Annotated in this window: 51 protein-coding genes (1 of these 51 cut by a window edge); 30 read left to right on the top strand and 21 right to left on the bottom strand. The window is 63.8% G+C overall.

Annotated elements, in window-relative coordinates; all coding sequences use genetic code 11:
* Nucleotides 1-527 carry the 3' portion of a LysR family transcriptional regulator gene (locus CKW40_RS23150; protein ID WP_095202174.1) on the top strand. Its footprint begins 340 nt before the window's first position, so only the last 527 of its 867 coding nucleotides appear in the window; its start codon lies off the left edge, out of view; it ends in the stop codon at nt 525-527.
* Between the two features lie 11 nt (nt 528-538).
* Here CKW40_RS23150 and CKW40_RS23155 read toward each other — a convergent pair whose 3' ends face one another.
* On the bottom strand, nt 539-2383 hold the full coding sequence (locus CKW40_RS23155) for an aminopeptidase P family protein (protein WP_095202175.1): 1845 nt from the start codon (nt 2381-2383) through the stop codon (nt 539-541).
* Between the two features lie 648 nt (nt 2384-3031).
* Here CKW40_RS23155 and CKW40_RS23160 point away from each other — a divergent pair.
* On the top strand, nt 3032-6067 hold the full coding sequence (locus tag CKW40_RS23160; RefSeq protein ID WP_179298075.1) for an autotransporter outer membrane beta-barrel domain-containing protein: 3036 nt from the start codon (nt 3032-3034) through the stop codon (nt 6065-6067).
* A gap of 30 nt (nt 6068-6097) precedes the next feature.
* Here CKW40_RS23160 and CKW40_RS23165 read toward each other — a convergent pair whose 3' ends face one another.
* Both CKW40_RS23165 and CKW40_RS23170 read right to left on the bottom strand, forming a co-directional pair.
* Nucleotides 6098-6970, bottom strand: coding sequence for a 50S ribosomal protein L11 methyltransferase (locus CKW40_RS23165; protein WP_095202177.1), 873 nt, complete (start codon nt 6968-6970; stop codon nt 6098-6100).
* A 10-nt stretch (nt 6971-6980) separates the two neighbouring features.
* A complete protein-coding gene (locus CKW40_RS23170; protein ID WP_095202294.1) occupies nt 6981-7559 on the bottom strand; it encodes an SCO family protein in 579 nt (192 codons plus the stop codon).
* A 189-nt stretch (nt 7560-7748) separates the two neighbouring features.
* Between CKW40_RS23170 and CKW40_RS23175 the strand changes: the two genes are divergently transcribed.
* The 3 genes from CKW40_RS23175 (at nt 7749) to CKW40_RS23185 (ending at nt 9817) form a co-directional block, all read left to right on the top strand.
* Nucleotides 7749-8267 carry a CreA family protein gene (locus CKW40_RS23175; protein ID WP_095202178.1) on the top strand — a complete coding sequence of 173 codons (519 nt, stop codon included), beginning with the start codon at nt 7749-7751 and terminating at the stop codon, nt 8265-8267.
* 85 nt (nt 8268-8352) lie between these two features.
* Nucleotides 8353-8994: a transferase hexapeptide repeat family protein gene (locus tag CKW40_RS23180; protein ID WP_095202179.1), complete on the top strand. Its 642-nt coding sequence runs from the start codon at nt 8353-8355 to the stop codon at nt 8992-8994.
* Between the two features lie 397 nt (nt 8995-9391).
* Nucleotides 9392-9817 (top strand): low affinity iron permease family protein, encoded by a 426-nt coding sequence (locus tag CKW40_RS23185; protein ID WP_095202180.1) that lies wholly within the window; start codon nt 9392-9394, stop codon nt 9815-9817.
* Between the two features lie 118 nt (nt 9818-9935).
* Here the strand turns inward: CKW40_RS23185 and CKW40_RS23190 are convergent, their stop codons facing one another.
* On the bottom strand, nt 9936-10802 hold the full coding sequence (locus CKW40_RS23190; protein WP_095202181.1) for an SDR family NAD(P)-dependent oxidoreductase: 867 nt from the start codon (nt 10800-10802) through the stop codon (nt 9936-9938).
* A gap of 136 nt (nt 10803-10938) precedes the next feature.
* Here CKW40_RS23190 and CKW40_RS23195 point away from each other — a divergent pair, with 136 nt between their 5' ends.
* Nucleotides 10939-11220 carry a hypothetical protein gene (locus CKW40_RS23195; RefSeq protein WP_023668298.1) on the top strand — a complete coding sequence of 94 codons (282 nt, stop codon included), beginning with the start codon at nt 10939-10941 and terminating at the stop codon, nt 11218-11220.
* A 2-nt stretch (nt 11221-11222) separates the two neighbouring features.
* Here the strand turns inward: CKW40_RS23195 and CKW40_RS23200 are convergent, their stop codons facing one another.
* The gene (locus CKW40_RS23200) at nt 11223-11798 is read right to left on the bottom strand and encodes a TMEM175 family protein (RefSeq protein ID WP_095202182.1); all 576 of its coding nucleotides are present in this window, start codon (nt 11796-11798) and stop codon (nt 11223-11225) included.
* A gap of 153 nt (nt 11799-11951) precedes the next feature.
* Between CKW40_RS23200 and CKW40_RS23205 the strand changes: the two genes are divergently transcribed.
* Nucleotides 11952-13160, top strand: a complete 1209-nt coding sequence (locus CKW40_RS23205) for an MFS transporter (protein ID WP_244571257.1) — start codon at nt 11952-11954, stop codon at nt 13158-13160.
* 43 nt (nt 13161-13203) lie between these two features.
* On the opposite strand, the gene CKW40_RS23210 is transcribed toward CKW40_RS23205, so the two are convergent.
* Entirely contained in the window at nt 13204-14676 is a 1473-nt protein-coding gene (locus CKW40_RS23210) for an MATE family efflux transporter (RefSeq protein ID WP_095202295.1), read from the bottom strand.
* Between the two features lie 210 nt (nt 14677-14886).
* On the opposite strand from CKW40_RS23210, the gene CKW40_RS23215 reads away from it, so the two are divergent.
* Nucleotides 14887-15681, top strand: coding sequence for a L,D-transpeptidase (locus tag CKW40_RS23215; RefSeq protein WP_095202184.1), 795 nt, complete (start codon nt 14887-14889; stop codon nt 15679-15681).
* A 70-nt stretch (nt 15682-15751) separates the two neighbouring features.
* Here the strand turns inward: CKW40_RS23215 and CKW40_RS23220 are convergent, their stop codons facing one another.
* Nucleotides 15752-17221 carry an esterase-like activity of phytase family protein gene (locus CKW40_RS23220; protein WP_095202185.1) on the bottom strand — a complete coding sequence of 490 codons (1470 nt, stop codon included), beginning with the start codon at nt 17219-17221 and terminating at the stop codon, nt 15752-15754.
* 306 nt (nt 17222-17527) lie between these two features.
* Between CKW40_RS23220 and CKW40_RS23225 the strand changes: the two genes are divergently transcribed.
* The 4 genes from CKW40_RS23225 to CKW40_RS23240 all read left to right on the top strand — a co-directional run bounded on the left by CKW40_RS23225 (nt 17528) and on the right by CKW40_RS23240 (nt 22728).
* Nucleotides 17528-19939 carry a GcvT family protein gene (locus CKW40_RS23225; protein ID WP_095202186.1) on the top strand — a complete coding sequence of 804 codons (2412 nt, stop codon included), beginning with the start codon at nt 17528-17530 and terminating at the stop codon, nt 19937-19939.
* Between the two features lie 12 nt (nt 19940-19951).
* Entirely contained in the window at nt 19952-21505 is a 1554-nt protein-coding gene (locus CKW40_RS23230) for a trimethylamine methyltransferase family protein (RefSeq protein WP_095202187.1), read from the top strand.
* Between the two features lie 98 nt (nt 21506-21603).
* The gene (locus CKW40_RS23235; RefSeq protein WP_179298076.1) at nt 21604-22359 is read left to right on the top strand and encodes a bestrophin-like domain; all 756 of its coding nucleotides are present in this window, start codon (nt 21604-21606) and stop codon (nt 22357-22359) included.
* 54 nt (nt 22360-22413) lie between these two features.
* Nucleotides 22414-22728 carry a ferritin family protein gene (locus CKW40_RS23240; protein WP_044548017.1) on the top strand — a complete coding sequence of 105 codons (315 nt, stop codon included), beginning with the start codon at nt 22414-22416 and terminating at the stop codon, nt 22726-22728.
* Nucleotides 22729-22746: 18 nt separating this feature from the next.
* Here CKW40_RS23240 and CKW40_RS23245 read toward each other — a convergent pair whose 3' ends face one another.
* Nucleotides 22747-23772 (bottom strand): LacI family DNA-binding transcriptional regulator, encoded by a 1026-nt coding sequence (locus tag CKW40_RS23245; protein WP_095202188.1) that lies wholly within the window; start codon nt 23770-23772, stop codon nt 22747-22749.
* A 195-nt stretch (nt 23773-23967) separates the two neighbouring features.
* Here CKW40_RS23245 and CKW40_RS23250 point away from each other — a divergent pair, with 195 nt between their 5' ends.
* From CKW40_RS23250 to CKW40_RS23270, 5 genes are all read left to right on the top strand, one after another.
* A complete protein-coding gene (locus CKW40_RS23250; RefSeq protein ID WP_095202189.1) occupies nt 23968-24999 on the top strand; it encodes a Gfo/Idh/MocA family protein in 1032 nt (343 codons plus the stop codon).
* Entirely contained in the window at nt 24999-25904 is a 906-nt protein-coding gene (locus CKW40_RS23255) for a sugar phosphate isomerase/epimerase family protein (protein WP_198421160.1), read from the top strand. The genes CKW40_RS23250 and CKW40_RS23255 overlap by 1 nt, the downstream gene beginning before the upstream one ends.
* Nucleotides 25905-26018: 114 nt before the next feature.
* Nucleotides 26019-27026 carry a substrate-binding domain-containing protein gene (locus CKW40_RS23260; RefSeq protein ID WP_095202191.1) on the top strand — a complete coding sequence of 336 codons (1008 nt, stop codon included), beginning with the start codon at nt 26019-26021 and terminating at the stop codon, nt 27024-27026.
* 87 nt (nt 27027-27113) lie between these two features.
* A complete protein-coding gene (locus CKW40_RS23265; RefSeq protein ID WP_095202192.1) occupies nt 27114-27911 on the top strand; it encodes an ATP-binding cassette domain-containing protein in 798 nt (265 codons plus the stop codon).
* Nucleotides 27908-28954 carry an ABC transporter permease gene (locus CKW40_RS23270; RefSeq protein WP_095202193.1) on the top strand — a complete coding sequence of 349 codons (1047 nt, stop codon included), beginning with the start codon at nt 27908-27910 and terminating at the stop codon, nt 28952-28954. The genes CKW40_RS23265 and CKW40_RS23270 overlap by 4 nt, the downstream gene beginning before the upstream one ends.
* A gap of 25 nt (nt 28955-28979) precedes the next feature.
* Here the strand turns inward: CKW40_RS23270 and CKW40_RS23275 are convergent, their stop codons facing one another.
* On the bottom strand, nt 28980-31649 hold the full coding sequence (locus CKW40_RS23275) for an ATP-dependent helicase (protein ID WP_095202194.1): 2670 nt from the start codon (nt 31647-31649) through the stop codon (nt 28980-28982).
* An 81-nt stretch (nt 31650-31730) separates the two neighbouring features.
* Nucleotides 31731-32567, bottom strand: a complete 837-nt coding sequence (locus CKW40_RS23280) for a DUF2059 domain-containing protein (RefSeq protein WP_095202195.1) — start codon at nt 32565-32567, stop codon at nt 31731-31733.
* A 196-nt stretch (nt 32568-32763) separates the two neighbouring features.
* Here CKW40_RS23280 and CKW40_RS23285 point away from each other — a divergent pair, with 196 nt between their 5' ends.
* The gene (locus CKW40_RS23285) at nt 32764-35082 is read left to right on the top strand and encodes a glucose/quinate/shikimate family membrane-bound PQQ-dependent dehydrogenase (RefSeq protein WP_095202297.1); all 2319 of its coding nucleotides are present in this window, start codon (nt 32764-32766) and stop codon (nt 35080-35082) included.
* A 31-nt stretch (nt 35083-35113) separates the two neighbouring features.
* Here the strand turns inward: CKW40_RS23285 and CKW40_RS23290 are convergent, their stop codons facing one another.
* Both CKW40_RS23290 and CKW40_RS43875 read right to left on the bottom strand, forming a co-directional pair.
* Nucleotides 35114-35551, bottom strand: coding sequence for a hypothetical protein (locus CKW40_RS23290; protein WP_095202196.1), 438 nt, complete (start codon nt 35549-35551; stop codon nt 35114-35116).
* 9 nt (nt 35552-35560) lie between these two features.
* Nucleotides 35561-35716: a hypothetical protein gene (locus CKW40_RS43875; protein WP_179298078.1), complete on the bottom strand. Its 156-nt coding sequence runs from the start codon at nt 35714-35716 to the stop codon at nt 35561-35563.
* A gap of 421 nt (nt 35717-36137) precedes the next feature.
* Here CKW40_RS43875 and CKW40_RS23300 point away from each other — a divergent pair, with 421 nt between their 5' ends.
* The gene (locus tag CKW40_RS23300) at nt 36138-36986 is read left to right on the top strand and encodes a dienelactone hydrolase family protein (protein ID WP_095202298.1); all 849 of its coding nucleotides are present in this window, start codon (nt 36138-36140) and stop codon (nt 36984-36986) included.
* 9 nt (nt 36987-36995) lie between these two features.
* Here CKW40_RS23300 and CKW40_RS23305 read toward each other — a convergent pair whose 3' ends face one another.
* Nucleotides 36996-37916 carry an EamA family transporter gene (locus CKW40_RS23305; RefSeq protein WP_095202198.1) on the bottom strand — a complete coding sequence of 307 codons (921 nt, stop codon included), beginning with the start codon at nt 37914-37916 and terminating at the stop codon, nt 36996-36998.
* Nucleotides 37917-38005: 89 nt separating this feature from the next.
* On the opposite strand from CKW40_RS23305, the gene CKW40_RS23310 reads away from it, so the two are divergent.
* Nucleotides 38006-38485 carry an Lrp/AsnC family transcriptional regulator gene (locus CKW40_RS23310; RefSeq protein WP_095202299.1) on the top strand — a complete coding sequence of 160 codons (480 nt, stop codon included), beginning with the start codon at nt 38006-38008 and terminating at the stop codon, nt 38483-38485.
* Between the two features lie 53 nt (nt 38486-38538).
* Here CKW40_RS23310 and CKW40_RS23315 read toward each other — a convergent pair whose 3' ends face one another.
* Together CKW40_RS23315 and CKW40_RS23320 are read right to left on the bottom strand one after the other, a co-directional pair.
* On the bottom strand, nt 38539-38736 hold the full coding sequence (locus tag CKW40_RS23315; RefSeq protein WP_013894716.1) for a hypothetical protein: 198 nt from the start codon (nt 38734-38736) through the stop codon (nt 38539-38541).
* A 260-nt stretch (nt 38737-38996) separates the two neighbouring features.
* Nucleotides 38997-39476 (bottom strand): thioesterase family protein, encoded by a 480-nt coding sequence (locus CKW40_RS23320; RefSeq protein WP_095202199.1) that lies wholly within the window; start codon nt 39474-39476, stop codon nt 38997-38999.
* Between the two features lie 102 nt (nt 39477-39578).
* Between CKW40_RS23320 and CKW40_RS23325 the strand changes: the two genes are divergently transcribed.
* The 3 genes from CKW40_RS23325 to CKW40_RS23335 all read left to right on the top strand — a co-directional run bounded on the left by CKW40_RS23325 (nt 39579) and on the right by CKW40_RS23335 (nt 42160).
* Nucleotides 39579-40997 carry an FAD-binding oxidoreductase gene (locus tag CKW40_RS23325; RefSeq protein ID WP_095202200.1) on the top strand — a complete coding sequence of 473 codons (1419 nt, stop codon included), beginning with the start codon at nt 39579-39581 and terminating at the stop codon, nt 40995-40997.
* Nucleotides 40998-41501, top strand: coding sequence for a hypothetical protein (locus CKW40_RS23330; RefSeq protein ID WP_095202201.1), 504 nt, complete (start codon nt 40998-41000; stop codon nt 41499-41501).
* A gap of 137 nt (nt 41502-41638) precedes the next feature.
* On the top strand, nt 41639-42160 hold the full coding sequence (locus CKW40_RS23335; RefSeq protein ID WP_095202202.1) for a hypothetical protein: 522 nt from the start codon (nt 41639-41641) through the stop codon (nt 42158-42160).
* Nucleotides 42161-42194: 34 nt separating this feature from the next.
* On the opposite strand, the gene CKW40_RS23340 is transcribed toward CKW40_RS23335, so the two are convergent.
* Nucleotides 42195-43175, bottom strand: a complete 981-nt coding sequence (locus CKW40_RS23340; protein ID WP_095202203.1) for a Dyp-type peroxidase — start codon at nt 43173-43175, stop codon at nt 42195-42197.
* A gap of 133 nt (nt 43176-43308) precedes the next feature.
* Here CKW40_RS23340 and CKW40_RS23345 point away from each other — a divergent pair, with 133 nt between their 5' ends.
* The gene (locus CKW40_RS23345) at nt 43309-47325 is read left to right on the top strand and encodes an AsmA family protein (RefSeq protein ID WP_095202204.1); all 4017 of its coding nucleotides are present in this window, start codon (nt 43309-43311) and stop codon (nt 47323-47325) included.
* Nucleotides 47326-47405: 80 nt separating this feature from the next.
* Here CKW40_RS23345 and CKW40_RS23350 read toward each other — a convergent pair whose 3' ends face one another.
* The gene (locus CKW40_RS23350; RefSeq protein ID WP_095202300.1) at nt 47406-47843 is read right to left on the bottom strand and encodes a MarR family winged helix-turn-helix transcriptional regulator; all 438 of its coding nucleotides are present in this window, start codon (nt 47841-47843) and stop codon (nt 47406-47408) included.
* A gap of 150 nt (nt 47844-47993) precedes the next feature.
* On the opposite strand from CKW40_RS23350, the gene CKW40_RS23355 reads away from it, so the two are divergent.
* A complete protein-coding gene (locus CKW40_RS23355; protein WP_095202205.1) occupies nt 47994-49790 on the top strand; it encodes a chloride channel protein in 1797 nt (598 codons plus the stop codon).
* Between the two features lies 1 nt (nt 49791).
* On the opposite strand, the gene CKW40_RS23360 is transcribed toward CKW40_RS23355, so the two are convergent.
* From CKW40_RS23360 to CKW40_RS23375, 4 genes are all read right to left on the bottom strand, one after another.
* Nucleotides 49792-50016: a ribbon-helix-helix domain-containing protein gene (locus CKW40_RS23360; protein ID WP_095202206.1), complete on the bottom strand. Its 225-nt coding sequence runs from the start codon at nt 50014-50016 to the stop codon at nt 49792-49794.
* Nucleotides 50017-50026: 10 nt separating this feature from the next.
* A complete protein-coding gene (locus tag CKW40_RS23365) occupies nt 50027-50221 on the bottom strand; it encodes a DUF4169 family protein (protein ID WP_095202207.1) in 195 nt (64 codons plus the stop codon).
* Nucleotides 50222-50232: 11 nt separating this feature from the next.
* Nucleotides 50233-50769 (bottom strand): SspB family protein, encoded by a 537-nt coding sequence (locus CKW40_RS23370; RefSeq protein WP_095202208.1) that lies wholly within the window; start codon nt 50767-50769, stop codon nt 50233-50235.
* A 146-nt stretch (nt 50770-50915) separates the two neighbouring features.
* Nucleotides 50916-51605, bottom strand: coding sequence for a TetR/AcrR family transcriptional regulator (locus tag CKW40_RS23375; RefSeq protein WP_095202209.1), 690 nt, complete (start codon nt 51603-51605; stop codon nt 50916-50918).
* 188 nt (nt 51606-51793) lie between these two features.
* On the opposite strand from CKW40_RS23375, the gene CKW40_RS23380 reads away from it, so the two are divergent.
* The 5 genes from CKW40_RS23380 (at nt 51794) to CKW40_RS23400 (ending at nt 56943) form a co-directional block, all read left to right on the top strand.
* Nucleotides 51794-52999, top strand: coding sequence for a multidrug effflux MFS transporter (locus CKW40_RS23380; RefSeq protein ID WP_095202210.1), 1206 nt, complete (start codon nt 51794-51796; stop codon nt 52997-52999).
* A 309-nt stretch (nt 53000-53308) separates the two neighbouring features.
* Nucleotides 53309-55093, top strand: coding sequence for an acetolactate synthase 3 large subunit (locus CKW40_RS23385; RefSeq protein ID WP_095202211.1), 1785 nt, complete (start codon nt 53309-53311; stop codon nt 55091-55093).
* Nucleotides 55094-55302: 209 nt separating this feature from the next.
* A complete protein-coding gene (locus CKW40_RS23390; RefSeq protein ID WP_095202212.1) occupies nt 55303-55629 on the top strand; it encodes a PadR family transcriptional regulator in 327 nt (108 codons plus the stop codon).
* Nucleotides 55626-56192, top strand: coding sequence for a DUF1700 domain-containing protein (locus CKW40_RS23395; RefSeq protein ID WP_095202213.1), 567 nt, complete (start codon nt 55626-55628; stop codon nt 56190-56192). The genes CKW40_RS23390 and CKW40_RS23395 overlap by 4 nt, the downstream gene beginning before the upstream one ends.
* A 43-nt stretch (nt 56193-56235) precedes the next feature.
* A complete protein-coding gene (locus CKW40_RS23400) occupies nt 56236-56943 on the top strand; it encodes a GIN domain-containing protein (protein ID WP_179298080.1) in 708 nt (235 codons plus the stop codon).
* Nucleotides 56944-56997 lie beyond the last annotated feature (54 nt).

Below are 56997 nucleotides of genomic sequence, written 5' to 3' on the forward strand. Positions count from 1 at the left end.
GCTACCCAGATGTAGAGATCCGGCTGCGCACCGGCTATCCACAGGCTCTCGCGACCGCCATGCTTGCCGGCGAACTCGACGCGGCGCTCGCAGCCGAGCCGATCGCCGACGCGCAATTCGAGAAGCAGCCTGCCTTTCACGAGGAACTGGTCATTGTCTCTGCGGCATCGCGCGTTTCGGTCGAGGACCGCAGCGACATGCCCAAAACCATGATGGCCTTCGAACATGGCTGCGTATATCGCAAGCGACTGGAAGAATGGTATGCGCGCCGGGGCTTCATCGCCGAGCAGACCATCGAGCTCGGTTCATACCCTGCCATGCTTGGTTGCGTGGCGGCTGGCATGGGCATAGCGCTGATACCGAAATGTGTGCTCGCGGGCTTTCCCGAGAGCCGCAGGTTACGGCTGCACAAACTGCCTCCGGACGAAGACAATGCCCTCACGGTGTTGTTTTGGCGCAAGGGAGCCAGTTCTCCCAACATTCAAGCCTTGCGGGCACTGCTTGCGGAGCAGGGCCTCGCAAGCTGAATGTCGACTGCTCAAATCTTAGCGTCGTGCGGCAGCGGCGCTGTCGCCTTTTCCAGCCAGGCCAGCGTTTCGCCATCGAGCATCGGTCCGATCTCGGCCAGCACGCGGGCGTGATAGGCGTCGAGCCAATGCAGCTCCTCGCGCGTCAAAAGGTCGGTCCGCACCAGCCTGATGTCGACCGGCGCCAGCGTCAGCGTCTCGAAGCCGTGCATGGCGATGTCGCCGCCTTCGACCTGTTCGGCCGGCGTCACCAGGATCAGGTTCTCGATGCGGATGCCGTAGGCGCCTTCCTTGTAATAGCCGGGCTCGTTGGACAGCATCATGCCCTCGAGCAGCTTTTCGGTGCCGGTGCGGGCAATGCGCTGCGGGCCTTCATGCACGGCCAGGTACGAGCCGACGCCATGGCCGGTGCCGTGGGCGAAATCGCAGCCATGCTTCCACAGCGCCATGCGGGCGACGGCGTCGATCTCCGAGCCGCGCGTGCCGGCAGGGAAGCGCAGCGTGGAAATGCCGATCATGCCTTTCAGCACCAGCGTGAAGCGCTCGCGCATCTCCTCGGTCGGCTGGCCGATCGGCACGGTGCGGGTGATGTCGGTGGTGCCGTCCTGATACTGCGCGCCGGAATCGAGCAGGAACAGCTCGCCCGCCTGCAGCTTGCGGCTGGTGGCGCGCGACACGCGGTAGTGCATGATGGCGCCGTTCGGGCCGGCGCCGGAAATGGTGTCGAAGGACACGTCGCGCAGCGGCATTTGCGTTTCCGCGCCGGTCTGCCGGCGGCTCTCCTCCAGCCTGGTGACGACCGCGATCTCGTCGAGCGAGCCGGGTTTCTGGCGCTCCAGCCAGCACAGAAGCTTGGCCACCGCCGCACCGTCGCGGCGGTGCGCGGCGCGCGAGCCGTTGATCTCGGCCTGGTTCTTGGTGGCGCGCGGGATGCGGGCCGGGTCGGGCGCGGCAATCGCCGTGCCGCCATTGTCCTCGACCAGCATGCGCAGCCGGTCGGCCGCCAGCACCGGGTCGAGCGCGATCTTGGCGCCGCCCTTGGCGAGTGCCGCGATCGCCGCCTCGAATTCACCGGGCTCGTGCGGATCGGCAAGCTGGGTGAGATAGGCCGCGACCTGGCGCGAAAATTTGCGCTTGTCCATGAACAGCTGGTGCGACCCATCCGCTGCGAGGATGGCGAAGCCGAGCGCTAGCGGCGTGTGCGGCACGTCACCGCCACGGATGTTGAAGGCCCAGGCGATGGAGGAGGGGTCGGTCAGCACCGCATGGGTGGCGCCGTCCTTGCCGATCGCCGTTGCCAGCCGCGCCAGCTTGTCCTTGGCGAGCTCGCCGGCAAAGCCGATCGGGTGCAGCTCAACCGGCGTCACCGGTGCGGCGGGCTGATCCTTCCAGATGATGTCGATCGGGTTTTTCTCGAGCGGCACCAGCACGGCGCCTGATTTGTCGGCCGAGGCCTGCAGCGCCTTGACCTCGCTGATCGTGTGCAGCCAGGGATCGAAGCCCAGCCGCGCGCCCTTGCCGATATTGTCCTTGAGCCAGACGGCGGGCGGGTTGTCGACCAGGCTTTCGACCGAAAAAATGTTGAGATCGACCTCACTTCGCACCTGCAGTGTGTAACGCCCGTCGACAAAGATGAAGGCGCGGTCGCGCAGCACGATGGCGACGCCGGCCGAGCCGCTGAAGCCGGTCAGCCATTTCAGCCTTGCCGAGCGATCGGCGACATATTCGCCCTGATGCTCGTCCGCGCGCGGAACGATAAAACCATCGAGGCCATTTGCCGCCAGCCATTGGCGCAGCAGCGCCACGCGCGGCTTGCCGACTGCCGGGTCGCCGGCGGAATCGAAGGTCTGGAACATGATGGGCCTCCTGATATCAGCGTGACCGTAGCCTATGGGTCCGGAAAGCGGAATCGATTTCCAGCTGGCGCAACCTGCTACAGTGCTGCTTGGCTGACAACCGAATGGGGCTGGTCCAGCCGCGGCACGAAGGCTGGGTTGTCGTTGTTCACCCCAACACGACGCGGCATTGCCGCGCTGCCCGCCGCACCCGGGCATTGTAACCAGAAAAAGTCAGCAAAGACTGCCTTTTGAGCGTGCGTGACTTCGCATGGGACGCTATCTGTTTCGGGTTTTCTTGTCTTGACCGCCGGGGTGGGGCCTTCCGGTCAGGTTGGTGTCGGCGAACCAGTTCCGGCACGCTGTTGAAAGCCATGATGCTGGCCATGCACCGCTTGCAGGGTCGATGTTGAAAACGAGGACTATATCCTGAGCCAGTCAGTCAGCAAAAACCGTGCTTGTGCGCAGTCCGGCATCTGGTGTGGCCAACTATTGATTGATGCAAATTCGCAACGGATTTGCTCTGATTTCTTCCCGAGTTCTCTGTTGCTTGGTTCTGGTAATCTTTACGGCTTACATTCACTTGTCTCTCGGCAGCGGGTTTCGTAGCGTCGCCACGGGCTTCAAGGGTCGATTCAGCCAATGGATGGTTGGTCGGGGGGATTTTGGATGAGACATTCTGTTTGCGCAGCGCGTGCCAAAGGCGATGGCGAGGTGAATGCGCGGCTTGCGGGCTCGCTTCTGTCGTCCACGTCGCTTCCGGCTCTGCTGATTGCCGGGCTGATTGCTGCCGCTGTGACGCCGATCATGTCCGGTGTCGCCTCGGCAGAGGATTTCGCTCACAACAGCGGCGATTGGGGTACGGCTGCGAACTGGACCCCCGCAACGGTTCCCAACGGCACCGATGCGGTCGCGAACTTCAACCATGATGCGCCGGACCAGGGGCTCGGCTATACCGTTTTCCTGACTGGCGGACCCTATACGGTCGGCACGCTGAACTTGAATGCCACGAGCACCTCCGGCGGTTACCGGTTTTCAAACGGTGTTTTGAATTTCCAGGCCTCTGGGCAGGCCGCGATCAATGTGCAGACGAACAATTTCATTCCCGACCTGGACGCCGGCGGCAGTTTCAATCTCATCTCCGACACCGTTTTCACGGTTGCTGCCGGGGCTCATTTTACAGCGGATGGAACGATCTCAGGTGCAGGCCTCACCAAAAGCGGCGACGGCTTGCTTACCTTGAATGGCGCAAACACCTACACCGGCGGCACCAACCTCTATGGCGGCACGCTCAGCCTCGGCAACAATAATGCGCTGGGAACTGGTCCGCTCTCCGCCTTCGGTGGGACCACGATCGATATCCAGTCCGGTGTTTCGATCGCCAATGACCTGCTCGTCAACTCCAGCCCGACCATTCAGGTCGGTTCGGGAACGGCCACCTATACCGGCCTGATTTCGGACTATGACGAGGCCTCGGCGATCATCAAGACCGGCGCCGGCACACTCGTGCTGACCAACAACGGCAACAGCTTTGGCTCCGGCGCCATGATCAAGGCAGGAACGATCCAGGTCACGGCCGATCATGCGCTAGGCTCGGGGCCCATCACGTTGGATGGCGGCACGCTGCAGGCGGGCGCAAACCTCACCGTTGCCAATGTTTCGATCCTGTTCGGCGCCGCCGGCGGCACCATCGACACGAACGGTTTTGACGTCAGCACCTCCGCCAGCATGGGAGACGACAGCACGCCGAGTGGGACGTTCACCAAGACTGGGGCCGGCACGCTGACGGTAGAGGGTTTTGCTGGCAATAACACCTATGCCACGGCCACCGACGTCGCCCAAGGCACGCTGAAGGCGGGCCTGTTCGCCGCCAACATTTTCAGCGCCAACAGCGCCTATACGATCGAAAGCGGTGCAACGCTCGATCTCAACAATTTCGACCAGGCGATAGGTTCGCTGGCCGGCGCCGGAGCGGTCAATGCCGGGACAGGCAAGCTGACGACCGGAGGCAACAACGGCTCGACGGTATTTTCGGGCGTCATCACAGGTACCAACGGGCTGATCAAGGACGGGACGGGAACCTTCGAGCTGTCGGGTTCGAACGCGTTGTCGGGCGGGACCGAGGTGAAGGCCGGCACCTTGCTGGTTTCAGGTTCTTTGATCGGTTCGGCCGTTACAGTCGACAGCGGCGCCACGCTCGGCGGCACTGGCTCGGTTGGTCCGATCGCTGTTTCCGGCACGGTGGCGCCCGGCAAGAATGGCATTGGCACGCTGGCGGTCTATGGCGACGCCAGCTTCGCATCCGGCTCGACCTATGCGGTCGAACTGAATTCCGCCGGCGCTGCCGATCTGATCGTTGCCGTAGGCACGGCAAGCATAGCCCCGGGCGCCGGCTTGAGCGTGACCAATATTGGGCCGGACAGCCTGGTGGCGGGCGCCCACTACGTCGTGCTTCAAGCCGTTAGCGTCGGCGGAACCTTCACCCTGATAGGCGATCCGCAGGTCTCCGCCTTCGCCAGACTGAGCACCCACTCCATTACGACGCAAGTCTATGTCGACGTCACCCAGACGAAAACCTTCGGCTCGGCCGGCGTGACGCCGAACCAGATTGCCACCGGCGACGGGCTGGAGAGCGCGGGCAGCAGCGCCTTGGTCAGCGCGGTGCTTGGCTTGCCGAGCGACGCGGCGGCGCAGGCCGCTTTCGACCAGCTTTCGGGTGAAATCCATGCCTCGGCCAAGGGCATGCTGCTGCAGGACAGCCACTTGCTGCAGGACGCGGTGACAGCGCGCCTTCGCGGTGCCTTCGGCGACAGCGGCAAGACAGCCTCGCTGCCGGTCATGGCCTATGGCGAGGATGGCGTTCAGCCGGTCGCCGCCGACACCGACCGCTTCGCCATCTGGTCGCAGGGTTTTGGCTCCTGGGGCAGCACCGACAGCGACGGCAATGCGGCTGCCTTCGATCGTTCGACGGGCGGCCTGCTGGTCGGTGCCGACGGCCTGGCCGGCAACTGGCGCATCGGCGTGGTCGGCGGCTACAGCCGCACCAGCTTCGATGCCGACGACAGGAACTCTTCCGGCGACAGTGACAATTATCATCTCGGCCTCTATGGCGGGACCAACTGGGGCGCAGTCGCCTTCCGTACCGGTGCCGCCTACACCTGGCATCGGATTTCCACGTCGCGCTCCGTCGCGTTCCAGGGCTTCACCGACAGTCTGTCGGCCGACTATGACGCCGCGACCGCGCAGGCCTTCGGCGAACTGGCCTACAAGACCGACGCCGGGCCGTTTGCCTTCGAACCCTTCGCCAATCTCGCTTATGTCAACCTGGACACGGATGGTTTTGCGGAGAGCGGCGGCGCCGCGGCGCTGACCAGCGGCAGCTCAACGTCGGATGCGACCTTCACCACGCTCGGCGTCAGGGCGTCGACCGACATCACCCTTGGCGGCGTTGCGGCGACCGCGCGCGGCATGCTCGGCTGGCGTCATGCCTTCGGCGACGTGACGCCGCTGTCGACCGTCGCCTTTGCCGGCGGCGACAGCTTCACCATTGCCGGCGTGCCGATCGCCAGGGATACGATGCTGGTCGAAGCCGGCTTCGACGTGCAGCTGGCGCGCAACGCCACGCTTGGCCTGTCCTATGCCGGACAGTTCGGGGCGGATGCCTTCGACAATGGGTTCAAGGCCAATCTGGGCATCAAATTCTAGAACGTCGAGGACCGGCAGTGCCTGTCGGCCTCAATGCTTGAGATGGATCGTCACCCAGCCTTCGCGGTGCAGCGTGCGCACGTGCCGGAAATTCTGGCCGACATAGGCCGAGATGACGGCGTCGCGCTGGCGATCGAGAATGCCTGACAGCACGATCGAGCCGCCAAGCGCGATGTGCCTGGCCATTTGCGGCGCGAGCCGCATCAGCGGCCGCGCCAATATGTTGGCGACGATCAGATCGAAGGGCGCGCGCTTGCCGAAGATCGGGTGGTGAAAGCCCGGCGCTGCCACCGTTTCGATGAGTGCCTTGACGTGGTTGAGCCGCGCATTGGCGGCGGCGACCTTCACCGCCACCGGGTCGATATCGGTGGCCAACACCGGAATATGCGCCAGCTTGGCGACGGCGATGGCCAGCACGGCGCTGCCGGTGCCGAGGTCGAGCGCATTGCGCGGGTGCTCGCGCCGCACCACTTTCTCCAGCATTTCCAGGCAGCCTGATGTGGTGCCGTGATGGCCGGTGCCGAAGGCAAGACCGGCCTCGATTTCGATGGCGAGTTCGCCGCTGTGGCGCTTCCTGCGGTCATGCGCGCCATGGACGAAGAAACGGCCGGCGCGCACCGGCTTCAACCCTTCCAGCGAGCGCGCCACCCAGTCGATGTCGGGCAGTATCTCGCGCTCGACCAGCTTCGACAGAGCGAGGCCGGCGAGAATATCCTTGACCCGCGCCTCGACCGCATCGACGTCGCCATCGGCGTAGAGCGAGACCTCGTGGATGTCCTGGTCCTCGTCGACCTCGAGCACGGCGATCGGCAGGCCCTCATCCTCGAAGGCCAGCTCAAGCGCCGCGAAGACGCGCTCGGCCTCGATCTTGCCGGTGGTGAAATGGAGCCGCGTCTGGGTCATCGAATCTGTATCAGCCTTTGCCCGCGAGGCGCTTCAGCTTCTCCACGGCGGTGCTGGCGCTTTCGCCATAGGCGATCGTGCCGGCAAAGTCGCCCTTGGAGTTGAGCAGCAACACCGAGGCTGTGTGGTCCATCGTGTAGTCGCCATCGCCGGTGTCGACCTTCTTCCAGTAGATGCCGAACGACTTGGCCATGGCATGGACCTTGTCCGGGTCGCCCGTGATGCCGGTGATGCGGTCGGAGAAATTGCTGACATAGGCGTTCATCACCGCCGGCGTGTCACGCTCCGGGTCGACCGAGACGAAATAGGCATGCAGGGTCTTGCCGTCGTCGCCGAGCGTCTTCAGCCAGCCGGAGAGTTCGAACAGCGTGGTCGGGCAAACTTCGGGGCAGTGGGTGAAGCCGAAGAAGACGACGCTGGGCTGACCGCGGAAGGCGGCTTCGGTGATCGGCGCGCCCTTCTGGTCGACCAGGGTGAAGGGGGCGCCGAACGGTTCGCCGCCATAATGACCGCGATACCAGTCGAAGGTCAGCCAGCCGATGCCGGCCGCCATCAGGACGAGTATGCCGACCAGGATAGAACGCATCATCATCAAAAGTCCGTCTGCAGAAATCATCGCGCCGGCTCGATGCCGCGCCGGTGCGACAGTCTTAGCGGTTCGGCCCTGCGCAGGCAAAGTGCCGCGTTGCCGCAACCGCTGTTGTGTTGACGCTTCTGCTTGCAAAGCCGCACAACGCGTCCCACCTGATACCGGCAACTCGAACCGCAGGAGGCTCCTTTGCTCGAACTGGTTGGGCGCGAACGGATTGGGCTAAAACTGATCGGCGGCGCGTTGGCCGCCTGCGTTGCGCTTGGCGCCAGCAGCGCTGTCGCCGAGGAAGTCGGCAAGGTCGGCGTCGACTGGGTCGGCAACGACATCATCGTCGAAGCGATCAAGGACCCGAAGGTGGATGGCGTGACCTGCCATGTCTCCTATTTCGACCGCAGCCTCATCGACCGCCTGCACAAGGGCAACTGGTTCGAGGATCCCAGCGATTCGTCGATCTCCTGCCGCCAGACCGGCCCGATCACCATCGGCGACATCGACATGAGCGAGGGCGGCGAGGAGGTGTTCAAGCAAGGCATCAGCCTGATCTGGAAGAAGCAGGTGGTGAACCGCATCTACGACAAGACCAACGAGACGCTGATCTATCTCTCGCATTCGCGCCAGGTGCAGAACGGCTCGGCCAAGATGTCGGTCACGACAGTGCCGCTCTATGGCCAGAACGTGGTGTGGAGCAAAGGCAAGCCGAAGTAGGTGGGTGGGCGTCTTTTGTGCTGATTGGTCCCACGGACAATCGCTCCTGCCTTGCAGGAGCAATTGCTCTGAAGTAAAGCGCCGCATGGACCGTTCCGAAAACCTCGTCCTGAAAGATCCCGAGCCGCGCATCCATCCGACCGCGGAGCTGAAGGCGTGCAGGCTCGGCCGCTATGCTTCGATCGGCGAGCGCGTGGTATTGCGCGAGGTGAGCGTCGGCGACTTCTCCTATTTCGAGCGCCATTCGGAAGCCATCTACACAACCATTGGCAAATTCTGCTCGATCGCCGCCAACAGCCGCATCAATGCGCTGGAACATCCAATCGAGCGGCTGACCCAGCACAAGGTCAGCTATCGGCCGAACGAATATTTCCGCTGGCTGGGTGTCGATGCGGCGTTCCGCGAGCGGCGGCAGGCGAAAGCCGTGAGCATCGGCCATGACGTCTGGGTCGGCCACGGAGCGGTGGTCATGCCCGGCGTCACCATCGGCAACGGCGCGGTCATCGGCGCCAATGCGGTGGTGACGCAGGATGTGCCGTCCTACATGATCGTCGCCGGCGTGCCGGCAAAGCCGCTCCGGCCGCGCTTTGCCCCTGATATAGCGGCGCGGATCGAAGCGCTCGCCTGGTGGGACTGGCCGGTCGAGAAACTCGCGAGGGCGGTTCCCGACATCCAGGCCATGGCGATCGAGGCCTTCCTCGATCGTTGGGAAAACGACGTCCTTTAAGCTTCCGAACGGTTTGGGCCAAGCCGTCACGGCTGCCAAGGATTTCAGCAGGCCAAGGCCCACGCTGCGAAGCAAGCTGCGGGAGAGTGGAGCGACCATCTGTCTGGGTGCTGGCCCTTGCTTTCGGGGAACCATGCTCCGCGCTCTGCGGACTGAAACCCCTTCCGCCATGCGGGGGTGGCGCAGCGGAAGGGGTTGGAGGTATACCGCTGTGAGGCGGATGGAACAGGCTCTCTTGCCTGCACGGTTACTGTGACATTGAACCGATAAGGTGTGTTTTTCGCTATATGCGCGCTTTGCGTGTATCCAATTGCGCCTGACGTATTTGTCGCCCGTGGGAACCCGAAACGGTCGCCGGTTGTTTCTCATCGCGGCAGCCATTGAGGGATCTCGACAGATGGAAAAGCTTTTTACCAGGATCGCCAATCGGGTCGCCCACATAGCCGGCATGCCGCTGACCTTTGCCGGCTGTTGTCTGATCATCGTCGTCTGGGCGGTGAGTGGGCCGTTCTTCGGTTTCTCGGACACCTGGCAATTGGTGATCAACACCGGCACGACCGTCATCACTTTCCTGATGGTGTTCCTGATCCAGAACACCCAGAATCGCGACGGCGCGGCAATCCAGGCCAAGCTCGATGAGCTGATCCGGGTCAGCGAGGGGCACAACCGTTTCATCGGCATCGAGCACCTGACCGAAACCGAGGTCGAGGAAATCCGCGACAGGTGCGAGCGGGCGGCGCGACGGCATGACGAGAAGATCGCCACCATGGCCGCAAAGAAGGCCGTGGGTCAAAAACGAGCTCCGAAAAAGCACGCGGCTTGAGGGCTTGAAGATCAATGCATGTCGCCCAAAAGTGACCTCGGTTTTGGGGTGAACGACATGCATAAAAAGAACCAGCTAAAGCGCGTCGCGTGAATGCGTTTCTTCTGCACGACGCGCTTTAGCCTTTGATGAAGGCCGCGAAAGCATCCTTGTGATCGGGGTGCCAGCGCGACAAAGCAGGGCGGTTTTCGATGATGTCGCCGATCGCCCAGGCCATGCGTTTCTCGTCCAGCGGCCGCGCCACATCATTGTCGGGGCACAGGATGTAGAAGTCGCCCCTGACCAGGGATTCCAGCATGAAATCAACGACCTGCTCGCCGGTCCAGGCGCCGGCTGGTTTTTCCGTCGCGCCTTCGGTGAGGCCGGTATAGGTGAAGCCGGGAATCAGCAGATGCGCCGACAGGCGGGCGCCAGGCTCGTTGCGCAGCGCATGCGCCAGGCCTTCGGTGAATGTCTTCACGCCGGCCTTGGAGACATTGTAGGCGAGGTTGCCGGGCGGTGTGGTAATGCCTTGCTTGGAGCCGGTGTTGACGATCAGGCCCGGCCTGGCCGACGCCAGCATGCGCGGCGCGAAAGCTTCGACACCATGCACGACACCCCAGAAATTGATGTCGAGCAGCCGTTTCCAGGCATCACGGTTTTCCCAGGGCTTTCCGGGATTGTCGCCGACCCCGGCATTGTTCATCAGCAGCGAGACCTCGCCGAAGGCGCCGAATGCCCGGTCGGCGAGACGATCGACCTCATCCGCCTTCGAAACATCAGCGGCAACGGCAAGCACGGCGCCGTCGCCGGCAATGGCCGAGACGGCGCGGGAGGCATCGTCAAGGCGCGCGCCGCCAATATCGGCGAGAACGATCTTCATGCCCATCAGCGCAAGCCGCTTGGCGGCGGCCAGACCGATGCCGCTGGCGGCGCCGGTGATGACGGCGGTGTTGCCCGGGCCAAAAGCGGGCAGGGCGGTCTGGATTTCGGCGTCGGTGATCATGAGCAACGGGATCCTTTTCTCGATGGCGCCGAACTTAGCGCTGGAACCGGCTAGCGCAAGCCTGCGTCAGCACGTGTTCGGGTTGACCAGTCGGGCCGCAACTGCGCATGTTGCCCCCACAAGTGGAGATTTTCGATTGACGGACTGGGTCGCAATTCTGAAGGAACAGACCGCCACCGGCGACCAGATGGGGCGCGAGGTGCCGCAGATGCTGGCCAACCCCGATATCAGCGAAGCCCAGGTGAAGACACTGTTCTCGGCGCTGGAAAAACAGGCCGAATTCGTCGAGAAACTGCGCATGGCGCTGGAGAAATTCGGCCATGATTTCTCGATCATCAAGGCAGCCGAACGGCTGGAGGAGCGCTACGCCGACCTGGCCGCGTCGGTAGCGGAAAAGCTGAAGGCGATGCGTAAATAGAACTACTTTTCGAGGACGCGCGAAAAACGTGTGTCCGGCACAAGCCACACCAGGGCGACGGCAACATAGAGGCCCACACTGATCCACCGGTTGAGGAAGGCAAGCGCAACGGCCGCGATATAGACGGCGAGCGAAATCCTCCCCTTGCGGTCATTGCCGATTGCCTTGGCGAAGGCGGTGTCCCGACCATGCAGCCTTTGCAGCGCCAGGACCAGGATGGCATAGCCGGCCGCACACATTGCAAGGTCGAAACCGTAGATCGCGACCGGCACCGTAGCGAAATGGTTCTCGCCCATGAAAGCAGTCGTCACCGGCATCAGGGACAGCCAGAACAACAGATGCAGGTTTGCCCAAAGGACCCGGCCGTCGACGCGCTGCACGGTGTGGAACATGTTGTGCAGATTGTTCCAGTAGATGCCGACATTGATGAACGACAGCACGTAGCACAGGAAGATCGGCAATTGCGGCACCAGGGCTGAAAAGTCCTCGCCCTCCGGCACCTTCAGGTCCAGCACCATGATGGTGATGATGATGGCCACCACGCCATCGGTGAATGCCTCGACCCTGCCTTTGCCCATGGATTCTCCCCTTACCAATCCGGTCGAAGGTAAGAGAGGATTTCGCCCAGCGCCATGGGCGAACTTCAAACTTGTCAGGAGTGAATTCAGGCGAGGAACGCACGCCCTGCAAAGGCGTTGGTGATGAGATCTCCCGACAATCAAGATGTCGAAATGACCGCTCACAGCATCGTCCTGACACGTAACAATGAATTTGGCGGCGCTGCGGCAAGGGCGGTCGTTGCTGCCATGATCGCCGTCCTGTTTGCCGGCAGCACGGCATTGACCCCGCTCTACATCATCTACAAGCAGGCGTTCGGTTTCTCCCAGATCACGCTGACCTTGATCTACGCCGTGTATGTGATCGGCAATCTTGCGGCGCTTTTAATCTTCGGCGGCTTGTCGGATGTAATCGGCCGCCGGCCGGCTGCCTTGGCGGCGATGGGCGTGGCGGTCGTCAGTACGTTGCTTTTCCTGTTCGCCGAAAATGTTGCGTGGCTCGACGCCGCACGGATCCTGATGGGCCTGGCGATCGGTGTCGGTACGGGAACCGGCACGGCATGGCTGACCGAACTGATCGCGACCAGCGACAAATCGCGTGCTGCCACGATTGCCACCAGCACCAATTTCCTAGGTCTCGGACTTGGCGCGCTGGGAGCGGGCCTGCTGGCCGAATATGCGCCATGGCCGCTCAGGCTGACCTTCGTTGTCAATCTGGCTGTGCTTGTCCTTGTCGCCCTATTGATCCTGCGCACGCGCGAGACCGTTTCACGACCAGGGAAACTGGCTGATATTTCGATGCGGCCCAAGCTTTCTGTGCCTGGCAACCTTCGAGCCCGCTTCGTGGCGCCTGCGGTGACCGGCTTCGGAGCCATGGCACTGGTCGGTTTTTATGCAGCACTTGCGCCGAGCATCCTGGCCCAGCAGCTCAAGGTGACCAACCATGCCGCAGCTGGCGCGGTGTTCTTCGAACTGACAATCGTGGCCGCCGTGACCATTTTGGCGACGACGCGGCTCTCGAGCCGTGTCACCATGCTTACGGCGTTGGTCTTGATCATCCCCACCGTTGGATTGATTGTAGCGGCACAATTCTTCGGCTCTATGGCCATCATGATCATCGCCACGGCCTGCTGCGGCGTGGCGTCGGCGCTTGGCTATCGCGGCGGTTTGCAAGTGGTCAACCAGATTGCGCCTGCCGACAGGCGCGCCGAAGTGGTGTCGGCCTTTTTCATCTGCTGCTTTTGCGGCAACGCGCTGCCGGTCATCGGTATCGGCATTCTATCGAATTGGACCACCGCGACGACGGCTAGTCTGGCCTTTGCCTGCATGATCACGGTCTTTTCCCTGGTGGCTCTCGCTTTCGGCGCGAAGCATGCGCGATAGATCGCCGACAGTTCGGCGTCGCCAGCGTCAATGAAGTGAACTTTCAACCGTTCGGCGTTTCAGGCGCCATGTTGGCGCGCCCACGTGGCACGCCGAGCCCGGTGTCCGGCGGCTCGCCGGCGGCCGGCCTGTTCTCGATCATGTGCAAGCTGCGCCAGCCGCCGAAACGATAATAGGCCGCTGCCAGCACCAGCGAGGTGATCGAGCCGGCCGGGAAACTCCACCACAACGCTTCCTCGCCGATCACGCCGCGCATGAAATAGGCAAAGCCGGTGCGCACGATGAGCACCGAAATCACCAGGATGATCAGCGGCGGCATCACCGCACCCGTGGCGCGCACGGTGGCGAACAGCACGATGGTGATGCCGAACAGGATGAACGACCAGGACGCGACCGTGTTGATGTGGGCGGCGATGTCGATCGCCGCGCTGTCGCTGCTCAGGAACAGGCCGAGGATCGAGCGGTCGAAGAGCCACAGCAGCGCGACGAGCGCGCCGGTCAGGACCAGGTTGAAGCCGACGCCGGAGGCGGCGACGCGACCGATCCGGTCCCAGCGCCCGGCGCCGACATTCTGCGCCGCCATCGAGGAGACAGCCGCACCGATAGCGAGCGCCGGCATCTGGATGTAGGTCCACAGCTGCGCGGCGATGCCGTAAGCGGCGGCGACCTGCGACCCGTAGGAATTGACGATGCCCATCACCGTCAGGGCAGCGGCGGAGACGACGATCATCTGCAGCCCCATCGGCACGCCCTTGAAGACGATGATCCGCAGCAATGCCGGATCGGGGCGCAGCAAAGCGAGGTTGGCACCGGCCAGCCGCAACGGATGCTTGCGCGCATAGAGCACGACAAGGATGGCGATGACGCTCACCGTCTGGCCGATCAGCGTCGCGGTGGCGGAGCCGGCGATGCCAAGTTCAGGGAAGGGGCCGATGCCGCGGATCAGCAGCGGGTTGAGCACGATGTCGAGGACGACCGCCAGCGCCATGAAGATGAAGGGCGTGCGTGAATCGCCCGCACCGCGCAGCACGGTCATGACGAAGGACAGAAGGTTCATCATCGGCACGGCGACGAAGATGATGCGCAGATAGGAATGCGCCAGCGGCAAGGCGTCTGGCGGTGTGCCAAGGGTGTTGAGGATAGCGTCGACCCAGATCCAGCCGCAGACGGCGAAGACCACTGAGACCAGGAAGAAGAAGGTGGCGCTGGTGCCGACGATGCGGCGCGCTTCGGGCAGGTCACGGGCGCCGACCGACTGCGCCACCAGGATGGTCGCCGCCATGCCGATGCCGAACACGGTGCCCAGGATCAGGAACAGGACGAGGTTGGCGTTGGAGGTCGCGGTCAGCGCCGATTCACCGAGAAAGCGGCCGACCCAGACGGCATTGATCGACCCGTTGAGCGACTGCAGCACATTCGAACCCAGCACCGGCAAGGCAAACAGCAGCAGCGTGCGCGGGATCGGGCCGCTGGTCAGGTCGCCGGTACGCCGACGCGCGGGCATTTTTTCGTCCATGGCTGGCAACTCGGCAAAGGTGATCTGGATCCGTTCCACCATCATTGCCGATTCAACGGGGCAGGTCGATGCGGCGTTGGAAAGGTTGGCGGCGGTCTGCCGGCGCACCTTGATCTAATCATGTTCTCAAAGCCCCCGGAATGGGATATTGGTCCTTGGGGGCGTGGGGCCCGCATTCTTTGTCAGATCCTGTGAATTGCTGGGGGATTCATGTCCGATAGTCCGCTGTTTTCCGAGCGCCTGAACCGGCGCGCCTTTCTCGGTGCATCCGCCTTGGGCGCGGCCTCTGTGGCCCTTTCGGCGTGCACCACGAGCGAGGTGGTGACGCCGCCGCCACCGGTGGCCGCGGCGCCACCCGACACGGCGTTCGGTGATACCGCAACCATGTACGCGGCGCGTACCGACGAGGGCTATCAACTGCCGGCGATCCCGGTGGCCAAGCTCGATCCGAAATTCGTGCGCCAGATCGTGGCCGACCCGACCGGAGAAAAGCCCGGCACCATCGTCGTCGATGTCTCCGAGCATTTCCTCTATCTGGTGCGCGACGGCGGCAAGGCCATCCGCTACGGCGTCAGCTTAGGGAAGGCCGGCTTCGGCTGGACCGGCAGCGCCGTTATCCAGGCGCGGAAGAAGTGGCCGGTGTGGACGCCGCCGCCCGAAATGATCAAGCGCCGGCCAGAGTTGGCGAAATTCAAGGACGGCATGCCGCCCGGCCCGCAGAGCCCGCTCGGCGCCCGCGCGCTCTATCTCTTCCGCGACGGCAAGGACACGATGTACCGGCTGCACGGCACGCCGGAGTGGGATTCCATCGGCAAGAACGCATCGTCGGGCTGCGTGCGCTTCATGAACCAGGACATCATCGACCTCTACAGCCGCGTCAACGGTCCCGCACCGGTCTTCGTGCGTCCCAATCTGTCGGCTGCCGGCAAGATCATGGCCGTGTCGAGCAGGACGGCCGAGCCGATCGATGCGGGCGTGCCGAAGGACGCTGAGTTCTTGAAATAGGCGTCCTCATGGTCGGCCGTTTGAGGTCGTTGAGGCGGACGCGCCGGGCGCGCCCGCCTTTTGTATGCGACTACTTCTTGGCAAGGCCGGGAAGCGTGACCTGATAGACCAGGAACATGGTGTCGACATTGGCGCCGCCATCGGCCTTGTAGGGCGCGCCGACCTGGAAGCCGTCCTGGGCAAGGAAGTCGTTGTCGTTGGCGACGAACAGGAAATAGTCGTCGGGCAGCTTCGGATCGAGCACGCTCGCCAGCGACATCGCCTCCCATTTCTCGGACAGGTTGTTGTGGTCGTTCGGCGCGCCATTGTGCAGACCGAAGCGATTGAGCTGCGCATTGTCGTTGATGTCGATGAACGGCGTCAGCTTGGCCGGCGTCACCGAGGGATCGAGCACGCCCTTGGGGGCAACCGGCTTGTCGGCGGCGTCGAAGCTGCCGCCGGCAATATCGGTCGCGGCCGAAACGTCGACGACGAAGATCTGGCGCAGAAGCGAGGTGTCGCCCTTCACCCCCTGGCCGTTGCCGCTGTCGCGCGCCAGCATCAGGAAGGACGTGTCCGACAGTGCCACGATCTCGCTTTGCGCGGCGATCTTGGTCTTGCCCTTGGCGTCCTTGAACACCGGCAGCGGCACGACATGTTCATGCGCCAGCTTGAGATGGGCAAGGTCGGAGGCGTCATAGACCAGCGCCCTGGTGTTCTGCCGGGTCGAACCGGAATCGCCGCCATCCTGCCTTGTCGCCGACTGCAGCACGGCGATCAGGAACTTGCCGTCCGGCGTCATCGCCATGCCTTCCAGGCCCTGGTTGTTCTGGCGGCCGGTATCGGGATCCTTCGGGTCGGGCTCGGCAGCACCAGGGCCGGGATTGTCCGAGGAGAAATTCGGCTTGCCCTTGCGCATCGGCACCAGCGCCGCCGGCGGCTGGGTCGCTGACAGCAGTCGGCCTTGCGCCGAGAAGCGGTAGATGTTGGGGCCATATTCGTCGGAGATGAACATCGAGCCGTCGGGCAGCCGCACGATCGCCTCGTTGTCTAGGGCGAGCTTGCCATTGGTGGCGACGGGCAGCATCGGCATGTCGCCGGCCGCGGCGCGCACATCCGACAGCGGATCGAGACCGGTGGCGTCGGCGCCCTTGTCGTCGGTCAGCAGCATTGTGTCGGCCAGCGTCGCCTTGACTTCGGTCTGCTCTTGGCCCGCGGCGCCCAGTGCCGCCGGAGTGAACTCGATGCCGATCGTGTTGAGGCGTGGCCGGTAATCGGTGGTGCCGGCGACATTGTAGCCGCGATCCGGCAGCAGCCAGAGCGACCCCTTGTAGCTGCCCGCATCATGCGTCCAACTGGCGGTGTCGATCGCCATGCCGGAACCCGAGCCGAACGTCTCGCCGAACTTGTCGCGCTGAGCGGCCGGGATGCGGCCGACACCAACCAGGCCCTTGTTGACGAGGCCGCCGACGGTCGCGGTGCTGTCGGCGAGCGCCGGCGTCAAGGCGGTGAACAGGGCTAGCGCGACGCCGAGCGAGGCGGTTCGGTGCAGGTGTTTCATGGACAATCCTCTTTCTGACAAAGCGTGCCGGAGCGGCCGAAGAACGAAAAAAGCTGAAAGAGGCGGTACATCGATGATGCCGCGCGCCCCCAAAGCGGTCTACGGCGCGAACATGATGCTTGCGTGACAGCGTGGCATGCCTGCTCACCGGCCTGTTTCGCGCGCCGACAAAAACGAGCGCCCACACCAACGAATTGATCCCCTCGCAAGGGTGTTGGTTTGGCCAGGCGAGGTGTGTTTTGCACCACTAGACACTTATGTCCAGTGCGTATATGGTGCCGCTTCTGACAGACCGGGAGGGAAGCCTTGAAGCCGCATTATCGCGCAGTGGTTATCGGGGGTGGGGTGGTCGGCGCCTCGGTGCTCTACCATTTGACGCGGTTCGGCTGGTCTGACGTGGCGCTGATCGAGCGCGCCGAACTGACCGCCGGTTCGACCTGGCATGCGGCGGCCGGATTTCATGCGCTCAATGCGGATCCCAACGTCGCGGCGCTGCAGGATTACACCATCAACCTCTATCGCGAGATCGAGGCCGAGTCCGGCCAGGATATCGGCCTGCACATGACCGGTGGCGTCAACATCGCCAGCGATCCCCAGCGCTGGGAGTGGCTGAAATCGGCCTGGGCAGTGTTCCAGTCGGTTGGCATCGAAACCGCCCGGCTGGTGACGCCTGACGAAATCAAGGAAATCTGCCCGATCGTCGACGTCACAGGCGTGCTCGGCGGCCTCCACGATTCCAACGAGGGCCATCTCGATCCCTACGGCACCACGCATGCTTATGCCGGCGCTGCGAAGAAGCGCGGCGCCGACATCATCCTGCGCAACCGCGTCGTCGAACTGAAAGCGCGTGCCGACGGCAGCTGGGATGTCGTCACCGAACAGGGCACCATCGTGGCCGAGCATGTCGTCAATGCCGGCGGCTTGTGGGCAAAGCAGCTCGGCCGCATGGCCGGCGTCGACCTGCCGGTGACGCCGATGGAGCACCATTATTTCGTCACCGAAGACATTCCGGAGATCGCCGCACTCGACCGTGAGATCGGCATCGCCGTCGACCTCGACGGCTTTTCCTACCTGCGCCAGGAGCGCAAGGGCGTGCTGCTCGGCGTCTACGAGCAGAACCCGAAGCACTGGAACATGGATGGCGCGCCATGGGACTATGGCATCGAGCTGATCCCGGAAGACATCGACCGCATCAGCCCGGAACTCGCCAAGGCGCATGAGCGCTTCCCCTGCCTGGCCACGGCCGGCATCCGCAAATGGGTCAACGGCGCCTTCACCTTTACCCCCGACGGCAACCCGATCGTCGGACCGGTGCGCGGCCTGAAAAATTACTGGGTCGCCTGCGGCGTCATGGCCGGCTTCAGCCAGGGCGGGGGCGTCGGCAAATCATTGGCCGAATGGATGATTTACGGTGAGCCGCAGGCCGACATCTTCGGCATGGACATTGCCCGCTACGGCGCCTTTGCGGCCAACCGCGAATATCTCAAGCAGACGACGCGCCAGTTCTACTCGCGCCGTTTCGTCATGACCTTTCCCAATGAGCGGCTGCCTGCGGGCCGGCCCTTGAAGCGCCCCGGCGCCTATGACGGCATGAGTGCGGCCGGCTGCGAATGGACGGCGTCTTGGGGGCTGGAAATCCCGGCCTATTTCGCGCCGATGGGGTTTCGCGAGAACACCACGCTCAAGCGTTCCAACGCCTTCGACATCGTCGGCGACGAGGCGTTGCAGGTGCGGCGGGCCGCCGGCCTCGTCGATATCTCGGCCTATTCGCGCTATGCGGTGTCGGGGCCTGGAGCCCAGGCATGGCTTGACCGGCTGCTTGCCTGCAGGCTGCCGAAAGCCGGACAGGCGCGGCTGGCGCCGATGCTCGGGCCGGACGGGCGGCTGAAGGGCGACCTCACCGTGATCAATTGGGGCAGCGGCGACTATTGGCTGATGGGTTCCTACTATCTCAGGGAATTCCATATGCGCTGGTTCGAAAGCCAGGCGGCGGAAGGGGTTGCCGTCACTGACATTTCCGACGCGATGAGCGGCTTCCTGCTGACCGGGCCGAATGCGCGCAAAATCCTGGAACGCACAACGCATCAGGATGTCTCGGGCGCGGCACTGCCGTTCATGGCCTGCGGCGCGTTCGATATCGGCATGGTGCAAGCGCGGGTTGCCCGCCTCTCGATCGCCGGCGAGCTGGGCTTCGAGATCAGTTGCCCGGCAACCATGCATGCCACATTGCGCGACACCCTGCTCGCGGCAGGCGAGGATCTTGGTCTCGCCGAGATCGGCTATTACGCGCTCAATGCGCTCAGGCTGGAGAAAAGCTTCGGCATCTGGTCGCGCGAATTCACGCAGGGCTACACGCCTGGCCAGACAGGCCTCGACCGCTTCATCGCCTTCGACAAGGGCGATTTCGTCGGCCGCGAGGCGGCGCTGAAGCAGCGCAACGCCGGTAGCGCACAACGGATCGTGACGCTGGAGATCGATGCGCATGATGCCGACGCCAGCGGCTTCGAGCCGGTCTGGCATCATGGCCGGCGCGTCGGCTTCGTCACTTCGGGCGGCTTTGGCTACACGATCGGCAAGAGCGTCGCGCTGGCGTTGGTCGACGACGATTTTGCCGAGGAGGGGACGGCGCTTTCGGTGCACATTGTCGGCGTCGAGCGGCCGGCGCGGGTCATCGCGACTTCGCCCTACGATCCCTCTGGCAAGGCGATGCGGCAATGAGGAGGATTTTCGATGGTCGATGACGCAGCACGAGACAGCAGGCGCGAACGTCGGCGCGGACGCACGGGCGAGGCCGGCAGCGAGCGCAGCCGCCGGCCCAATTACCGGTCACTGAAGAACCCGTTCCTGCCGCAGCCGATCTTTTCGGACGACCAGGTCGCCGCGATCCACGGCACGGCGCTGCGCGTGCTGGAGGAACTCGGCATCAAGGTGCTTTTGCCGCAGGCGCGCGAATATTTCGCCAGCGCCGGCGCGGTGGTCGATGCAGACACCGACATGGTGCGCATCGGCCGCGACATGGTGGTGGCGGCACTGGCCTCGGCGCCGAAGTCGATCCGTGCGCAAGCCGGCGACCGTTCCCGCGACCTGACCTTGGAACTCGGGTCGATGACTTTCCTGGCCGGATGCGGAGCGCCGAACGTCACCGATCTCGAACGTGGCCGGCGGCCGGGCACGCTGGCCGATTTCGAGGATCTGCTGCGGCTGGTGCAGCATTTCGACGTGCTGCATATGCTTGGACCCTGCATTGAGCCGCAGGATGTCGACAACCGCTTTCGCCACTATGCCGTCAACCGCGCGCAACTGACGCTGTCCGACAAGTTTCCCTTCATCTTCGCGCGCGGCACGCCGCAGGTCGAAGACGGTTTCGAGATGATCCGGCTGGCGCGCGGCCTGTCGCAGGACGAATTCCTGGCGAACGCGCATTGCTACACCGTCATCAACACCAACTCGCCGCGCCAGCTCGACATTCCGATGGCGCAAGGCATCATCGATTTCGCCAGGGCTGGCCAGGTCTCCGTCATCACGCCGTTCTGCCTGGCGGGTGCGATGGCGCCGATCACGGTCGCCGGCGCGCTGGCGCTGCAGCATGCCGAGGCGTTGGCGGGCCTGACGCTGGCGCAGATCGTGCGGCCCGGGGCGCCGGTCGTCTACGGCTCCTTCTCCTCCAATGTCGACATGAAATCCGGAGCGCCGGCCTTCGGCACGCCGGAGCATGTCAAGGCGACGCTGGGCGCCGGTCAGCTGGCGCGCTTTACCGGACTGCCCTGGCGGTCCGGCGGCGGCAGCGCGGCCAACATCTCGGATGCGCAGGCGGCGCATGAAACGCAGTTTGCGCTGTGGGGCTCGGTGCTGGCCGGGGCGACGATGTGCATCCACGCCGCCGGCTGGCTGGAAGGCGGCTTGAGCGTCTCCTTCGAGAAGATGATCACCGATATCGAGGCGCTGCAGACGGTCGCCGAACTCTGCGCCGCGACACCCGGTGACGACGATTCCATCGGCTTCGAGGCGATCGCCGAAGTGCAGCCGGGCGGCCATTTCTTCTCGGCCGGCCACACCATGGCGCGCTACCGCACCGCCTTCTACGAACCGCTGGTCGCCGACTGGTCGAACTTCGGCAACTGGACGCAAAGCGGATCGAAGACGGCGAGCGAACGCGCCACCGGCATCTGGCGGCGCGCCGTTGCCGATTTCGAGCCGCCGGCATCGGCTGCCGCGACCGCCGGCGCGCTCGACGCGTTCATCGCGCGGCGCACCGAAGAGGGCGGAGCGGCACCAGTGTCGTGAGACAAGGGGCGGGAAGCGGCTGACGCCGTCGCAGCTTTCGCTGTGTGATCGGTGCCTTGCCATTGGCAAGCGGTGCACGCCATGCAGAAATGCGCTTCATGCGCGAAGCCTTGATCGCAGTGGTGATTTTCCTGTGCCTGGCGGCCGCCCCGCTGGTCAGCATGGCGATCTGGCCGAGGCTGCCTGCCAGACATCGCGACGACGATACGAACAATGTCGTGCGGCTCGCCGCCAATCTGTTCGGCGTCATGACCTCGCTGGTGCTCGGCCTGATGATCAACTCGGCCAAGAACACCTTCGAATCGATCGATCACAATGTGCACGCCTATGCGACTGAGCTGATCCTTCTCGACCGCACATTGCGCCAATATGGCCCTGAAGCCGACGCGGTGCGCGAACCGCTGGTCGCCTATGTGCAGCGTGTGGCGGTCGGCTTGCTGCAAACCAACGAAACTCCGGTCGTGTCCAATCAGCTGTCCGAACATCTGTTGACGGAGATCGGCACAAGGTTGAACGCTCTGGCGCCGCCTGACGCAACGCATGGCTCGCTGTTGCAGGATGCCCGTCAGCGCCTGCAGAAAGTGCTGGAAATGCGTTGGGTGCTGATCGAGCAGTCTGAGGGCGCCATCCCCGGGCCGCTGATTGCCATGCTGGTTGCCTGGCTGGGGCTGATCTTCGCCAGTTTCGGATTCAGGGCGCCGAGAAATGCGATCACGCTCGCAACCTTCGTGGTTTCCGCCGCACTGATCGCCGGGGCGATCTACCTGATCCTGGATATGGATGTGCCATTCTCAGGCCCGATCCAGATTTCGCCGGCGCCGCTGGAGCGGGCGCTGGCGGAATTGCAGCGATGAGGCGGAACCGGCGTCGTTCCCAGGCATTCATGCGAATGAACCACGGAGGACGACATGGGTTTCGACCAGTATCACGAACCGCCGGAAGAACTGTCGCAAAAGGTGCGGACCTTTGCCCGCATGATCACCTCGCTGATCGAAGAGGCGGAAGCGATCGGCTGGTACGAACAGCGCATTTCGGTGGAGAAGGATCCGCAGGCGCGGGCCATCATGCAGAACGCGCAAGGCGAGGAGTTCAAGCATTTCGGCATGGACCTGGAATTCCTGCTGCGCCAGAAGAAAGACTGGCGCGCGGAACTGAAGGAAATCCTGTTCACCACAGGCGACATCGTCAAGGCTGGCGAGCGGGGCGAGAAGAAAGTGGATTGAGCGCCTTCACGGGCTCCATCAATCACTCTCGCGCGCGATCAGCTCCAGTGGCCAGACTTCGCGGATGATGCGCGGGCCTTCGGGACCGGCAAAGGCGGGCAGCGAGGCCAGCAGCATTTCGGCGAGCCGTCGGCCCATCGGCTCCAGCGCCGGGCGGAAGGCAGTCAGCGCCGGCGAGAAATAGCGGCAGAGCGGCGTGTCGACGATGACGGTCACCGCGATGTCGTGTCCGGGCCGGATGCCCATCTCGGCCAGCGCCTTGCAGCCGCCGAGCGCCATGGCGTCGTTGTTGAAGATGATGGCCGTCGGCCGGTTTTTCGTCAGCATCACGCGTGGCGTCACCTGGTAGCCGCCGGCCTCGTTGATGAAGCCGTCGGCGATCAGCGCCGGATCGACCTCGATGCCGTGCCGCTTCAGCGCTTTGCGGTAGCCGTCGAGAAACAGGTAGCCAAAGTTGAGATTGAGGGAAGGGCGGATGGCGGCGATGCGGCGATGGCCGCGCGCCACCAGCCGGTCGACCGCATCGGCGCCCGCCTTTTCGAAATCGAGGTCGAGCGAGGGATAGGCCTTGCCGCCGGTGCGGCTGCGGCCGAGCGTGGCGAAGGGGAAGCCGACCTCTGTGAGATAATCGATGCGCTCGTCCTCGCGCCTTGTCCAGGCCAGCAGCACGGCATCGGCGCGGCGCGTTTCGACGACGCGGCGCAGGCGCTCCTGCTGGTAGTCGCCCGGCGCGCCCATCACCACGGTCAGGTCGAGCCCGCTTTCGGCGAGGCGGCCCTGCAATCCGATCAGGAACGGAATGAAGAACGGTTCGCCATATTGCTGGTCGCCCGGATGCGGCTGCAGCATGAAGGCGATGGAATGGGTGGCGCCTTGCCTGAGACTGCGGCCGGACTGGTTGGGTGAATAATTCAGCTGCTTGGCCGCATCGAGCACGCGCTGGCGGGTGTCGGCATTGACGTCGGCGCGGCCGTTCAGCGCCCGCGACACGGTGCCGATCGAAATGTTCAGATGACGCGCAAGGTCGTGGATGCTGGACGCCAAAGACTTCTCTCCCCCGTCTTGGCTAGCACCGGCTGCCGCTCAGGCCAAGGCTTCGGAAACGTTTTTACTCGCAGCCGATTGACATTCTACGCCATCGGGTGTGTTCTCGTAAACGTTTACGGAAAAACGTTTACGGTGATGCCGTGAATGCCGTGACGATCGGTCTGGAGGGACCGAGCGGAGGAGGAACGCCGGATGATGAATGTCGTCCTCGTCGGCTGTGGTGCGATGAGCAGGCACTGGCTCGATGCCGCGAGGCAGATCGACGGGCTCGCCATTGTCGGCCTTGTCGACCTCGACGCCGAACGGGCGAAGGCGAGGGCGCACGAATACGACCTCACCGGCATAGTCATCGGCACCAGCCTCGACGCGGTGCTCGACCAGACCAGGCCCGACGCGGTGTTCGATGTCGTGGTTCCCGCCGCCCGGCGCGACGTGGCCTTCGCTGCCTTTGCCCACAATTGCCATCTCTTGACCGAAAAGCCGCTGGCCGACAGCCCGGAGAATGCCCGTGCCATTATCGAGGCGGCACGTCGGGCAGGGCGCATTCATGCCGTCGTCCAAAACCGGCGCTACGTCGCCAATGTCAGGCGCATCCGCCGCTTCCTCGACTCCGGCGCCATCGGGGCAGCCACCAGCATCCATGCCGACTTCTTCGTCGCACCGCATTTTGGCGGCTTTCGCGAGGAGATGGCGCATGTGCTGCTGCTCGACATGGCGATCCACACTTTCGACGCCGCCCGCTACATGGCTGCAGGCGAGCCGGCCAGCGTCTATTGCCAGGAATGGGAGCCGGCCAATTCATGGTACCGGCAGGGATCGTCGGCCAGCGCCGTAATCGATTTCGGCGGCGGCAAGGTTTTTACCTATGCCGGCTCCTGGTGCGCCGACGGTTTTCGCACCAGTTGGGAAGCCAGCTGGCGCATCGTTGCCGAGCGCGGCAGCCTGCTCTGGGACGGCCACGATGCGTTGAGGGCCGAGATCGTGGTGCCGGGCCGCGATGGGATTTTCGACAAGACCCAGCCGATCGAGGTGCCGCCGCTCGACCCTGCCGATCGTGTCGGCGGCCATCTCGGCATCATCCAGGATTTCATGCGCGCGGTCGAAACCGGCACCGAGCCGGAAACGCATGGCGCCGACAACATCAAAAGCCTGGCCATGGTTTTCGGCGCCATCGAAAGCGCCGAGACCGGCCGGCGTGTGGCGATTGCTAGGGAAGGACTGTGATGCCAAACCCGCTTCTCGACATCCGGATCGGCACCATGGTGCGGGCCAATCTCGACGACCCGGCAGCCTATATCAAGCAGATCCTGCCGCTCGGTTTCGAAAGCATCCAGCCCTTCTTCTGGCAGACCTTGGGCGGCAAGGACCTTCCACGCCTTGCCGGCCAGATACGCGAGGCGATCGGCGATGCCGATGTCATCGTTTCTTCCCTAGGCGTGTTCGGCAATCCGCTGGAGAGCGGCGAGGTCGATCGCGGCGTGCTCGCGGCCTGGGAAACGGCTATCGACAACGCGCATCTGTTCGGCACTTCGATGGTCAGCGGCTTCACCGGGCGCCTGCGCGGCAAGAAGCTGACCGACAGCCTGCCGCGCTTCCGCGAAGTGTGGGGTCCGCTGGCAAAACGCGCCGCCGACAAGGGCGTGCGCATCGCCTTCGAGAATTGCGCCATGGACGGCAACTGGGCCGCTGGCGACTGGAACATCGCCCACAATCCGGATGCCTGGGAGCTGATGTTCAACGAATTGCCTGATGAGAACCTTGGGTTGGAATGGGAACCCTGCCATCAGCTCGTCTATCTGATCGACCCGGTGCCGCAAATCCGCAAATGGGCGCCGCGCATCTTCCATGTCCATGGCAAGGACGCCACCGTGCGCTGGGATGTCATCCGCGAGCACGGCGTGTTCGGCCGGCTGCCCTTCGTGCAGATGCGCACGCCGGGCTTTGGCGACAGCGACTGGACGCGGGTGATCAGTGAGTTGCGGCTGGCCGGATACAAGGGCGCCATCGACATCGAGGGCTGGCACGACCCGGTCTATCGCGGCGATCTCGAAATCACGGGGCAGGCGCGGGCGCTGGACTATCTCAAGCAATGCCGGGGAGGCGCCAGCTACCTGCCAAATCCGACGTGAGGCCAAATTCGACGTGAAGATCGGCCGGCGGGAGGAGCCGGCCCGAAAATGCCAATGCCAGTAAATCGTCAAAAGCCCCTCGGCTGCCGAGGGAAACAATGGGAGGACAAGTGCATGAGCATCGCGATCAGAACGACATTTCTGCGCACGGCCGTCATGGCTGCGACCACGGCGCTCTGCGCCGCCGTCTCGACCTTGCCGGCACGGGCGCTCGACGCCCAATGGTGCAAGGATGTCCACATCCGCTTCTTCGTCGGCGGCGCCGAGGGCGACGCTTTCGGCACCATCGTCTATAATGGCGCCAAGCAGGCGGCGGCCGATCTCGGGCCGAAGGTCGACTACATCTTCTCGGGCTGGGACGTCGAGAAAATGGTGCAGCAATTGCGCGAGGCGGTCGCGGTCAAGCCCGGCGGCATCGCCATGATGGGCCACCCAGGCGACGACGCGATCATGCCGCTGGCCGAACAGGCGCATAAGGACGGCATCAAGATGATGTACCAGAACGTGCCGGTGCCCAAGGTGACGGCGGCGTTCGGCGGCGGCTATGTCGGCGCCCAGCAGGAGCAGCAGGGCCGCGCGCTCGGTGCCGAGGCGTTCAAGCTGGCCGGGCTGAAATCCGGTGACAAGGCGATCATGATCGGCCCCTTCGACAATGAGAGCCGGGGCGCACGCGAGCGTGGCACGGTCGCCGCATTGAAAGAGGCCGGCGTCGATGTCGTTCAAATCAATTCTGTACCCGAGTGGGCAGCCGATCCGAATCTCGCCATCCCGGTGATCACCGCGGCGTTGCTCAACAATCCCAACGTCAAGGCGGTCGGCTATCCCGGCGGGCAGATGCTCGGCAATGTGCCGACCTACATGCAGGCCGCGGGAAGGAAGCCCGGCGATATCTTCAATTTCGGCTTCGATACCAGCCCGCAGATCGTCGAGGGTTTCAAGGGCGGCTGGGTGCAGCTGACGGCTGACCAGCAGCCATTCATGCAGGGCTATCTGCCGATCCTCAGCCTCTGCCAGCAAGTGGTGCTGGGCCTGGCGCCGATGAATGTCGACACCGGCGCCGGCTTCGTCACGCCGCAGAACTATGAGATCGTCTCAGAGCTCGCCAAGCAGGCGCTGCGCTGACCTCCCAAGGCTGCCGGCCGGGCCAATCCCGGCCGGCAGGACCGCCGGCGAACAGGCCGGCAAGCGAAAATGAAAAGCGAGGATCCGATGGCCGAACGCATCATCGAACTGCGCGATATCAAGAAATCCTATGGTCAGGTCTATGCGCTGGGCGGCGTCAATCTCAGCGTCGACCGCGGCGAGGTGGTCGGCCTGATCGGCGACAATGGCGCCGGCAAGTCGACGCTGATCAAGATCCTGTCCGGCGTGGTCAGGCCAACCAGCGGCGACATCCTCGTGCGCGACAAGCCGGTGACCGGCTGGAGTGCGGCGCGCTCGCGCGACGCCGGCATCGAGACGGTGTTCCAGGATCGGGCGCTGGCGGTGCAGCAGACCATCGTGCGCAACATCTTCATGGGCCGCGAGCTCACCGGCTTCATGGGCTGGCTGAAGGTCAACAAGGAGATCGAGGAGGCAAGCCGGCTGATGCGCGAGATCGGCTTCACCTCGAAAGTGTTCACGCCGCACTCGATCGTCGGCCAGCTCTCGGGCGGCGAACGCCAGGGCGTGGCGATCGCGCGCGCCATCTACAAGCAGGCCGAGCTGATCATCCTCGACGAGCCGACCACGGCGCTGTCGCTGACCGAGACCGCCAAAGTCTTCCATTTCGTGCGCCAGGTGCGGGCGAGCGGCCGCTCGATCCTGTTCATCGGCCACAACATCCATCACGTCTTCGACATCGCCGACCGCTTCGTCGTGCTCGACCGCGGCAAGGTGGCGCTGACCGCCGACCGCAGCGCGGTCAAGTCGGCGGAAGAGTTGATCAATTTCATGGAAGACGTCGCGCATCCCGGCGGATTGGCCGGACTGCACGAGGCCGTCGAAGCGGAGCAGCGAGTGCGATGAGCAAGACCATGGAACCCGATCTCGAAAGTCATCTCAGCGCGCATGGCGAATCCGCCCGCAAAGAGTGGAAACATCCATCCGACCATTGGCTGCGCGGCTTCGTCCTCGACAACCGCGCCTCGCTCGGCACGCTCGCCGTCTTCGTCGTCATGATGGCCGTGTTCATGGTCGCCAACCCGACCGTGTTCACCACCTGGTATCTCTACAGTTCGGTTCTGACGACGCTGCCCGTTGCGCTGTTCGTGGTGGTGCCGCTGGTCTTCGTCGTCACCTGCGGCGAGATCGACCTGTCGTTTCCGGCAACGATGGGTTTTGCCTCCTGGGTCTTCGCGCTGGTGGTGCAGGCCGGCTACAATCCGTTCCTCGGCATTGCGGCCGCTGTTCTCACCGGCATTCTGCTCGGCTTCCTCGTCGGCTCGCTGGTCGTCTATGGCGGGCTGTCATCGCTGATCGCCACGCTTGGCATGAACTTTTTGCTGCGTGGCCTGATCCAGATCATCAACGAAGGCAAGTCGATGGCGCTGACCGGCCTTGCCGACAGCTCGGCCTACAAGATCTTCTCCAGCCAGGTTTACGGCATTCCGGTGCAGATCTTCTGGGCCATCGCCTTCGTCGTGCTGTCGGCGATGCTCTACAACAGGCACCGCTTCGGCGCGCAGGTGAAGGTGGTCGGCGACAACCCCGACAGCGCCCAGCAGATGGGCATCGACGTCAAGCGCGTGCGGGTGAAAGTCTTCGTCTTCGTCGGCATCGGCGCTGCGATCGCCGGCACGTTTTCGGTGATGATCAACTTCACCTGGTGGCCGACCGCCGGCGACGGCTATCTCCTGCCGGTGCTGGCCTCTGTCTTCGTCGGCGGCACCCCGACTTGGGGCGGCATCGGCACGGTCGCTGGCGGCGCCATCGGCGCGGTCACCGTGTCCTTCATCCAGACCGGCGTCGTCGCGGCGGGCCTGAGCGGCTTCTACGTGCAGTTCTTCAACGGGCTGATCATCATCCTGTCGCTGCTGGGGCATAAGTGGAACCAGGCGCGGTACAGGTGAGGGCTGAACCGCCGTCGGGCACAGCTCACACCGCCGCGACAAACCCGTCCAGCACGCGCTTCTGGCCGGCCTTGTCGAAGTCGATGGTCAGCTTGTTGCCTTCGATGGCCGAGATGTTGCCGTTGCCGAATTTCTGGTGGAAGACGCGGTCGCCGACGCTGAAGGCGGATGGCGTGTCGGAGACGGATTTGGCAACCAGCTCACCGTCGATGGTGCGGCCTTTGACCGAGGTTCGGCCGGCGCCGTAGCCGCTGTCGGTCTCGCCATAGCCGATACGCTCGACCTGATGGCCGGAGCGCGTGCCCCAGTTGCGGTCGGTCGCTTCGGTGCGGTTGGCCTGCGCGCGCTGCCAGCCGGGCGTCGAATAGGTGTTGGAGAAGGCGCCGGACTTTTCGGTGTTGGCGCCGACATTGTCGAAGCGCGAGGCGCCATACGGGTTCTGCCGGCCGCCACGGCCCGACGCGAAGGAGCCGCCGCCATAGGGATTGCCGTAGCCGCCATAGGAATTGCCGCTTTCGGCGATCTCGACATGGGATTCCGGCAGTTCCTCGAGGAAGCGCGACGGGATGGTCGATTGCCAGAGCCCATGGATCAGGCGGTTGGAGACGAACCAGAGATGCAGGTTCTTCTTGGCCCGCGTCAGGCCGACATAGGCGAGGCGGCGCTCTTCCTCCAGACCGGAGCGGCCGCCTTCATCGAGCGCGCGCTGGTGCGGGAACAGGCCTTCCTCCCAGCCGGGGAGAAAAACCGTCTCGAATTCGAGGCCCTTGGCTGAATGCAGCGTCATGATGGAGACGGCATCCTGTCCGGCATTCTGCTCGGCATCCATGACCAGCGCCACATGTTCGAGGAAGGAGCGCAGCGACTCGTACTCCTCCATCGAGCGGATCAGTTCCTTGAGGTTTTCCAGCCGGCCCGGCGCTTCGGCCGAGCGGTCGTTCTTCCACATGTCGGTATAGCCGCTCTCTTCGAGAATGGTCTCGGCGAGTTCGGTGTGCGGTTTGGTTTCCAGCGCCTTCTGCCAGCGTTCGAAGTTGGCCGCGACTTCGCGCAACGCGGCGCGCGGCTTCGGCTTCAGCTCGTCGCTTTCGGCGAGGTTGCCGGCGGCCTCCAGCATCGGGATGCGCAGCGCGCGGGCCGTATCGTGGATCTGGCGGATGGTGGCTTCGCCCAGCCCGCGCTTCGGCACATTGACGATGCGTTCGAAGGCGAGGTCGTCGCCGCTGTTGGCGACGACGCGGAAGAAGGCCAGTGCGTCGCGGATTTCCATGCGCTCGTAGAAGCGCGGACCGCCGATGACGCGATAGTTGAGACCGAGCGTGATGAAGCGGTCCTCGAAGGCGCGCATCTGAAAGGACGCACGCACGAGGATCGCCATGTCGTTGAGATTGTGCTTCTGGCGCTGATAGGCCTCGATGGTTTCGCCGATGGCGCGGGCTTCCTCTTCGGAATCCCAGGCGGCGTGGACATTGACCTTGCCGTCTTCGGGGTCGTTGCGGTCGGTGAACAGCGTCTTGCCGAAACGGCCTTCATTGTGGGCGATGAGGTGGGAGGCCGCGCCAAGGATGTGCGCGGTCGAGCGATAGTTGCGCTCCAGCCGGATGATGGTGGCGCCCGGGAAATCCTTGTCGAAGCGCAGGATGTTGTCGACCTCGGCGCCGCGCCAGCCATAGATCGACTGGTCGTCATCGCCAACGCAGCAGATGTTGACGGTGGCGCGGGTTTCGGTCGATCGCGCCTTACCCTCCCCTTGATGGGGAGGGTCGTCGCGAAGCGACGGGGAGGGGTGACTGGCGCCGGCGCTGCCACCCCCACCCGCGCCGCTTCGCGGCGCGACCTCCCCCATCGAGGGGGAGGTAGATCTTTGCGCCAAAAGCCGCAGCCACATGTATTGCGCGGTGTTGGTGTCCTGGTACTCGTCGACGAGGATGTATTTGAAGCGCCGGTGATAGTCCTTCAGCACATCCGGATTGGCGCGGAAGATGCGGATCGGGTGGCAGAGCAGGTCGCCGAAATCGCAGGCGTTCAGCGTCTGCAGCCGCTCCTGATAGGCCTTGTAGAGCTCACGGCCCTTGCCGTTGGCGAAGCTGCGCGCGTCGCCCTCGGCGATATCGGCCGGGCCTTGGCCCTTGTTCTTCCAGCCGTCGATCATCTGCGCGAACTGCTTGGCCGGCCAGCGCTTGTCATCCAGCCCCTCGGCCTGGATCAGCTGCTTGATCAGCCTGACGACATCGTCGGTGTCGAGGATGGTGAAGTCGGAACGCAAACCGGCAAGCTCGGCGTGGCGGCGCAGCAGCTTCACGCCGATCGAGTGGAAGGTGCCGAGCCAGGGCATGCCTTCGACATTGCCTTCGCCGATCAGGATGCCGATGCGCTGCTTCATCTCGCGCGCGGCCTTGTTGGTGAAGGTCACGGCCAGGATCTGCGACGGGAAGGCCTTGCCGGTGGCGAGGATGTGGGCGATGCGCGTGGTCAAGACGCGGGTCTTGCCGGTGCCGGCGCCGGCCAGCACCAGAACCGGGCCTTCGGTGGTTTCCACCGCCAGCCTTTGTTCGGGATTGAGCCCCTTGAGATAGTCGGGCGCACTGTTCTGGCCGCTGCGGGCAGCCATGGCGCGCGCGGCAATGCCCGACGGGGCCGTGGGCCGCGCATTGGGTTCATCGAAAAAGGGCATGTCTTCCGAAAAGCCGGACATCTCCCCCGAATGTAGTGATTCGGGAGGGAAAGACCAGAACTGTCTACGTTTTGTTCCCGGTAAAGTGCCTGGTATTGCGCTTCAAGCCTTGCGGTAACCGAGCGCGACGAAAAATCGATGGCCGAACGAGCGGGCCTCGTCCGTCATCACCGCGCCCAGGGCAACCTGCATCTGGTCGTAATAGCGGCCGCCGGCGGGTGAGGCCAGGAAGGCCTCATAGAGCTTCAGGTCGGCCATGGACATATCCCGGTAGATATAGGCTGCAGATTCCATGGCATCGCTGTCGATGTCACGGCGAAGCCCTTCGGTTTGCTTGCGCAGCAGGGCCATGACCTGGTCGTCGGGCAGGGGCTTTCCGGCCGCGCCCAGCATTTCGGTGAGCATCGCATAGCCCATGTTCAAGGCGACGGCTTCGCCAGTGTCGACGGCGCTGATATCGTCCATCATCTTCCTGTACAATGCGAGCCTGGCCGGATCCCTGGATGGAAGGTCGCCGAGGATTTTGGCGCCCTCGATCTTCTTGGCCTCCCTCGCTTCCGGTGCGGCAGCCTGGATCTCCAGCGCGGTGACCTGTTTGCCCAAAGGCGAACCATAGAAAGCAGCGAGGTCGGACAGGTCCTTGGCGGACAGCTTGCCATCCATTCGCGCCTCGATAGCCGCTTCCATCTTCTCCGGGTCAAAGGCACCTTCCATGGCGGCGGCAAGGGCGTCCTGGACTTTTTGCACCGGCGTTCCCGGCGCCGATTTCACGGCCGCGGTGAAACCCGGGCCGATGCCCATCAGCATCTCGTGAAAGCCGTTCGCCTTGTTGATGTCGCCGATTGTCTGTGCCGGCGCGGCCACGGTCCCGGCAATGAGCGGGACGAGGCAGTAGAGCACAAGCGCCATGCGCGTCAGCGGCGGAAGGAATGACGGCATTTTGCTTGGCTCCACGGGAGAGATGACCCAATGGAGACTGCTGGAAAACCCTGACGCAAGCAAGATGAATTGCCACCTTGGCGTGTGGGTCAGCTTGACAGGCGGGGCAGGCGGGGGAAAGCTGAGCCGAGGGCAGGAACGGTGCGCCGGATTGCCCATGGCCGCGCAAGCGCGCAACAGTCGAAGGAGTATCATCTTGGCTGTCACGATCACCTCCCTCATCCTCTTCCTCATCGGCCTGGCGCTTGGCGCGGGCGGTCTCTGGTTGGCCTCGCTGGGCGGTAGTTGGTATTACATCGTCGTCGGCCTGGCCTTCCTGATCGCCGCCTGGCTGCTCTACCGGCGCCGCTCCACGGCACTGTGGCTCTATGCGGCGATCGTGATCGGCACGCTGGCCTGGGCGGTCTGGGAAACCGGCTTCGACTGGTGGGAGCTCGGCCCGCGCGGCGGCATCATCGTGCTGGTGGCGCTGTGGCTGCTGACGCCGTGGGCGCGGCGCGGCCTTGCCGGTCCTGATGGGCGCGCACCACTGATCCTGGCGGTGCTGGCCTCATTGGCGGTGGCCGGCTATTCGATGACGACGGACCCGAAAGACATCGCCGGCGCGCTCGACACCGACAAGGTGATCCCCAACGCCAATCTCGGCAATGATGTGCCGGCAGGCGAATGGCACTTCTATGGCCGGACGCAGTTCGGCCAGCGCTATTCGCCGCTCGACCAGATCACGCCGGACAATGTCGCCAATCTGCAGCCGGCCTGGACCTACCGCACCGGCGACGTGAAGGGGCCGGACGATGTTGGCGAGACCACCTATCAGGTGACGCCACTCAAGATCGGCGACACGCTCTACATCTGCACGCCGCACAATTTCGCCATCGCTGTCGATGCCGCGACCGGCAAGGAAAAATGGCGCTACGATCCCAAGATCAAGCTCGACAAGGACCGCCAGCACCAGACCTGCCGCGGCGTGTCCTATTATGCCGATGCCGCCGGCGCCGCCGGCCAGCCCTGCGCGACCCGCGTCTACCTGCCGACCTCGGATGCGCGGTTGATTGCGCTCGACGCAGCCAACGGCCAGGTCTGTCCGGCCTTCGCCGAGGCCGGCACGCTGAACCTTTTGGCCGGCATGCCCTATCCGAAGTCGGGCTATTATTACTCGACCTCGGCACCGCTGATCGCGGGCGGCAAGATCATCGTCGGCGGCGCCGTCAACGACAATTATTCGACGCAGGAGCCGTCCGGCGTCATCCGCGCCTATGATGCGGCCACCGGCAAACTGATCTGGAACTGGGATTCCGGCAATCCCGACCAGACGACGCCGCTGCCGGCCGGCCAGACCTACACCGCCAACTCGCCCAATATGTGGTCGACGCCGAGCGCCGACGAGAAGCTTGGCCTGCTCTATGTGCCGCTCGGCAACCAGACGCCGGACCAGCTCGGCGCCGGGCGCAGCGCCAATGTCGAGAAATTCTCCTCCTCGATCACCGCGCTCGACCTCAACACCGGGCAGTTGAAATGGGTGCGGCAGACCGTGCATCACGATCTCTGGGACATGGACGTGCCGGCGCAGCCGAGCCTGATCGACATCACCAAGGCCGACGGCACGATCGTGCCCGCACTGGTCGGCCCGACCAAGCAGGGCGACCTCTATGTGCTGGACCGACGCACCGGCGAGCCGGTGATCGCGGTCAAGGAAGTGCCGGCGCCCGGCGGCGCCATCGAGGGCGACAAGGCCTCACCGACGCAGCCTTCGTCCGATCTCTCCTTCAACCCGAAGCCGCTGACCGATGCCGATATGTGGGGCATCACCATGTTCGACCAGCTGGCCTGCCGGATCGCCTTCCATAAATTGCGCTATGAAGGCCGCTACACACCGCCCTCGCTGCAGGGATCGCTGATCTATCCCGGCAATTTCGGCACCTTCAATTGGGGTGGCGTGGCGGTCGATCCGGTGCGGCAACTGATGTTCGGCATGCCGACCTATCTCGCCTTCACATCCAGGCTCATTCCCCGCGCCGACGTGCCGCCGCCGGGCGACGACACCAAGGGCAGCGAACAGGGGCTGAACCGTAATGAGGGTGCACCCTATGCGGTGGTGATGGGACCGTTCCTGTCGCCGCTCGGCATTCCCTGCCAGGCGCCGCCCTGGGGCTATGTCGCCGGCGTCGATCTCAGGACCGGCGCGATCGCCTATAAGCACCGCAACGGCACCGTCTACGACATGACGCCGCTGCCGCTGCCGCTGAAGGTCGGGGTGCCCGGCATTGGCGGGCCGATGATCACCGCCGGTGGCGTCGCCTTCCTGGGAGCGGCGGTCGATGACTATCTGCGCGCCTATGATTTGACGTCAGGCAAGCAGCTCTGGCGGGCCCGATTGCCGGCCGGCGGGCAGTCGACACCAATGACCTATACGGTCGCCGACGGCCGCCAGTTCGTGGTCATCGTCGCCGGCGGCCACGGCTCGGTCGGCACCAAGCCTGGGGATTATGTGATGGCCTACGCGCTGCCGAAGTAGCTGCGTCGCGCTAGCCGAAGCGGTCTCGGCGCTAGCCGAGCCCGAGATGGCTCTTCAGGCCGGGCACGGAGCCGAGCACCTGGTTGGTCAAATCGGGGCCGGCGGCCGCTTCGGCCTGCTGGACCAGCGTGGCGCCGGCCTTCTGGATCTGCGCCAGATCGAGGCCGGATGCCTTGAGCGCGGCGAGGCCGTTGACCAGAGCGCCGGCCTTTTCGCCGAGAACGCCGCCAAGCGCGCCTTGCAGCGACGACAGGAAGCCGCCACCACCGCCGGCAGGGGCTGCGGCCATGACGTCATACTGGTGCGCAAGGTCGTCGGCGCCGGGGATCTTGGCGAAAAACGATGAGGCGCTGGTGCCTTCGGCCTCGTGCTCCAGAACTGAGAAAATGGTGCCGACGACCTTTTCCGTCGTCGCTTGGTCGAGGCCCGCCTTTTGCGAGACGGTGTTCACGATATCCTGGACGTTCATGATCTCACCTCAACCTTGGGTTTTCGTGTTTGCCGGATGGCGCTGGCGGCTGCGGACCTTGACCATGGACTTCCGGCTTGCCGCGACAACGGTTGCGCGCATCGCCAGAAGGGCGGCTGCGGCAACCATGAAGGCGGTTGCCAGGATCGGCGAAGGCATGGTCATCGGCATTTTCCTTTCAGATCGGGCCTTTAAGGACCGTGGCCGCGCCATGGGGCGGCCGGATGGCGAGTTTCCCCTACTATTGTGGCAGCGCCACCAGGATTTGTCGCCGATGACAAGAATGTGATGAGGGTTGCCGCCGCTCACCGCACGTCCCGCCGAACGAAAGTGTCACCGAGCCGTGACTGGACGATGCGAGGCTCGCCCCTATCTTGCGAACGGCAAGGATACCAAAGTCGAGACCCTAGAGCCGGATGATTTCAGGTCGAATCGACCTGAAATCTGAATCCGGCTCTAAATCAAAGAGATAGAGCATGATGTCGTCCGAAAACCGCTTCACACTTTTCGGCATCATGCTCTAAGATCGAGGAATGCGCCCGTGACGAAATCCGCCACCAACGAAAAACCCGTCATCACCCAGGCGATGATCGATGCCTATGACGAATACACGCATCTGACGCTCGACCGTCGCCGCTTCATGGAACAGCTGACCAGGCTAGCCGGATCGGGTGCTGCGGCGGCGGCCATCGCGCCAATGCTGGCGGCGAATTCCGCCCAGGCGGCGATCGTCGCCGACAACGATCCGCGTGTGAAGGGCGAGGATATCACCTATCCCGGCAGCGGCGGTGAGATGAAGGGCTATCTGGTCAAACCGGCGAACCAGACGGGCAAGCTCGGTACCGTCATCGTCATCCACGAAAACAGGGGGCTCAACCCGCATATACGCGACGTCGCGCGGCGCGTGGCGCTGGAAGGGTTCGTGGCGCTTGCGCCGGATTTCTTGTCGCCGCTCGGCGGCACGCCCGATGACGAGGACAAGGCGCGCGACATGTTCACCAAGCTCGATCCGGCGCAGACCATCGCCAACGCCGTGGCGACCGTCGCTTTCCTCAGAGGTGACAAGGACGGCAATGGCAAGGTCGGCGCCATCGGCTTCTGCTGGGGCGGCGGCACGGCCAACATGCTGGCCGTCAACGCGCCCGATCTCGCCGCCAGCGTCGCCTATTACGGCATGCAGCCGAAGGCCGCCGACGCGTCGAAGATCAAGGCTGCGTTGCTGTTGCACTATGCGGGGCTCGACGACCGCACCAATGCCGGCATCGACGCCTTCAAGAAGGAGCTCGACGCCGCGCATGTCGAATATTCGGTCTATGTCTATGAAGGCGCCAACCATGCCTTCAACAATGATACGTCGGCGGCGCGCTACGACAAGAAGGCGGCCGATCTCGCCTGGGGCAGGACAATCGCTTTTCTGAAGGAGAAGTTGGCGTAAGCCCTTTGCCTAATCTGTGGCCGCCGGCCTGTGGAAGGCGACGCCGGCGACCACCAGCGCGATCCCCAGGCAATCGCGGAGGCTTGGAATCTGGCGCAGCACGATGACGCCGATCAGCGTTGCCGTCACCGGCAGCAGCGAGAGCATCAGTGCGAAACTCGAGCGCGGCAACCGCGACATGGCAAGCTGGTCGCAGATATAGGGAATGACCGAGGAGCAGATGCCGACGCCGATGGCGGCGATGAGCAGTGGCGGTGAGAAGAAGGCGGGCAACGCGTCGGTGAAGCCGATCGGCAGCACGACGATGAACGCAACTGCCATGGCGGCACCGAGACCCGCAATGCCGTCGCCTGCGCCGGTACGGGCGACGCGGTGGCCGAGCACGATGTAGCCGACAAAGAGCGCGCCGTTGAGGAAGGCCCAGAACAGGCCGACGGGATCACTGGACCATTTGACGTCGATCAACAGCAAGGTGCCGGTGACGGCCACGGCAAGGGCAACGAGGTTGCGGGCGCTCCTGAGGCCAACCAGGGCGACACCGATGGTGCCGACGAATTCGATCGCCGCCACCAGCGAGATCGGCAGGCGGTCGAGCGCCAGGTAGAACGAGCAGTTCATCACCGCCAGGCAGACGCCGAAGGCCAGCAACAGCAGGCGTGTCGGAGGATCGGCGCGGGCGAAGCTTCGCCAGGGGCGCGTCAGCGGCGCGAAGATCAGCGCCGCGGTGGCGATGCGCAGCCACGCCATGCCGAGTACCCCGACATGCGGGAACAGCAGCACGGCGAAGGCTGGTCCGAGATAGTGGAAGATGGCGCTGACGCCGAACCAGACATGCGGCGGCAGTCTTGTCGCCAGGCCGCCAAGACCAGAGCCGGTGGAGGCGGGGGTAGGCACAGGGCCTGCCGTGGGAGCTTGCGCTTGATCATCCATCGGATCAGTATCGCAGGCATTTTCCACAGCCTACATGGATGATGATCGATCAGCCTGATCGTATCTCTATTGAAAGCAAGGATTTGTCCGTGAAACGCCTTCGAACCGAAAATATCGATCTCGACGCGGCCGACATGAAGATTCTGCGCCTACTGGAAAAGGATGCGCGGGCCAGCACGGCGGAGCTGGCGCGTTCCGTCGGCCTGTCGGCGCCGAGTGTCGCCGAGCGCATCAAGCGGCTGCAGGAGAACGGCGTGATCGAAGCCTATTCGGTCAGGATCAATCCAGCGGCCCTTGGCCTGAAGCTGTCGGCCTGGCTGCGCATCCGGCCAGTGCCGGGGCAGTTGTCCGTGGTGGCCGACATCATCCGAGAGCTGCCAGAAATCGCGCAATGCGACCGGGTGACCGGCGAGGATTGCTTCATTGCGCTGGCGCATGTCGGCTCGGTGGCCGATCTCGAACGGGTGATCGACCGCATCATTCCCTATGCGATGACGAATACGGCCATCATCCAGTCATCGCCGGTGGTGGCGCGCTCGCCGTTGGCGGCAGTGAAGCGATCGCCGTAAACGGCGCAATTTTGATTGGTTTATCCGATGTCTTCCAGGCCGACTCGCCGAGGCTAGGCGTGGCCGCGCTTCAGCCGCGCGCGCTTCAAAATGCTGCGCCAGCGGATCATGTCGAACGGGATCGGCTCGTTGTTGTTGGCGATATGGAAGATCTCGTTGTCGACGTTCTTGAGCGAACGCCAGAAATCATAGTCGGTAATGCGCGGATCAGCGGCCAGCCTGTCCACCTCGACCTTGATGTCGGTTTTCATGCACGTCCCTCGAACCGGCTTCGCCCCACCGCCCGTAAACAACTCTATGCGGATGGTTTTCGACCGCTCTGCTGAGTCGTTCAACGGCTCAATTGGCTTGTTCCCGTTAAATCCTCAGTAAGGTTAACGCCGGTCCAACCCCGCTTCAAGCACCGCTGCTGGTGGATATCGGGGGCTCTGCGATTTTGAGTTCAGGGTGTGGCTTTGAAGTCAGACCCAATGCCTCGCCGCAAGGAAGCCGGATGGATATCGGCTTCGTCCTATTTGCGCTTGATGCCGATCGAGCGGCCGGCACGCTCCGGCATCGGCAGCACCGAATGGGCGGCGCGCATGGCTTCGACCTTGGCCAGCACATCGGCGGGGAAGGGCGCGACCTTCGGCCCCGACATGTCGACATGCAGCGACAGCGTCTCGGAGGTGGCGGCGAGCCAGCCGTCGACATGGCGGATTTCCTGGTAGGCCCTGAGCCGCTTCGCGTCGTGGTCGATGAGCTGGAAGGAGACCTTCACCTTGTGGTCGAGATGCAGTTCCCGGACGTAGCAGACGTGGACTTCGGCGGTGTAGATGGTGAGCCGCCGTCCCTTCACATAGTCCAGCCCCATTCCCATCGCTTCGAAGGCCTCGTCCGAGCAGCGGTCGAACAGCACGTTGTAGTAGGCCATGTTGAGATGGCCGTTGTAATCGATCCAGTCCTTCTCGATGTCCATGGGCTCGGAGACGAAGGGGGCGGGGATGGACATTGAAACTTCCTTGTTCTGGTGCTGGACAGAGCGCGTTGGGTGAGACTACGCATCCATAATCGCATAACAAGCGTGGGCGCTGGTCCATTCGCGGAGGAATTCATGGCTCTGAGCGACCTCAATCCGGTCGAACGCAACGAGGAAGGCATCGCGTCGGTGCTCGGCATCCTCAAGCAACAGCTCGGCGAGCGTTTTCAGACCGGCCAGGCGATCCGCTCGCAGCACGCGCACACCACCACCTATATCCCGACGCAGGCGCCCGATGGCGTCGCTTTCCCGGAGACGACCGCCGAGGTGCAGGAGATCGTGCGCGCCTGCGCCGCGCATCGTGTGCCGGTGATCGCCTTTGGCGTCGGTTCCTCGCTGGAAGGCCACACCAACGCGCCGGGCGGCGGCATCTCGGTCGACACCTCGCGCATGAACCGCATACTTGCGGTCAATCCGCAGGATCTGGACTGCACGGTCGAACCCGGCGTGACGCGCGAGGACCTCAACCGGCATCTGCGCGACACCGGCCTGTTCTTCCCGATCGATCCGGGCGCCAATGCCTCGCTCGGCGGCATGGCCGCGACGCGGGCCTCCGGCACCAATGCGGTGCGCTACGGCACGATGCGCGAGAACGTGCTGTCGCTGACGGCCGTCATGGCCGACGGCGAGACAGTGACGACCGGCAAGCGGGCGAAAAAGAGCTCGGCCGGCTACGATTTGACCCGGCTGCTGGTCGGCTCGGAAGGCACGCTTGGCATCATCACGTCGCTGACATTGAAGCTGCAGGGCATTCCGCAGGCGATCTCCGGCGGCGTCTGTCCGTTTCCAAGTGTCGAGGCGGCCTGCAACGCGGTCATCGCGACGATCCAGATGGGCATTCCGGTGGCACGCATCGAACTGGTCAACGCGCTGCAGATGCGGGCGATGAAGAACTATTCCAAGCTCGACTATCCCGAGAGCCCGTGCCTGTTCGTCGAGTTCCACGGCAGCGACGCCGGCGTGGCCGAACAGGCCGAAACCTTCGGCATGATCGCCGAGGAAAATGGCGGCGGCCCGTTCCTGTGGACCAGCGTCGCCGAGGAACGCACGAAACTGTGGAAGGCGAGGCACGACGCCTACTGGTCGTCGCTGACGCTGCGGCCGGGCGCCAAGGGCCTGTCGACCGATGTCTGCGTGCCGATCTCGCGCTTTGCCGAATGCGTCACCGAAACTGAGGCCGACATCGCCGAAATGGGCTTGATCGCGCCGATCGTCGGCCATGCCGGCGATGGCAATTTCCACGTGCTGGTGCTGATGGATGTCAACGATCCCAAGGAGATCGCGCTGTCGGAAAAATTCGTCGCGCGGCTCAACATGCGGGCGATCGCCATGGATGGCACCTGCACCGGCGAGCATGGCATCGGCCAGGGCAAGATCGGTTTCATGCGCAGCGAACTCGGCCACGGCGTCGACATCATGCGCACCATCAAGCAGGCGCTCGACCCGCAAAACATCATGAATCCGGGCAAGATATTGCCTGGCGGCGACCGCTAGATGTCGACTGCCGAGACCTTGCTGCGGATAGAGGTGCCGCTGTCGTCCGCTGGAGCGCCACTGCCCCATGTGTTTGCGGATGAAGGCAGGCTGCTCGTCGCCTACCTCGCCGACACTCCCGATACGTCTTTCGATGGCACGAATCCGCGCTCGGTTTCGCCGCTGACAGGCAACCAATCAGTCGCCATCCTGACGGCAGAGCCTTATCTGGCTTTTCAGTTCGGCCCGCCGAATGACGAGTCCATCAGTGGCCATCGTCTCTATCCGTTGGGCCTGCGGGCGTACGAGGCATTTGAGGTGCGTAACTCGTCGTGGATCGCCTCCCTGGAAAAGGCAAATCAGGTTCATTCGTCCCATACACCCGAGCTGTTTTCAGACTATCGGCATTTCATCTTGACGTTCCACGATTCGACGCTGGAGTTCATCGCCAAGAGTTTCTCGACTAGCCTTCGCAAGGGAGCGGTTTTGACTGCGCTAATGGAGGCCGCCGGAGAGGGCGTCTGAACTCTCCACACGAAGGTCCCGCAAGCTGGTCACGCGCGATACACAAAAAGGCTCGTCTTGACCGCGCCACCATTCGGGTCGAGGCTCCTCCCGCGGCAAGCCTGAAAAGACAGGCGCGCCAGCGGAGGAGAACTGTCATGGCCATTTCACGCAAGGAAGAAGCCCGCGCGCTGAGCGCCGACGAAAAGGAACTGGTGGAGAAATCGCACCATCCGGCGGTGCAGGAGCTTTCCGATGCCGACCTTTCCGGCTTGGTCAAGCTGCTGCGCGAGCGGCGGGACAAGGCGCAGACCGAAGCACACCGCCGCCGGCGTGAAATACGCGGCAAGGGCGCGCCGAAACGGGTTGCGCCCTCAAAGGGCGATGGTGGCTCGCAGGTCAAGCTCGCGGTGCTGGCCATGGCGATGCGGCGGCTGAATGGCGAGGCCGAACGGCGGCGCCAATTGGCGGCTCGCGTTTCGCTGGTCGGGAATGCACGCAAGGCGCTGGCGATGAAGCAAAGTGCGCCGGCGGATGGTCCCGCGCACAATTCGCGGACGGCACACAAGGGTATGCGGGCCGTGGCCAACGAGCGGGCGCCGAAGCTGGTGCGGCCGGCGGAACTCGGCCGGCAACGCAAGGCGGGCAAGGTGGCGCAAGCCAAGCGCGACGCGCGCTGATCCTTGTGGGTAAGGGGCTGTCTGTCGCCCCACTCTACCGCCCGGCGGGAAGCTGCTGCTGCGCGCCCTCGACAAGGGCCTGCAGCATGGGGCGGGTCGGCGCGAAGAATGTCGTGCCGGTCTGCGGCGTCGAGACATCGAGCAGCCGGTCGTAGGCGCCCGGCGGGTCGCCGACATACATGCGCTGCAGCATTTTTTCGGTGACCCAGAGATACCTGCTGTAGCCGATGAAATAGGTGCCGAACTCATTCTGCCCGGGCCGGCCGAACGGCATGTTGTCGCGCAAAATGTCGTACTCGTTGCCGTCGGCATCCTCGATGGTGGCCAGCGACTTATGCGATTTGCGCGGCGCGTCGTCATCGTCGATCTCGATGTTGTCGATCTTGGTACGGCCGATGATCGCCTCTTGCTCCGGCGTCGGAATGCGCGCCCAGGCCTGCATATCGTGCAGATATTTCTGGACGACGACATAGGAGCCGCCGGCAAAGTCGGCATCCTCGTCACCAACCAGCGCCGAGGCGGGCAGATCGAGGCCGGTCGGGTTGGCGGTGCCGTCGACAAAGCCGAGCAGGTCGCGGGCATCGAAATAGCGAAAGCCGGTCACTTCATCGACGACGGTCACGCCGGGACCAAGCCTATCGAGTAGGATGCGCTCGAGTTCGAAGCACATGTCGGGCCGCTCAGCCCGGATGTGGAAGAGAAGGTCGCCCGGCGTCGATGGCGCTGAATGGACTGCGCCCTTGATCGGCGCGAACGGTTTCAGCTCCAGCGGCCGCCGGCCGGGGCTGAGGCGATCCCAGAGATCGCTGCCGATGCCGGCAATGCACGACAGGCGGCCGCCGAGATCGCGGAAGCCGACCGTCTTGACCAGATCGTCAAGTTCGCCGAGCACGGAGCAAACCTTGGCCAGGGCCTCGCCCGCGACGGTGACGACAAGGAAAATCGCCGACTGCGAAAGCGGCGCATCGACGCTCTGCGCGTCGATCGGCACGCGGTCCCAGTTCTTGCCTGACATCTGAAAAATCTCCACTTTTGCCGGATTTGTTTCAGATCGCTTGGGATGACGCAATACTGGATGAATTGCCTCTTTATCGACACGCGGATGCGGGTAGAGTGCGGCAGAATTTCAATCAACCTGTTCGGAGCTGATGCTCGCACGCCTGTTCGTGATCTTCGGTGGCCTGTTTGTGCTGGTGCTGTGCGCGGCGCTGGTGGTGCCGTACTTTGTCGACTGGACCGGCTACCGCGCCGAGTTCGAGCGCGAGGCGAGTGCTATCCTCGGCCGCAAGGTGACCGTGCAGGGCGATGCGACTGCCAGGCTGCTGCCGTTCCCCTCGGTGACCTTCTCCAACGTCGCCGTCGCCGGCGGCCCCAACGGCCAGCCGGCGATGACCGTCGAGACGTTTTCGATGGATGCGGAACTGGCGCCCTTCCTGCGCGGCGAGGTGCTGATCTTCGATATGCGGCTGGTACGGCCGAAGGCGACGATCGACATTGCCAGGGATGGGACGGTGGACTGGGCGATGCGGCCGTCCTCGCCCTTCGACCTCAACCAGATCTCGATCGAGAAGCTGACGGTGACGGAAGGGCAGATCGAACTGCGCCATGCCGCGGGCGGACGCAGCCATATCTTTTCCGAGATCAACTCGACCATTTCGGCCAAGTCGCTGGCCGGTCCGTGGCGCATGGACGGCACGCTGCGGCTGGACGGATTGCGCACCACCGTCGCGGCGTCGACCGGCAAGGCCGAGGGTAATGGACAGATGCGGCTGCGGCTGAAGGCCGATCCTGACGCCTATCCGCTGGTCATCGAAACCGACGGCAATGCCGGCATCGTCAAGGGTGCCGCCGTCTATTCCGGCCAGTTCAAGATCTCCGGCGCCGATAAGAATTCAGCCCAATTGCGCGGCACCGATGGCGAGACGGTGAAGGTCAGCGCCGGCAAGCCCGATCCGGGCTTCCGGCTGAATGGCAAGTTCTCGCTCGACCACCAGAAGCTTGGTGTCGACGAATTCCGTTTCGAGACCGGCCCACTGGACAATCCCTACACCGCCGACGGCAAGGCCTCGGTCGATCTCGGCCAGAAGCCGAACTTCGCCATCGAGGCCAATGGCGCGCAGGTGCAGTTCGACGAGGCGGTGGGGGCCCAGGCCGGCGCCGGCCTGACACTGGATCAACGTATTGCCGGGCTGGAGCAGGCGTTGCTCGATCTGCCGAAGCCGACCATCCCCGGCACCGTCGAGGTCAAGCTGCCGGCGGTGGTGGCGGGTGACACGACGGTGCGTGACGTGCATCTCTCCGCCGAGCCCGTTGAGAGCGGCTGGTCGATCAAATCGCTTGCCGCGACCTTGCCCGGTCGCACCACGCTGGAAGCCGATGGCATGCTTGCGCTCAACGTGCAGGGCCATTTCGGCTTCACCGGCTCGTTGCTGCTGGCCGTGGCGCAACCGTCTGGTTTTGCCGCCTGGCTGTCCAGGGATGTCGACGAGGCGATCCGCCGTCTGCCCGCCGCCGGCTTCAAGGCCAAGGTCGATCTCGCTGAAAACCATCAATCCTTCAGCGATCTCGAATTGATCCTCGGCAAGGCGAAGTTTTCCGGCCGCATCGATTCCAGCCAACCTGACGACGCAAAGCCATCGGTGCTGATGCGGCTCGAGGGCGGTGAACTCGATGTCGACGGGCTGGCGGCCTTCGCCTCGATCTTCGTCAGCGACAAGGGCGCCAACCGTTTTGCCAACAGCGATCTCGATTTCCAGATCAAGGCCGGCCCGGTCAGCGCCGGCGGTTTGACCGCCGACACGGTCGACACCGCGCTCCGGCTGCGCGACGGCTTGCTTGAAGTCGACCGGCTCTCGCTCGGCGGGCTGGCCGGCGCCTCGATTAGCGCGACGGGCCGGATCAAGGATTTTCCGGCGAGCCCGACCGGCAAGCTCGATGCATCGGTTGTCGCTGTCGATCTGAAGCCGCTGATCGACGTCGTCGCGCAGCATTATCCCGACAATGCGGTGCTGAAGGGGCTGGCGAGCCGTGCGGCTGCCTATCCGGACCTGTTCCAGGACGCACGCGTCGACCTCGTGGCAAGTGCCGCCGACAATGGCGATGGCACGACGGGCCTGGCGGTGAGCGGACAGGGCAAGGCTGGCGGCTCGGCTTTTTCGGCTTCGCTGTCGGGGAAGGGGGCGCCGGACAAGCTTCTCGACGCGCCGGTGACACTGACCTTCAACGCCAAGAACCCCGACGCGACCGTGCTGCTGGCGCTTTACGGCCTGCCCGCGCTGCCGCTCGGCATGCTGGGCGAGGCAACCACGGATATCCAGGCCAAGGGCACATTTGGCGGTGGCCTGGCGACGACTTTCAGTCTTGCCGGCAACGACTTCAAGGCTGGCTTCGAAGGGACGGTTGCCGATACGCCGCAAGGCCCGACCGCCAAGGGCAAGATCAACCTCGATGCCGCCGATATCGAACCCTGGCTGATGACGACAGGCATCGGTCTGCCGGGCATGGGGGCTGGCATGTCGACATCGCTCGCGGCACAAGGCGATTACGGCAACGGTCTGCTGGTGCTGGACAATGTCGGCGGCGCCATCAACGAGGCGGCGGTGTCCGGCGACATCAATGTCGACGTCAAGGACGGCGTGCCGCATCTGGCCGGTGCGCTGGTGCTCGACGAGCTCGACCTCGATCCGATGGCGGTGGCGCTGTTCGGCGATTCGGCTTTCCTTGCTGATAAGAATGGGGCTGACAAAAATGGGGCCGGCAAAAATGCGGTCGACAAGGGCGCGAGCGCCAAGGGCGGCGCCTGGCCGGCAGCACCCTTCAGCCAGAAATCCAGCCTGCCGTTCACCGCCGACCTTGACCTGACGACGGCCGCCCTTGCCGCCGGACCGCTCGCCACCGCCTATGATGCTTCTCTTTCGCTGAAGCTCGACCAGGAAGGCATCCGCGTCTCCGACCTCAAGGCGAAACTCCTTGGCGGGGCGCTGACCGGGCTGTTCGAGTTGAAGAACACGGACGGCACTGGCCTTTTCACCGGCCAGATGAAGCTGGCGGGGGCTGATCTGGCAAATGTACTGCCGGACGCCGGCATTGGCGGCAGCGGCGATTTCTCGACGACGCTGTCGACCAGTGGCAAGTCGGTCGATGCGATGATCGCCGCCCTTTCGGGTTCCGGCACGGCGGCGCTCAGGGGTTTGCAGGTCGCCGGCGTCAATCCCGATGCGTTCAGCGCCTTCCTTGCCAAGGCGGATGCGATCGGACGCGACATCGATGCGGCCAAGACCGCGGGCTTTGCGCCCGATATCGCCGCCGCTGGCAATTTCCCCGCCAAGGACGCCGACATCGCGTTCACAATTGCCGGCGGCACGCTGCGGGCTCCGCCGATCAGCCTCGAAAATCCGACCGCGACCTTGTCCGCCGACATCACGGCCGATCTCAACACCAGCACGGTTTCCGCCAAGGGCGCCATCACCTACCGGCCCGGCGACGAGGCGCTGGTCGGCTCCGAGCCGGTCGTCAATTTCACCGCTGAAGGACCATTCGGCGCCGTCAAGCGGCAGTTTGATAGCGAGCCTTTGGCGCAGTTCCTGACCCAGCGTGCGCTGGAGAAAGAGCAGCAGCGCGTCGAGGCGATGCAGGCGGCGTTGCTGGAGAAGCAGCGGCTGCGGCGCGAGGTGCGCTATTACGCGGCACTGCAGGACGCGCGCGACAAGGCCGCGGAGGAATTGCGCCAGCAGGAAGAGGCGGCGCGGCTGAAAGCCGAGGCCGACGCCAAGGCGAAAGCGGAGGCCGAGGCCCAGGCGCAGGCTGAAGCGGAGGCCAAGGCGAAGGCCGACGCGGAAGCGAAAGCCAAGGCTGATGCCGACGCCAAGGCGAAAGCCGATGCCGACGCGAAGGCCAAAGCCGAAGCCGACGCCAAGGCCGCGGCGGAACAGCAGGCCGCCGACGAGGCGGCCAAGGCGCAGGCCGAGCAGGAGCGCCAGAAGGCGGAAGAGGCGATGCGCATCGCTACGCAGGAAAAGGCCAGGCTCGAGGCCGAGCGCAAGGCGGCGGAACAGGCGCCCAAGGTCGAGCGCGCGCCGCTGCCGGAGGCCAATGACAATCCGCCGCCGACCAAGCCTAAGTCCAATCCGTTCACGGTCGATAATTTGTTGAAGTCGTTGCAGTAGGGCAGTAGGGCAGTAGGGCAGTAGGGCAGTAGGGCAGTAGGTGCGAGGCCTTCCTCGTGCCGGCGCAAGACCCCTGGGCGTCACTCACGGCCCTGATCGAGCAGGCGCCTCAGCATGGGTTCGATGCGCGAAAGCTCGTCGAGATGCGTGGCCGACAACTCGGCCAGGCAATCGTCGGCGCGCTCGGTCAGCCGCAGCAGCACGCGGCGATGGTCGTCCTTGTCCTGATCCCGCACAACCAGCCCGGCTTCGCTCAGGCGGTTGACCAGTTCGACGGCGCTGTGATGGCGGATGCGCAGGCGCTCGGCCAGATCGCCGACCGTCACCGGTCCACCGCCCGGATAGCCCTTGATCGCCAGCAGCGCCTGGTGCTGGCGCGGCCTCAGCCCGGCGTCTTCCGCCTGCAACTGGCTGAATTCGAGGAAGCGGCGGATCAGATAGCGAAACTCGGACAGCCGCTCGTAGTCGGCCTGTTTGATGGCGGGGCGAGATTTTTTGGGCTGCGTCATTCCAGACATTTGTTCCATTCCGTCCAAAGGCTCAACGGTTTTGCTGCAAAACCAGCTTGAATTTATATCGTGTTACGATACATAGCGAGCCGACAAAGCCGGCTGGCGTCTTCGCCGTGCCGGCATATCCAAGATCCGGCCGCCGCCAGAAAGCCAGCCATGAAGCGCTCCGAAAACAGCCATCTCAGGGATTTCACCACCGACGCGCGCGTGCTGACCATTGCGACCATAGCCGTGGTGGTGGCCACGGCGGCGCTGTTCGCCGGCATCGTGCTTTTGAAACTGATCCGGCTTGCCACCAACATTGCCTATTTCGGCCAGTTCACGCTCGCCGATCTGAAATTGCAGGATACGCCGCTTGGGCTTGCCGCGGTGGTGGTGCCGGTGATCGGTGCGCTGATCATCGGCCTGATGGCACGCTACGGCAGCGAGAAAATCCGCGGCCATGGCATTCCCGAGGCGATCGAGGCGATCCTGCTCGGGCGTTCAAAACTCGGCGCCAAGGTGGCGATCCTGAAGCCGCTGTCGTCGGCGATCTCCATCGGCTCCGGCGGACCATTTGGCGCCGAAGGGCCGATCATCATGACCGGCGGCGCGATCGGCTCACTGATCGCGCAGATGCTGCCGGTCAGCGACAACGAACGCAAGACGCTGCTGGTGGCGGGTGCCGCGGCCGGCATGACCACCGTGTTCGGCACGCCGATCGCGGCCATCATGCTGGCGGTGGAACTGCTGCTGTTCGAATGGACGCCGCGCTCCTTCATCCCCGTGGCGGTTGCCGCGATCATTGCCGAGGTCGAGCGCACCGCGCTGCATTTGCCCGGGCCGATCTTTCCGTTTCAGGGCGGCATGCAGGTGTCGTTCGTCGGGCTTGGCGGCTGGGTTACGGTCGGCATCTGCGCCGGCCTGCTGTCGGGGCTGCTCACCCAGATGGTCTATGCCTGCGAGGACGCCTTCCAGAAATTGCCGATCCATTGGATGTGGTGGCCGATGATCGGCGGCCTGGTGGTCGGCATCGGCGGCTTGATCGAGCCGCGGGCGCTCGGCGTCGGCTATGACAACATTGCCGATATGCTGGATGGCCGCACGCTTGCCGCCGCTGCGCTGATGCTGTTGGTGGTCAAGGCCATCATCTGGTCGGTGGCGCTCGGTTCAGGGACTTCCGGCGGCGTGTTGGCGCCGCTGCTGATCATGGGTGGTGCGATGGGCGCCGTGCTCGGCGGATTCCTGCCGGCGGCGGATCCGGGTTTCTGGGCGCTGCTGGCCATGGCCGCCACGATGGGCGGCACGATGCGGGCGCCGCTGACGGCGACGTTTTTCGCCGTGGAACTGACCGGCAACACGCATGTCCTTGTTCCCTTGATCGCGGCCTGCGCCACGGCGCATGCCGTGACCGTGCTTTTGATGAAGCGTTCGATCCTGACCGAAAAGGTTGCAAGGCGAGGGCATCATTTGGTGCGCGAATATCGCGTCGATCCCTTCGCGCTAACCAGGGTGCGCGAGGTGATGACGGCGCAGGTCGAGAGCGTGCCGGCGACGATGACGCTGCATGGCGCGGCGGCGTTCCTGACCGCGCCGGAAACCCGGCATCCGAGCTTCCCGGTCATCGATGAGAACAGGCAGGTGCTCGGCCTCATCGATCCGCCGGCGATCCTGCGCTGGCGCCGTGCCGGCAAGCACAGGACGACGACGCTTGGCGAACTGCTTGTCGGAAGCAAGGTGACGCTCGCCTATCCCGACGAATATCTCGAAGGCCTGTCCGACAAGCTGTTGATGGCCAATGTCTCGCATCTACCGGTCGTGACCCGCGAAAGCCTGCAACTGATCGGCTATGTCGGCTGGAAGGATCTGATGCGCGTGCGGTCGCGGAAACAGGCCGAGGAGCGCGAGCGCTCGACCTTGCTTGGCTTCGGCACCAGGCGCGGGAAAAAGACGGACGCGGTCGAGGGCGTCTAATTTAGAAACTCGTTCCGCGCTTTGCCCACTCCAGCACATGCAGCCGCAGCGCCGAGGACAGGTTGGTGTCACGGGGCCGTGTCTCGTCAACTTGGGCGACGAGGGCGGCAAGTGTCAGCTTTCTCGCCGCCGCGATGGCGACGAGATCGTCATAGAAGGGTTTTTCGAGGGAATAGCTGGTGCGATGGCCGCGAATGGTCACCGAGCGCTTTTCGACAACGCTCACGGCCGACAGCTCATTGCTTGTCCTTGCCTGATGGATCGAGGCGGTGGCCGGCGACAAATTTGCCGGCCTTGTCGGCGATCAGGAGGTCACGTTGCTTGTCCGCCTTGGAACGACCATGCAGGGCCCGGTTCTGTTCGGCGACGCGCGTCTTCTCGTCCCGCGCCTTCAGCTTTCGAATCTGGCGGAGGTTGACGATGTCGGCCATGGCCCGCGAGCCTATTTCTTGCGGAAGGCGTCGAGCGAAACCACTTCGGCGCCCTTGGTGCCGGCCTCGGCCGCGGCGGGCTTTTTCTCCGCTTCGGCGGCGGCCTTCTTCTCAGCCTTCGGCTTCTTTTCGGAGACGATGGTCAGCGGCTCGGGCGCAGGCTGGGCCGGTTCCTCCTCAGGCTGCGCGTCGGTCTTGACGTCGAACTCGAGCTCGAAATTGACCGAGGGGTCATAGAAGCCGCGCACGGCCGAGAACGGGATTTCCAGTTTCTCCGGCACGTCGGAGAAGGACAGGCCGACCTCGAAGCCGGTATCCGTTACCTTCAGGTCCCAATACTGGAACTGGATGACGATGGTCATCTGCTCGGGATAGCGCTCGCGCAGGCGCGACGACACGCGCACGCCGGGCGCGCCGGTCAGGAAGGTGATGAAGAAATGATGGTTGCCGGGGAGGCCGGTGCGCGCGACCTCTGCCAGGACCTTGCGCATGACGCCGCGCAACGCCTCCTGGGCCAGAATGTCGTAGCGGATGTGGTCGTCGGCCATGTGGTGGTCGGGTTCCGTTGAATCGTCCGCATAGCTGTAATCAAGCTTGAGCGCGGCGTAAACCTGATATAGCCCACCGCCGCGTCGAAGCGAGAACTATTGCCAACGATTTGATCGGCAGGGCGGCCTGGCGGCAACCGCAAATGTTATGCGTTAGCCAGCGCAGTGTGCTTTTTGACGCTGCCCGGGGCAGGGCGCTTGCCGAAAGCGCGCAGGAAAGTGCGCACGCCATTCGTCGCCGATTGCACCACCTCGTCCTCGCGCGGCGTGCCGCCGAGCATGAAGGTGGTCTGCAGTTCGGCATTGACCAGGCCGAGAAACTGGCGCGCCGCGACGTCGGGGTCGTCGATGGTGAGGTGGCCGCCATAGGCGAGGCGGGCGAAGCGGGCGGCGATTGCCGGCCATGTCCTGCCCGGACCCTGTTCGCGCCACTCGGCGAACAATTCGGGGTAGCGCTCACCCGCGGTCTGGATCAGCTTGCGCAGGAATTTTCCGTCGCGGTTGCAGATGCAGTTCTGATTCAGCCGCACGGCGAAGCCGATCAGGTCCGCTTCGAGGTCGCCGGGCTGATCGGGAAAGGTGGCAATGGTGGCGAAAATACCGGCATTGCAGCGCTCGGTGAGGTCGCGCACCACGGCCATGAAGAGCTTTTCCTTGTCGCCATGGTGATTGTAGACGGTCTGGCGCGACACGCCGGCCTCGGCGGCGATCAGATCGATATTGGCGCCGGCAAAGCCTTCGCGGCAGAACACGCCGGCAGCGGCGTCGACAATCGACAGGCGCTTGGCCTCGTGGCCGCGTGGCGGGAAAATGTCAGGAGAAACGTTCGCTCTCATGAAAATCTATATAGAGGTGGTTGACGATTTAGACAAGAGTGTCTAATTTTGTGGACATACGATAAAGAGATTTCGCACCGGGGACGAATAGAACTCGCTCCTTAAGTGTCGGACTCTCACGGGATGCAACGTCCTAGGGTTAGACGTCGCCTGGCGGCGGCGACCAGATTTCGAAAGAAGCCAATATCATGAGTCCCAAATTCCTCCGCATCGCGGTCGTGCTCGGCCTTTTGTCCGCCATCGGCCCCTTCGCGATCGATATGTACCTCCCCGCACTGCCGTCGATCGGCGCGGATCTGCACGCCGGCACCGCCGCCGTGCAGATGAGCCTGCTGATCTTCTTCCTGTCGATGGGTTTTGGCCAGATCGTCGTTGGACCGATCTCCGACATGGTCGGACGCAAGCTGCCGCTCTATGGCGGCCTTGCGCTGTTCATGGTCGGCGGCATCGGTTCGGCAATGGCGCCGACCATCGAGTGGCTGATCGCCTTCCGCTTCCTGCAGGGCCTCGGCGCCAGCGCCGGCATGGCCATTCCACGCGCCATCGTGCGTGACCTGCACACCGGCAATGAGGCCGCCAAGCTGATGTCCTTGCTGATGCTGGTGTTTTCGGTGTCGCCGATCCTGGCGCCGCTGACCGGCAGCCAGATCATCGAAAATTTCGGCTGGCGTGCCGTGTTCTGGACGGTCACCGGTGCGGCCGCCCTTGCCACCATCCTGCTCGCGACCTCGCTCAAGGAGACGCGGCCGGCTGAAGAACGCGTCGGTTCCTCCCTCGGCACGGCGCTCGCCGGTTACCGCTTCCTGATGGGCGACCGCAACTTCCTTGGCCTGGTGGCGATCGCCGGCTTCGGCATTGCGAGCTTCTTCGTCTATCTGTCGAGCTCGTCCTTCATCCTGATCGACCACTACGGGCTGTCGCCTTCGGTCTACAGCGTGTTCTTCTCGATCAATGCGGTGGCCTTCATCGGCATGTCGCAGCTGACGGGGCTGCTGGCCGGGCGCTTCGGGCTGAAGCGCGTGGTGTGGGTGGCAGTCACCGGCTATGCGTCGACGATGGTGGTGCTGTTGGCGATCATGGCGACGGGCGTCGACCGGCTTGACGTGATGGCGGCCCTGCTGTTCGTCGGCTACGGCTTTCTCGGCCTGGTCATCCCGACCACCTCGGTGCTGGCCATGGAAGAACATGGCGAGATCGCCGGCACGGCCTCGGCGCTGATGGGTACGCTGCACTTCGCCATCGGCGCGCTTGCCATGGGGGTTGCCGGCGTGTTCTTCGACGGCACGCCGCTGCCGATGGTCGCCGGCATCACGCTCTGCGCGGTGATTTCCTTCACACTGGCTAAGGTCACGCTCGGCCGGTCGCGTGAGGCGGTCGAGGCGCCGGCGGAGTAGGAGTCTTTCGACGATGAGAACAGAAGGCCGGGTCGTACCCGGTCTTTTGTGATCGACGCCAGACAGGCGATCGACAGCCCTCCGAAAAGGCGTTGACGACGCGCGGTTTCCTCTGTAGCAGCGATGGTCATGATGATCGCAACGGTTCTTGTGGTGGTAGGAAAGCGCATGGGCAGGATGGTGTAACCATCCGGCGACAGCCACCCATGCGCGGTAAGCAGGCTCCTGACGGGGCCTTTTTTTATGCCCGAAATCCGGGCGATGCCCCGTCAATCATCCTCATCACGCAACACACCACGGATCAGAACCATGACGGGCGAGAATCCCACTCAGACCGCGAACAATTGTATGACGGGCGCGGAGATCGTTCTCCACGCACTTAGAGACAATGGCGTTGAGCATATCTTCGGCTATCCCGGCGCCGCCATACTGCCGATCTACGACGAGATATTCCAGCAGGATGACATCAAGCATATCCTCGTGCGCCATGAGCAAGGGGCGGGCCATGCCGCTGAAGGCTATGCGCGGTCCACGGGCAAAGTTGGCGTCATGCTCGTCACATCAGGCCCAGGCACGACAAATGCGGTGACGCCGCTGCAAGATGCGCTAATGGATTCCGTGCCGATCGTCTGTCTGTCAGGACAGGTGCCGACAACGCTGATCGGCTCCGATGCCTTTCAGGAGTGCGATACGGTCGGCATCACACGGCCCTGCACCAAGCACAACTGCCTGGTCAAAGACGTCAATGAACTGGCGTCAACAATCCACAGGGCGTTTCGTATCGCCAAGTCTGGGCGACCGGGACCTGTCCTCGTCGACATGCCAAAGGATGTTCTGTTTGCCACCGGCATCTATACACCGCCCTCGGATACCGCCGCAGCGAAAGCCTGTCGGCCGAAGGTGGAAGACGACATCGACCAGATCGGCAAGGCGATAGAGTTGATGGCCAATGCCCGTCGTCCCGTCATCTATACCGGTGGCGGCGTCATCAATTCCGGCACGGAAGCTTCGAGACTGTTGCGGGAATTCGTCGATCTGACTGATCTTCCAATCACCTCGACCCTCATGGGGCTTGGCGCATATCCGGCATCCGGCAAGAACTGGCTGAAAATGGTCGGCCTGCACGGATCTTACGAGGCGAACATGGTCATGCACGAATGCGACGTCATGCTTTGCATCGGCGCTCGCTTCGATGACCGTGTGACCTCGCGCGTGGAGGCTTTTTCGCCGAATTCCCGGAAGATCCACGTCGACATCGATCCGTCCTCGATCAACAAGACCGTCCGCGTCGATATCGGCATCCGGGGCGACGCCGGCCACGTCTTGGGCCGCCTGGTTCGCTCATGGCGTGCATTGTCCCGGAACCCTGACAGAAGCCGTCTCGATGAATGGTGGAAAAAGATCGCGTACTGGCGCGAACGCAATTCCTTCGCTTACGAGATGAGCAACGAGGTGATCATGCCGCAATATGCGGTCGAGCGTCTCTACGCGCTGACAAAGGATCGCGACACTTACATCACGACTGAAGTTGGCCAGCATCAGATGTGGGCGGCCCAGCTCTACGGCCTCGAAAAGCCGCATCGCTGGATGACGTCGGGCGGCCTCGGCACGATGGGCTATGGCTTGCCGGCGGCGTTGGGCGTGCAGATCGCACATCCGGAAAGTCTCGTCATCGACATTGCCGGCGACGCATCTGTTCAGATGACGATGAAAGAGATGTCGGCGGCAGTTCAATACAATGCGCCTATCAAGATATTCATCTTGAATAACTCTTACATGGGCATGGTTCGCCAGTGGCAGCAAATGCTTCACGGGAACCGGCTTGCACACTCCTATTCCGAAGCTTTGCCTGATTTCGTCAAACTGGCCGAAGCGTTCGGTGCGGTCGGCATGCGTTGTGAGAGACCAGCCGACCTCGACGGTGCGATCCGGGAAATGATTGATGTAAACCGGCCGGTACTCTTCGATTGCCGTGTTGCCGAACTCGCCAATTGCCTTCCGATGATCCGGACGGGCAGGGCTCACAATGAGATGCTCTTGCCCGGTGACACCGTCGCTGGCGCGACTGATTTGGCCGGACAGGGGCTGGTATAGACGCCAGAGCGGGGTGCATTCGAATTGAGGCGGAGCATCCCGCTCAGACGCCTCCGCGCACGGCCACTATGCTGTTGGCGGGATTCCTACAAAAGACACCCGCGTTGGACCAGCCTCGCTGCCGTGTCACGCAGGTATCACGTTTAAGTGGGTATCTTGCATAAGAAGGTACCTTCCAATACAGTGTACTGAATTTACCGGGAACGAGCATGACCGACCCAAATGACGTCCAGCTGAAAAAGGGGGCGCTCGAACTCTGTGTGCTGGCCTTGCTCGCCCAGCGGGAAAGCTATGCCTATGAGATCGCCAGCACGCTGGCCGAGCGTGTCGGCATGGGGGAAGGGACGATCTATCCGCTGATGCGGCGCATGCAGAGTGACGGGCTTGTCGCGACATGGCTCGTCGAATCGACGAGCGGTCCGCCCCGCAAATATTACCGGCTCACTGCTGCCGGCAGGACCGCCTACGAGGCGCGCAGCCGAGAATGGCGCAGCTTTGTCGATGCCGTCGACCTTTTCCTGGGAGAGATGGAATGAACCGCGATGCTTTCTTGGTTTCCCTGCGCAACAGCTTGGCCGGAATGTCCGTGGGCGAAATCGACGAGATCGTCGCCGACTACGCCGCGCATTTCGACGAGGCGCGGGCCTCGGGACGCAGCGAAGAGGATGTCGCCAAGGCACTTGGCGATCCGGCGCGGCTGGGACGGGAGCTGCGGGCGGAAGCGGGCATCCGGCGCTGGGAGCACGATCGTGGTCCGGCCGGCGTTGCCGCCGCGCTGCTTGCCCTGACCGGGCTCGCCGCCTTCGACATTCTTCTGCTGCTGCCGGTTCTCATCGTCTTCTGCTTCGTCGTGCTCGGTCTCGGCGTTGCGGTCGTGGCGCTCGGCGTCACCAGCGTCTGGCTGCTACTGAGCGTCGTGCCGTTCTGGCATTTCGCATCGTGGGCCACGGCGTTCGCACGTCTGCTGGCCGCTGTCGGCCTCGCCGCCGCCAGCATCGGATTAGGCTCGCTGCTGCTGCTTGGCCTCAATGTCGGGGTCAAGCTGCTGGGGGATTATGCGCGCCTGCATTACCGCCTGGTCAAACCACGCCAGCCCTGACTCAACCCCGTGGCGCGCCGCCACGCGAAACAACAGGTGCAACATGAACAAGACGCTTGCCTGGACCGCCTTGCTGTCGCTTGCCGTGGCCGTGATCTGCCTGTCGCTGGCGAATTCGATCGCCGGGAACGAGTGGAGAGGCGGTCGTTGGTGGAGTTTTGCCTCCAGCTGCCGCAGCTCCGGCGACGGGACCAAGCCCGGATCGGTGACGCTCGCCTGGGAACCGGTCTCCAGCGAGTTTCAGATTGCCCTGCCGGCAACGGTCACTTATCGCCCGGGAACGCCATCCCAGGCCATCATCAGCGGCGATCCCGAGGCGGTTTCGCATGTTCGCCTGTCCGGCAATGTGCTCGACTTTGACGACGATTTCGATTGCGACGGCCTGCCGGTCAGCGTCCAGCTTACCGGTCCGGCGGTCCCCAGCTGGCGCTTGAGCGGCAGCGGCAAGCTCGAGCTTGCCGCTCTCGCCCAGGAGGCGCTCGATCTGCGCATCAGCGGCAGTGGCGATGTGCGCGCCAGCGGCAGCGTGCAGGATCTCTCCTTGCGCATCTCCGGCTCGGGTTCAGGCGATTTTGCCAAGCTCACGGCGAAGACCGCCAGCGTCCAGATCAGTGGCAGCGGCAATGCCGACATCGCTCCGCAGGACCAGGCCGACATCCGCGTGTCGGGTAGCGGCAACGTGCAAATCCACGGCAACCCGAAAATCAATTCGCATGTCAGCGGAAGCGGCAGGGTCGAGACGGTGCCCTGAGCGGTCGCCAGGCGCCGGCGCGACCGCGCCGGTAACAGCGCTTTTCATCAAACT

The sequence above is a fragment of the Mesorhizobium carmichaelinearum genome, assembly GCF_900199455.1.
GTDB classification, from domain to species: domain Bacteria; phylum Pseudomonadota; class Alphaproteobacteria; order Rhizobiales; family Rhizobiaceae; genus Mesorhizobium; species Mesorhizobium carmichaelinearum.

Coding starts and splice junctions, on each gene's coding strand:
- CKW40_RS43875 (WP_179298078.1), bottom strand. CDS start 35,716: ATGACCATGCCTTCGCCGATCCTGGCAACCGCCTTCATGGTTGCCGCA.
- CKW40_RS23265 (WP_095202192.1), top strand. CDS start 27,114: ATGGCCGAACGCATCATCGAACTGCGCGATATCAAGAAATCCTATGGT.
- CKW40_RS23205 (WP_244571257.1), top strand. CDS start 11,952: ATGACCGCTCACAGCATCGTCCTGACACGTAACAATGAATTTGGCGGC.
- CKW40_RS23255 (WP_198421160.1), top strand. CDS start 24,999: ATGCCAAACCCGCTTCTCGACATCCGGATCGGCACCATGGTGCGGGCC.
- CKW40_RS23365 (WP_095202207.1), bottom strand. CDS start 50,221: ATGGCCGACATCGTCAACCTCCGCCAGATTCGAAAGCTGAAGGCGCGG.
- CKW40_RS23250 (WP_095202189.1), top strand. CDS start 23,968: ATGATGAATGTCGTCCTCGTCGGCTGTGGTGCGATGAGCAGGCACTGG.
- CKW40_RS23340 (WP_095202203.1), bottom strand. CDS start 43,175: ATGTCAGGCAAGAACTGGGACCGCGTGCCGATCGACGCGCAGAGCGTC.
- CKW40_RS23210 (WP_095202295.1), bottom strand. CDS start 14,676: ATGGACGAAAAAATGCCCGCGCGTCGGCGTACCGGCGACCTGACCAGC.
- CKW40_RS23375 (WP_095202209.1), bottom strand. CDS start 51,605: ATGAGAGCGAACGTTTCTCCTGACATTTTCCCGCCACGCGGCCACGAG.
- CKW40_RS23200 (WP_095202182.1), bottom strand. CDS start 11,798: ATGGGCAAAGGCAGGGTCGAGGCATTCACCGATGGCGTGGTGGCCATC.
- CKW40_RS23385 (WP_095202211.1), top strand. CDS start 53,309: ATGACGGGCGAGAATCCCACTCAGACCGCGAACAATTGTATGACGGGC.
- CKW40_RS23230 (WP_095202187.1), top strand. CDS start 19,952: ATGGTCGATGACGCAGCACGAGACAGCAGGCGCGAACGTCGGCGCGGA.
- CKW40_RS23185 (WP_095202180.1), top strand. CDS start 9,392: ATGGAAAAGCTTTTTACCAGGATCGCCAATCGGGTCGCCCACATAGCC.
- CKW40_RS23325 (WP_095202200.1), top strand. CDS start 39,579: ATGGCTCTGAGCGACCTCAATCCGGTCGAACGCAACGAGGAAGGCATC.
- CKW40_RS23330 (WP_095202201.1), top strand. CDS start 40,998: ATGTCGACTGCCGAGACCTTGCTGCGGATAGAGGTGCCGCTGTCGTCC.
- CKW40_RS23300 (WP_095202298.1), top strand. CDS start 36,138: ATGATCGATGCCTATGACGAATACACGCATCTGACGCTCGACCGTCGC.
- CKW40_RS23390 (WP_095202212.1), top strand. CDS start 55,303: ATGACCGACCCAAATGACGTCCAGCTGAAAAAGGGGGCGCTCGAACTC.
- CKW40_RS23315 (WP_013894716.1), bottom strand. CDS start 38,736: ATGAAAACCGACATCAAGGTCGAGGTGGACAGGCTGGCCGCTGATCCG.
- CKW40_RS23220 (WP_095202185.1), bottom strand. CDS start 17,221: ATGAAACACCTGCACCGAACCGCCTCGCTCGGCGTCGCGCTAGCCCTG.
- CKW40_RS23305 (WP_095202198.1), bottom strand. CDS start 37,916: ATGGATGATCAAGCGCAAGCTCCCACGGCAGGCCCTGTGCCTACCCCC.
- CKW40_RS23270 (WP_095202193.1), top strand. CDS start 27,908: ATGAGCAAGACCATGGAACCCGATCTCGAAAGTCATCTCAGCGCGCAT.
- CKW40_RS23380 (WP_095202210.1), top strand. CDS start 51,794: ATGAGTCCCAAATTCCTCCGCATCGCGGTCGTGCTCGGCCTTTTGTCC.
- CKW40_RS23395 (WP_095202213.1), top strand. CDS start 55,626: ATGAACCGCGATGCTTTCTTGGTTTCCCTGCGCAACAGCTTGGCCGGA.
- CKW40_RS23290 (WP_095202196.1), bottom strand. CDS start 35,551: ATGAACGTCCAGGATATCGTGAACACCGTCTCGCAAAAGGCGGGCCTC.
- CKW40_RS23180 (WP_095202179.1), top strand. CDS start 8,353: ATGGACCGTTCCGAAAACCTCGTCCTGAAAGATCCCGAGCCGCGCATC.
- CKW40_RS23170 (WP_095202294.1), bottom strand. CDS start 7,559: ATGATGCGTTCTATCCTGGTCGGCATACTCGTCCTGATGGCGGCCGGC.
- CKW40_RS23240 (WP_044548017.1), top strand. CDS start 22,414: ATGGGTTTCGACCAGTATCACGAACCGCCGGAAGAACTGTCGCAAAAG.
- CKW40_RS23160 (WP_179298075.1), top strand. CDS start 3,032: ATGAGACATTCTGTTTGCGCAGCGCGTGCCAAAGGCGATGGCGAGGTG.
- CKW40_RS23190 (WP_095202181.1), bottom strand. CDS start 10,802: ATGATCACCGACGCCGAAATCCAGACCGCCCTGCCCGCTTTTGGCCCG.
- CKW40_RS23155 (WP_095202175.1), bottom strand. CDS start 2,383: ATGTTCCAGACCTTCGATTCCGCCGGCGACCCGGCAGTCGGCAAGCCG.
- CKW40_RS23355 (WP_095202205.1), top strand. CDS start 47,994: ATGAAGCGCTCCGAAAACAGCCATCTCAGGGATTTCACCACCGACGCG.
- CKW40_RS23345 (WP_095202204.1), top strand. CDS start 43,309: ATGCTCGCACGCCTGTTCGTGATCTTCGGTGGCCTGTTTGTGCTGGTG.
- CKW40_RS23260 (WP_095202191.1), top strand. CDS start 26,019: ATGAGCATCGCGATCAGAACGACATTTCTGCGCACGGCCGTCATGGCT.
- CKW40_RS23370 (WP_095202208.1), bottom strand. CDS start 50,769: ATGGCCGACGACCACATCCGCTACGACATTCTGGCCCAGGAGGCGTTG.
- CKW40_RS23335 (WP_095202202.1), top strand. CDS start 41,639: ATGGCCATTTCACGCAAGGAAGAAGCCCGCGCGCTGAGCGCCGACGAA.
- CKW40_RS23235 (WP_179298076.1), top strand. CDS start 21,604: ATGCGCGAAGCCTTGATCGCAGTGGTGATTTTCCTGTGCCTGGCGGCC.
- CKW40_RS23320 (WP_095202199.1), bottom strand. CDS start 39,476: ATGTCCATCCCCGCCCCCTTCGTCTCCGAGCCCATGGACATCGAGAAG.
- CKW40_RS23215 (WP_095202184.1), top strand. CDS start 14,887: ATGTCCGATAGTCCGCTGTTTTCCGAGCGCCTGAACCGGCGCGCCTTT.
- CKW40_RS23275 (WP_095202194.1), bottom strand. CDS start 31,649: ATGTCCGGCTTTTCGGAAGACATGCCCTTTTTCGATGAACCCAATGCG.
- CKW40_RS23165 (WP_095202177.1), bottom strand. CDS start 6,970: ATGACCCAGACGCGGCTCCATTTCACCACCGGCAAGATCGAGGCCGAG.
- CKW40_RS23400 (WP_179298080.1), top strand. CDS start 56,236: ATGAACAAGACGCTTGCCTGGACCGCCTTGCTGTCGCTTGCCGTGGCC.
- CKW40_RS23350 (WP_095202300.1), bottom strand. CDS start 47,843: ATGTCTGGAATGACGCAGCCCAAAAAATCTCGCCCCGCCATCAAACAG.
- CKW40_RS23280 (WP_095202195.1), bottom strand. CDS start 32,567: ATGCCGTCATTCCTTCCGCCGCTGACGCGCATGGCGCTTGTGCTCTAC.